Source organism: Saccharothrix carnea (assembly GCF_003014735.1).
GTDB lineage: Bacteria > Actinomycetota > Actinomycetes > Mycobacteriales > Pseudonocardiaceae > Actinosynnema > Actinosynnema carneum.
The window spans coordinates 452616-510067 of record NZ_PYAX01000001.1 but is presented as its reverse complement, the minus strand read 5'-3'; the positions used below and the strand labels follow the sequence as shown (position 1 = coordinate 510067).

The 57452-nt window shown below is 71.2% G+C and carries 54 protein-coding genes and 2 tRNA genes (1 of these 56 only partly in view); 44 read left to right on the top strand and 12 right to left on the bottom strand.

Features of this window, described 5'->3' with window-relative positions:
* Nucleotides 1–20 precede the first annotated feature (20 nt).
* From B0I31_RS02505 to cimA, 11 genes are all read left to right on the top strand, one after another.
* Nucleotides 21–1859 (top strand): acetolactate synthase large subunit, encoded by a 1839-nt coding sequence (locus B0I31_RS02505; RefSeq protein ID WP_425444341.1) that lies wholly within the window; start codon nt 21–23, stop codon nt 1857–1859.
* 2 nt (nt 1860–1861) lie between these two features.
* The gene (gene ilvN, locus B0I31_RS02500; protein ID WP_053723072.1) at nt 1862–2368 is read left to right on the top strand and encodes an acetolactate synthase small subunit; all 507 of its coding nucleotides are present in this window, start codon (nt 1862–1864) and stop codon (nt 2366–2368) included.
* A 31-nt stretch (nt 2369–2399) separates the two neighbouring features.
* The gene (ilvC, locus tag B0I31_RS02495; RefSeq protein ID WP_106613620.1) at nt 2400–3413 is read left to right on the top strand and encodes a ketol-acid reductoisomerase; all 1014 of its coding nucleotides are present in this window, start codon (nt 2400–2402) and stop codon (nt 3411–3413) included.
* Between the two features lie 62 nt (nt 3414–3475).
* Complete coding sequence (locus B0I31_RS02490) at nt 3476–3745, top strand: DUF397 domain-containing protein (protein WP_073891637.1); 270 nt, start codon at nt 3476–3478, stop codon at nt 3743–3745.
* 265 nt (nt 3746–4010) lie between these two features.
* Complete coding sequence (gene serA, locus B0I31_RS02485) at nt 4011–5600, top strand: phosphoglycerate dehydrogenase (protein WP_106613619.1); 1590 nt, start codon at nt 4011–4013, stop codon at nt 5598–5600.
* A gap of 263 nt (nt 5601–5863) precedes the next feature.
* A complete protein-coding gene (locus B0I31_RS02480) occupies nt 5864–9205 on the top strand; it encodes a S8 family serine peptidase (protein WP_106613618.1) in 3342 nt (1113 codons plus the stop codon).
* 228 nt (nt 9206–9433) lie between these two features.
* Nucleotides 9434–10471 carry a 3-isopropylmalate dehydrogenase gene (locus B0I31_RS02475; protein WP_073891631.1) on the top strand — a complete coding sequence of 346 codons (1038 nt, stop codon included), beginning with the start codon at nt 9434–9436 and terminating at the stop codon, nt 10469–10471.
* Between the two features lie 467 nt (nt 10472–10938).
* Entirely contained in the window at nt 10939–12012 is a 1074-nt protein-coding gene (locus tag B0I31_RS02470; RefSeq protein ID WP_425444340.1) for a FecCD family ABC transporter permease, read from the top strand.
* Nucleotides 12012–12761, top strand: a complete 750-nt coding sequence (locus B0I31_RS02465) for an ABC transporter ATP-binding protein (RefSeq protein WP_106613617.1) — start codon at nt 12012–12014, stop codon at nt 12759–12761. The genes B0I31_RS02470 and B0I31_RS02465 overlap by 1 nt, the downstream gene beginning before the upstream one ends.
* Nucleotides 12758–13735, top strand: a complete 978-nt coding sequence (locus tag B0I31_RS02460; RefSeq protein WP_106613616.1) for an ABC transporter substrate-binding protein — start codon at nt 12758–12760, stop codon at nt 13733–13735. Before B0I31_RS02465 ends, B0I31_RS02460 begins: the two co-directional genes overlap by 4 nt.
* Before the next feature lie 188 nt (nt 13736–13923).
* Complete coding sequence (cimA, locus tag B0I31_RS02455; protein ID WP_106613615.1) at nt 13924–15519, top strand: citramalate synthase; 1596 nt, start codon at nt 13924–13926, stop codon at nt 15517–15519.
* Here cimA and B0I31_RS02450 read toward each other — a convergent pair.
* Nucleotides 15500–16129 (bottom strand): S1 family peptidase, encoded by a 630-nt coding sequence (locus B0I31_RS02450; RefSeq protein ID WP_106613614.1) that lies wholly within the window; start codon nt 16127–16129, stop codon nt 15500–15502. The genes cimA and B0I31_RS02450 overlap by 20 nt on opposite strands.
* A 57-nt stretch (nt 16130–16186) precedes the next feature.
* Here B0I31_RS02450 and B0I31_RS02445 point away from each other — a divergent pair, with 57 nt between their 5' ends.
* Nucleotides 16187–16957: a fumarylacetoacetate hydrolase family protein gene (locus B0I31_RS02445; protein WP_106613613.1), complete on the top strand. Its 771-nt coding sequence runs from the start codon at nt 16187–16189 to the stop codon at nt 16955–16957.
* Between the two features lie 4 nt (nt 16958–16961).
* On the opposite strand, the gene B0I31_RS02440 is transcribed toward B0I31_RS02445, so the two are convergent.
* Nucleotides 16962–18209 (bottom strand): FAD-dependent oxidoreductase, encoded by a 1248-nt coding sequence (locus B0I31_RS02440; protein WP_106613612.1) that lies wholly within the window; start codon nt 18207–18209, stop codon nt 16962–16964.
* Nucleotides 18210–18298: 89 nt separating this feature from the next.
* Between B0I31_RS02440 and gltX the strand changes: the two genes are divergently transcribed.
* From gltX to B0I31_RS02420, 4 genes are all read left to right on the top strand, one after another.
* The gene (gene gltX / locus B0I31_RS02435) at nt 18299–19804 is read left to right on the top strand and encodes a glutamate--tRNA ligase (RefSeq protein ID WP_106613611.1); all 1506 of its coding nucleotides are present in this window, start codon (nt 18299–18301) and stop codon (nt 19802–19804) included.
* 104 nt (nt 19805–19908) lie between these two features.
* The gene (locus tag B0I31_RS02430; protein ID WP_245949602.1) at nt 19909–20646 is read left to right on the top strand and encodes an HAD family hydrolase; all 738 of its coding nucleotides are present in this window, start codon (nt 19909–19911) and stop codon (nt 20644–20646) included.
* A gap of 101 nt (nt 20647–20747) precedes the next feature.
* A tRNA-Gln gene (locus B0I31_RS02425) sits at nt 20748–20819 on the top strand.
* Nucleotides 20820–20904: 85 nt separating this feature from the next.
* Nucleotides 20905–20977: transfer RNA gene (locus B0I31_RS02420), tRNA-Glu, on the top strand.
* Between the two features lie 110 nt (nt 20978–21087).
* Here the strand turns inward: B0I31_RS02420 and B0I31_RS02415 are convergent.
* On the bottom strand, nt 21088–21789 hold the full coding sequence (locus B0I31_RS02415; RefSeq protein WP_053723084.1) for an IclR family transcriptional regulator: 702 nt from the start codon (nt 21787–21789) through the stop codon (nt 21088–21090).
* 71 nt (nt 21790–21860) lie between these two features.
* On the opposite strand from B0I31_RS02415, the gene leuC reads away from it, so the two are divergent.
* The 3 genes from leuC to B0I31_RS02400 all read left to right on the top strand — a co-directional run bounded on the left by leuC (nt 21861) and on the right by B0I31_RS02400 (nt 24778).
* On the top strand, nt 21861–23264 hold the full coding sequence (leuC, locus tag B0I31_RS02410) for a 3-isopropylmalate dehydratase large subunit (RefSeq protein ID WP_106613609.1): 1404 nt from the start codon (nt 21861–21863) through the stop codon (nt 23262–23264).
* 15 nt (nt 23265–23279) lie between these two features.
* Nucleotides 23280–23882: a 3-isopropylmalate dehydratase small subunit gene (leuD, locus tag B0I31_RS02405; protein ID WP_106613608.1), complete on the top strand. Its 603-nt coding sequence runs from the start codon at nt 23280–23282 to the stop codon at nt 23880–23882.
* A gap of 209 nt (nt 23883–24091) precedes the next feature.
* Nucleotides 24092–24778, top strand: coding sequence for an HU family DNA-binding protein (locus B0I31_RS02400; RefSeq protein ID WP_106613607.1), 687 nt, complete (start codon nt 24092–24094; stop codon nt 24776–24778).
* 194 nt (nt 24779–24972) lie between these two features.
* On the opposite strand, the gene B0I31_RS02395 is transcribed toward B0I31_RS02400, so the two are convergent.
* The 3 genes from B0I31_RS02395 to B0I31_RS02385 form a co-directional block, all read right to left on the bottom strand.
* Entirely contained in the window at nt 24973–25884 is a 912-nt protein-coding gene (locus B0I31_RS02395) for an NUDIX hydrolase (protein ID WP_106613997.1), read from the bottom strand.
* Between the two features lie 7 nt (nt 25885–25891).
* Complete coding sequence (locus B0I31_RS02390) at nt 25892–28171, bottom strand: RNA degradosome polyphosphate kinase (protein ID WP_106613606.1); 2280 nt, start codon at nt 28169–28171, stop codon at nt 25892–25894.
* 71 nt (nt 28172–28242) lie between these two features.
* Complete coding sequence (locus B0I31_RS02385) at nt 28243–28449, bottom strand: hypothetical protein (RefSeq protein ID WP_106613605.1); 207 nt, start codon at nt 28447–28449, stop codon at nt 28243–28245.
* Between the two features lie 87 nt (nt 28450–28536).
* Here B0I31_RS02385 and B0I31_RS02380 point away from each other — a divergent pair, with 87 nt between their 5' ends.
* A complete protein-coding gene (locus B0I31_RS02380) occupies nt 28537–30090 on the top strand; it encodes an LVIVD repeat-containing protein (protein ID WP_146173706.1) in 1554 nt (517 codons plus the stop codon).
* A 22-nt stretch (nt 30091–30112) separates the two neighbouring features.
* Here the strand turns inward: B0I31_RS02380 and cofC are convergent, their stop codons facing one another.
* On the bottom strand, nt 30113–30721 hold the full coding sequence (gene cofC, locus B0I31_RS02375) for a 2-phospho-L-lactate guanylyltransferase (RefSeq protein WP_106613603.1): 609 nt from the start codon (nt 30719–30721) through the stop codon (nt 30113–30115).
* A 109-nt stretch (nt 30722–30830) separates the two neighbouring features.
* Between cofC and B0I31_RS02370 the strand changes: the two genes are divergently transcribed.
* The 4 genes from B0I31_RS02370 to B0I31_RS02355 all read left to right on the top strand — a co-directional run bounded on the left by B0I31_RS02370 (nt 30831) and on the right by B0I31_RS02355 (nt 34260).
* Nucleotides 30831–31532, top strand: a complete 702-nt coding sequence (locus B0I31_RS02370) for a lysophospholipid acyltransferase family protein (RefSeq protein ID WP_106613996.1) — start codon at nt 30831–30833, stop codon at nt 31530–31532.
* A gap of 1 nt (nt 31533) precedes the next feature.
* Nucleotides 31534–32538: an NAD(P)H-dependent glycerol-3-phosphate dehydrogenase gene (locus B0I31_RS02365; RefSeq protein ID WP_106613602.1), complete on the top strand. Its 1005-nt coding sequence runs from the start codon at nt 31534–31536 to the stop codon at nt 32536–32538.
* On the top strand, nt 32535–33593 hold the full coding sequence (locus B0I31_RS02360; protein ID WP_106613601.1) for a cystathionine gamma-lyase: 1059 nt from the start codon (nt 32535–32537) through the stop codon (nt 33591–33593). Before B0I31_RS02365 ends, B0I31_RS02360 begins: the two co-directional genes overlap by 4 nt.
* 199 nt (nt 33594–33792) lie before the next feature.
* A complete protein-coding gene (locus tag B0I31_RS02355) occupies nt 33793–34260 on the top strand; it encodes a cysteine dioxygenase (protein WP_106613600.1) in 468 nt (155 codons plus the stop codon).
* On the opposite strand, the gene B0I31_RS02350 is transcribed toward B0I31_RS02355, so the two are convergent.
* Nucleotides 34244–34891, bottom strand: coding sequence for a pyridoxamine 5'-phosphate oxidase family protein (locus B0I31_RS02350; protein ID WP_106613599.1), 648 nt, complete (start codon nt 34889–34891; stop codon nt 34244–34246). The two genes, B0I31_RS02355 and B0I31_RS02350, sit on opposite strands and share 17 nt — an antisense overlap.
* Nucleotides 34892–34958: 67 nt before the next feature.
* Between B0I31_RS02350 and pdxR the strand changes: the two genes are divergently transcribed.
* Together pdxR and B0I31_RS02340 are read left to right on the top strand one after the other, a co-directional pair.
* Nucleotides 34959–36353, top strand: a complete 1395-nt coding sequence (gene pdxR / locus B0I31_RS02345; protein WP_106613598.1) for a MocR-like pyridoxine biosynthesis transcription factor PdxR — start codon at nt 34959–34961, stop codon at nt 36351–36353.
* Between the two features lie 168 nt (nt 36354–36521).
* Entirely contained in the window at nt 36522–37589 is a 1068-nt protein-coding gene (locus B0I31_RS02340; protein ID WP_106613597.1) for a D-alanine--D-alanine ligase family protein, read from the top strand.
* Nucleotides 37590–37592: 3 nt separating this feature from the next.
* On the opposite strand, the gene B0I31_RS02335 is transcribed toward B0I31_RS02340, so the two are convergent.
* Nucleotides 37593–38156, bottom strand: a complete 564-nt coding sequence (locus B0I31_RS02335) for a DUF3515 domain-containing protein (protein WP_106613596.1) — start codon at nt 38154–38156, stop codon at nt 37593–37595.
* 20 nt (nt 38157–38176) lie between these two features.
* A complete protein-coding gene (locus B0I31_RS02330; RefSeq protein WP_073891587.1) occupies nt 38177–38410 on the bottom strand; it encodes an Lrp/AsnC family transcriptional regulator in 234 nt (77 codons plus the stop codon).
* Between the two features lie 97 nt (nt 38411–38507).
* Between B0I31_RS02330 and B0I31_RS02325 the strand changes: the two genes are divergently transcribed.
* The 5 genes from B0I31_RS02325 to B0I31_RS02305 all read left to right on the top strand — a co-directional run bounded on the left by B0I31_RS02325 (nt 38508) and on the right by B0I31_RS02305 (nt 41518).
* A complete protein-coding gene (locus B0I31_RS02325) occupies nt 38508–39473 on the top strand; it encodes a thiamine-phosphate kinase (protein ID WP_106613595.1) in 966 nt (321 codons plus the stop codon).
* A gap of 14 nt (nt 39474–39487) precedes the next feature.
* Nucleotides 39488–39958 (top strand): GNAT family N-acetyltransferase, encoded by a 471-nt coding sequence (locus B0I31_RS02320; protein ID WP_106613594.1) that lies wholly within the window; start codon nt 39488–39490, stop codon nt 39956–39958.
* A gap of 22 nt (nt 39959–39980) precedes the next feature.
* Entirely contained in the window at nt 39981–40502 is a 522-nt protein-coding gene (locus B0I31_RS02315) for a gamma carbonic anhydrase family protein (protein WP_106613593.1), read from the top strand.
* Nucleotides 40503–40516: 14 nt separating this feature from the next.
* Nucleotides 40517–41191, top strand: coding sequence for a uracil-DNA glycosylase (locus B0I31_RS02310; RefSeq protein WP_181319951.1), 675 nt, complete (start codon nt 40517–40519; stop codon nt 41189–41191).
* Nucleotides 41192–41308: 117 nt separating this feature from the next.
* A complete protein-coding gene (locus B0I31_RS02305) occupies nt 41309–41518 on the top strand; it encodes a hypothetical protein (protein WP_106613591.1) in 210 nt (69 codons plus the stop codon).
* Between the two features lie 82 nt (nt 41519–41600).
* On the opposite strand, the gene rpmB is transcribed toward B0I31_RS02305, so the two are convergent.
* Nucleotides 41601–41792 (bottom strand): 50S ribosomal protein L28, encoded by a 192-nt coding sequence (rpmB, locus tag B0I31_RS02300; RefSeq protein WP_073891577.1) that lies wholly within the window; start codon nt 41790–41792, stop codon nt 41601–41603.
* A 147-nt stretch (nt 41793–41939) separates the two neighbouring features.
* Between rpmB and B0I31_RS02295 the strand changes: the two genes are divergently transcribed.
* The 3 genes from B0I31_RS02295 to B0I31_RS02285 are packed head-to-tail and all read left to right on the top strand — an operon-like array spanning nt 41940 to nt 46598.
* Entirely contained in the window at nt 41940–43532 is a 1593-nt protein-coding gene (locus tag B0I31_RS02295) for a DAK2 domain-containing protein (protein ID WP_106613590.1), read from the top strand.
* Between the two features lie 14 nt (nt 43533–43546).
* Nucleotides 43547–45739: an ATP-dependent DNA helicase RecG gene (gene recG, locus B0I31_RS02290; protein WP_106613589.1), complete on the top strand. Its 2193-nt coding sequence runs from the start codon at nt 43547–43549 to the stop codon at nt 45737–45739.
* 49 nt (nt 45740–45788) lie between these two features.
* Nucleotides 45789–46598, top strand: a complete 810-nt coding sequence (locus B0I31_RS02285) for an SCO4651 family lipoprotein (protein WP_106613588.1) — start codon at nt 45789–45791, stop codon at nt 46596–46598.
* Between the two features lie 29 nt (nt 46599–46627).
* Here the strand turns inward: B0I31_RS02285 and B0I31_RS02280 are convergent, their stop codons facing one another.
* A complete protein-coding gene (locus B0I31_RS02280) occupies nt 46628–47998 on the bottom strand; it encodes a coiled-coil domain-containing protein (protein ID WP_106613587.1) in 1371 nt (456 codons plus the stop codon).
* A gap of 373 nt (nt 47999–48371) precedes the next feature.
* On the opposite strand from B0I31_RS02280, the gene B0I31_RS02275 reads away from it, so the two are divergent.
* The 10 genes from B0I31_RS02275 to B0I31_RS02230 form a co-directional block, all read left to right on the top strand.
* The gene (locus tag B0I31_RS02275; protein WP_106613586.1) at nt 48372–51749 is read left to right on the top strand and encodes a pyruvate carboxylase; all 3378 of its coding nucleotides are present in this window, start codon (nt 48372–48374) and stop codon (nt 51747–51749) included.
* 414 nt (nt 51750–52163) lie between these two features.
* On the top strand, nt 52164–53252 hold the full coding sequence (locus B0I31_RS02270) for an MBL fold metallo-hydrolase (protein WP_106613585.1): 1089 nt from the start codon (nt 52164–52166) through the stop codon (nt 53250–53252).
* Nucleotides 53253–53256: 4 nt separating this feature from the next.
* Entirely contained in the window at nt 53257–53823 is a 567-nt protein-coding gene (rsmD, locus tag B0I31_RS02265) for a 16S rRNA (guanine(966)-N(2))-methyltransferase RsmD (protein WP_106613584.1), read from the top strand.
* 54 nt (nt 53824–53877) lie between these two features.
* The gene (coaD, locus tag B0I31_RS02260; protein ID WP_073898993.1) at nt 53878–54360 is read left to right on the top strand and encodes a pantetheine-phosphate adenylyltransferase; all 483 of its coding nucleotides are present in this window, start codon (nt 53878–53880) and stop codon (nt 54358–54360) included.
* 65 nt (nt 54361–54425) lie between these two features.
* Nucleotides 54426–54851, top strand: a complete 426-nt coding sequence (locus B0I31_RS02255) for a guanyl-specific ribonuclease (protein ID WP_106613583.1) — start codon at nt 54426–54428, stop codon at nt 54849–54851.
* Nucleotides 54852–54938: 87 nt separating this feature from the next.
* A complete protein-coding gene (locus B0I31_RS02250) occupies nt 54939–55655 on the top strand; it encodes a DivIVA domain-containing protein (RefSeq protein WP_106613582.1) in 717 nt (238 codons plus the stop codon).
* Between the two features lie 105 nt (nt 55656–55760).
* Nucleotides 55761–56348: a YceD family protein gene (locus B0I31_RS02245; protein ID WP_106613581.1), complete on the top strand. Its 588-nt coding sequence runs from the start codon at nt 55761–55763 to the stop codon at nt 56346–56348.
* A gap of 2 nt (nt 56349–56350) precedes the next feature.
* Nucleotides 56351–56533 carry a 50S ribosomal protein L32 gene (rpmF, locus tag B0I31_RS02240; RefSeq protein WP_073896635.1) on the top strand — a complete coding sequence of 61 codons (183 nt, stop codon included), beginning with the start codon at nt 56351–56353 and terminating at the stop codon, nt 56531–56533.
* Between the two features lie 30 nt (nt 56534–56563).
* Nucleotides 56564–57385, top strand: coding sequence for a ribonuclease III (gene rnc, locus B0I31_RS02235; protein ID WP_106613580.1), 822 nt, complete (start codon nt 56564–56566; stop codon nt 57383–57385).
* 7 nt (nt 57386–57392) lie between these two features.
* Nucleotides 57393–57452, top strand: partial view of a hypothetical protein gene (locus tag B0I31_RS02230; protein ID WP_106613579.1) — the beginning only. It continues 171 nt past the right edge of the window; 60 of the gene's 231 nt are visible here — the first part of the coding sequence; it begins with the start codon at nt 57393–57395; its stop codon lies off the right edge, out of view.

The window sequence follows — 57452 nt, the reverse complement described above, 5'->3', positions numbered from 1 at the left end:
CTTACCCACGAGGCAGACAGATGACCAGCGCAACCTCGCGACCGGCTCCCGGAGAGTCGTCGTCGCCCCGCCCTGGACCGCGGCCGAAACCGGCCCCGCCGAGCGGCGCTCCCATCCGCGTGACCGGTGCCCAGTCCCTCGTCCGCTCGCTGGAGGCAGTGGGCTGCGAAGTGGTCTTCGGCATTCCCGGCGGCACGATCCTGCCTGCCTACGACCCCCTCCTCGACTCCACCAAGGTGCGCCACATCCTGGTCCGCCACGAGCAGGGCGCGGGCCACGCCGCCACCGGGTACGCCCAGGCCACCGGCAAGGTCGGCGTCTGCATGGCCACCTCGGGACCGGGCGCGACGAACCTCGTCACCCCGCTGGCCGACGCCAACATGGACTCCGTCCCGGTGGTCGCCATCACCGGCCAGCAGTCCCGGCCGCTGATCGGCACGGACGCGTTCCAGGAAGCCGACATCTGCGGCATCACGATGCCGATCACCAAGCACAACTTCCTCGTCACCGACGCCGCGGACATCCCGCGCGCCGTCGCCGAGGCGTTCCACCTGGCCTCGACCGGCCGACCCGGCCCCGTCCTGGTGGACATCCCCAAGGACGTGCTGCAGGAGATGACCTCGTTCTCCTGGCCGCCGGAGCTGCGCCTGCCCGGTTACCGGCCGACGACCCGGCCGCACGGCAAGCAGGTGCGCGAGGCCGCGAAGCTGATCGCCGCGGCCCGTCGCCCCGTCCTCTACGTCGGCGGCGGCGTGATCAAGGCCGAGGCGTCGGCCGAGCTGCTGGAGCTGGCCGAGTCCACCGGCATCCCGGTGGTGACCACGCTGATGGCGCGCGGCGCGTTCCCCGACTCGCACCCCCAGCACCTGGGCATGCCCGGTATGCACGGCACGGTGTCGGCGGTCGCCGCGATGCAGAAGTCGGACCTGCTGATCGCCCTCGGCGCGCGGTTCGACGACCGGGTCACCGGCCAGCTGTCCACGTTCGCGCCGGACGCGCAGGTCGTGCACGCCGACATCGACCCGGCGGAGATCTCGAAGAACCGCCGCGCGGACGTGCCGATCGTGGGCGACTGCAAGGAGATCATCAGCGAGCTGGTCGACGCGGTCCGCGCGGAGAAGGAGAACGCGGCCCGCACGGTCGACCTCGCCCCGTGGTGGGAGCAGCTCGACGCGCTGCGCGAGACGTTCCCGCTGGGCTACGACTGGCCCGAGGACGGCACGCTCTCGCCGCAGTACGCGATCGAGCGGATCGGCGCGCTGACCCCGCCCGACACCCTGTTCACCGCGGGCGTCGGCCAGCACCAGATGTGGGCCGCGCAGTTCGTGAAGTACGAGCGCCCGCGCACGTGGATCAACTCCGGCGGCCTCGGCACGATGGGCTACGCGGTGCCCGCCGCGATGGGCGCGAAGGCGGGCGTGCCGGACGTCCAGGTGTGGGCGATCGACGGTGACGGCTGCTTCCAGATGACCAACCAGGAGCTGGCCACCTGCGCCATCGAGGGCATCCCGATCAAGGTCGCCGTCATCAACAACGGCAACCTGGGCATGGTCCGCCAGTGGCAGACCCTGTTCTACGGCGAGCGCTACTCCAGCACCGACCTGGGCACGCACAAGCACCGAATCCCCGACTTCAAGCTGCTCGCCGAGGCGATGGGCTGCGCGGGTCTGCGCGCCGAGTCCCGCGAGGAGGTCGACGCGGTCATCCAGCAGGCCATGGAGATCAACGACCGGCCGGTCGTCATCGACTTCGTGGTCGGCAAGGACGCCCAGGTCTGGCCGATGGTGGCCGCGGGCACGGGCAACAGCGAGATCATGGCCGCGCGGGGCATCCGCCCGCTGTTCGACGAGGACGAATGACGATGACTAGGCACACCCTGAGCGTTCTGGTCGAGGACAAGCCCGGTGTCCTCGCGCGTGTGGCGGGCCTGTTCTCGCGGCGCGGCTTCAACATCGAGTCGCTGGCGGTCGGCCGCACCGAGCACCCCGACATCTCCCGGATGACCATCGTCGTCTCGGTGGACGAGCTGCCGCTGGAGCAGGTCACCAAGCAGCTCAACAAGCTCATCAACGTCATCAAGATCGTGGAGCTGGAGCCCGCCGCGTCGGTCCAGCGGCAGCTCCTGCTCGTCAAGGTGCGCGCCGACGCGACGGTGCGCAGCCAGGTCCTGGAGACGGTGCAGCTGTTCCGCGCGAAGGTCGTCGACGTCTCCCCGGAGGCGGTCACCGTCGAGGCCACCGGCACGTCTGAGAAGCTCGACGCGCTGCTGCGGATGCTGGAGCCCTACGGGCTCCGCGAGATCGTCCAGTCCGGCATGGTCGCCATCGGCCGTGGCGCCCGCTCCATCACCGCGACCGCGGTGCGCTGATGTTCCAGTTCCGAGGAAGGAAGTACCACCAGTGAGCGTCGAGATCTTCTACGACGACGATGCCGACCTGAGCATCATCCAGGGGCGCAAGGTCGCGGTCATCGGCTACGGCAGCCAGGGCCACGCGCACGCGCTGAGCCTGCGCGACTCGGGCGTCGACGTCCGGATCGGCCTCCCCGAGGGCTCCAAGTCCCGCGCCAAGGCCGAGGAGGAGGGCCTGCCCGTCGGCACCCCCGCCGAGGTCTCGGCCGAGGCCGACCTGATCATGATCCTGGCGCCGGACACCGCGCAGCGGCACATCTACGCCAACGACATCGCGCCGAACCTGAAGGACGGCGACGCGGTCTTCTTCGGCCACGGCTTCAACATCCGCTACGGCCTGATCACCGTGCCGTCCAACGTGGACGTCGCCATGGTCGCGCCGAAGGGCCCGGGCCACCTGGTCCGCCGCCAGTTCGTGGACGGCAAGGGCGTGCCCGCGCTGATCGCGGTCGAGCAGGACGCCACGGGCAACGCGCAGGCGTTGGCGCTGTCCTACGCCAAGGGCATCGGCGGCACGCGCGCGGGCGTCATCAAGACGACGTTCAAGGAGGAGACCGAGACCGACCTGTTCGGTGAGCAGGCGGTGCTCTGCGGTGGCGCGTCCGCGCTGGTGCAGGCCGGTTTCGAGGTGCTGACCGAGGCCGGTTACGCGCCCGAGGTCGCCTACTTCGAGTGCCTGCACGAGCTCAAGCTCATCGTGGACCTCATGTACGAGGGCGGCATCGCCCGCATGCGCTACTCGATCTCCGACACCGCCGAGTACGGCGACCTGACCCGGGGCCCGCGCGTGGTCACCCCCGCGGTCAAGGAGGAGATGCGCAAGATCCTGGGCGAGATCCAGGACGGCACCTTCGCCACCGAGTGGGTGAACGAGGACGACGCCGGCCGCGGCAACTACAAGAAGTTGCAGCAGGAGGGCGAGCAGCACCCGATCGAGGAGGTCGGCAAGAAGCTGCGCGGCCTGATGTCCTGGGTCGACCGCCCCATCACCGAAACGGCGTAAGATCGGCGGCTTTTTCGCCGGGGCCCGCGGTTCCGACCGCGGGCCCCGGTATACCTAGGCCCATGACCGACAGCGCGCCCATCTACGACGACAAGGCCCACGTCCGGGGCAACCTCGACCTCAGCGGAGCCGAGTGGATCCGCAGCGACGAGGGCGCCGAGGACGAGGAGGAGCACGTCGAGATCGCGTTCGTCGAGCACACCGACGGCGTGACGTACACGGCGATGCGCAACTCGGCCCACCCGGACGGCCCGGTGCTGGTCTTCACTCCCGCCGAGTGGGAGGCGTTCATCCTCGGCGTGAAGGACGGCGAGTTCGACGAACCCTGGTGACCCCACCGCGTGTCCTACGTTCCGGACGACCGTGTCCTACGTTCCGGACACCCGAGTTGAACGCTCGGGTCGACGCGAAGTCCATGTAGGACGCGCGTACCGGGTTCCAGCAGGTGAAACAGGGCACCCGGGTGTCAAGCACGGGGTGGGCGCTGACTATGCTCGTTAACAACCCGGACACATTGCCGTGGCCGGCCGGCGCGGGTGACGACCTGCTCGACGGCCCCGCGCTCCCCACCCGTTCACACCACCGGGAGCGACGTCCGTGACCAAGCCCGTTGTCCTCATCGCCGAGAAGCTCGCACCGTCCGTTCTCGACGTCTTCGGTGATGGCATCGAGGTGCGCCACGTCGACGGCACCGACCGTCCCGCGCTGCTCGAAGCCGTCGCCGACGCCGACGCCCTCCTGGTCCGCTCCGCCACCAAGGTCGACGCCGAGGTCTTCAAGGCCACCACCAAGCTCAAGGTCGTCGCCCGCGCGGGCGTCGGACTGGACAACGTCGAGGTGCCCGCCGCCACCGAGCGCGGCGTCATGGTCGTCAACGCGCCCACCTCGAACATCGTCAGCGCCGCCGAGCACGCCGTCGCCCTGCTGCTGGCCACCGCACGCCAGATCCCGGCCGCGCACGCCACGCTGCAGAACCACGAGTGGAAGCGCAGCAAGTTCAACGGCGTCGAGGTGCAGGGCAAGACCGTCGGCGTGGTCGGCCTGGGCAAGATCGGCCAGCTGTTCGCCGCGCGCATCGCCGCCTTCGGCACCACGCTCATCGCCTACGACCCGTACGTCAGCGCCGCCCGCGCCGCGCAGCTCGGCATCGAGCTGGTCACGCTGGAGGAGCTGCTGGAGCGCGCCGACTTCATCTCGATCCACCTGCCGAAGACCCCGGAGACCAAGGGCCTGATCGGCGCCGAGCAGCTGGCCAAGGCCAAGCGCGGCGTGATCATCGTCAACGCCGCCCGCGGCGGTCTGGTCGACGAGGAGGCGCTGGCCGAGGCCGTGAAGGAGGGCCAGGTCGGCGGCGCGGGCATCGACGTGTTCTCCACCGAGCCCACCACCGAGAGCCCGCTGTTCGGCCTGCCGAACGTGGTCGTCACCCCGCACCTGGGCGCGTCCACGAGCGAGGCGCAGGACCGGGCGGGCACGGACGTGGCCAAGTCGGTGCTGCTGGCCCTGGCGGGCGACTTCGTGCCGGACGCGGTGAACGTGCAGGGCGGCGGCGTGGTCGGCGAGGAGGTCCGCCCCTACCTGCCGCTGGTGCAGAAGCTGGGCACGGTGGTCGCGGCGCTGAGCGCGAAGGCGCCGACCGCGGTCTCGGTCGAGGTGCGCGGCGAGCTGTCCAGCGAGGACGTCGCGGTGCTGCCGCTGGCCGCGCTGCGCGGCGTGTTCTCCAGCGTGGTCGAGGAGCAGGTCACCTTCGTCAACGCCCCGGCGCTGGCGAACTCGCTCGGCGTGAGCGTCGACCTGGTCAAGGAGCCGGAGAGCGCCAACCACCGCAGCCTGGTCACGGTGCGCGCGGTGCAGGCGGACGGCGCGGTCATCACGGTGTCCGGCACCCTCACGGGCCTGGACCAGGTGGAGAAGCTGGTCGGCATCAACGGCCGCGGCTTCGACCTGCGCGCCGAGGGCAACGTGCTGCTGCTGGAGTACCCGGACCGGCCGGGCGTGATGGGCACCGTGGGCACGCTGCTCGGTGAGGCGGGCGTGAACGTCGAGGCCGCCCAGATCAGCCAGACCAAGGACGGCGCGGACGCGTTCATGCTGCTGCGCGTGGACCGCCCGGTGGACACCGCGGTGCTCGACCCGATCGGTGCGGCCGTCGGTGCGCGCACGGTGCGCTCGGTCAACTTCGACTGACCGGAAGTCCCCGAAACGGAGTAACGCCGCCGAGACCTGTCGATGTATATCGCCGCAGGTCTCGGCGGCGTCACAGTTAACCGTTAGTCGTCAAAACTGTGGTTGCCGTCACTCGTCTGGGCTAACTGATCAGCTCGATCGAGCGATTACGTTCCTCCCACGAGGTTGACCCGGTGTCGTAGAGGGCACGGCACCACGCGGGCAGTTCCCTCATTGGACGCCGCTGCCCGCCCGGTCGAATCCGACCTCGCTTGGGGCACGTTGTGAGCCGATCTCGCGTTGTCGCCAGATCTGCCGTACCGGTGCTGGCCGCGATACTCGTCGCCGGGTCCACCGCCGGTACCGCACTGGCCGCGGAAGATCCACTGGCACCGTCCGTCGCGAACGCGCGCGGGCTGGATGCCGGCAAGTTGCAGTTGAAGGTGTCCGACCGGCTGACGGCCGCCAAGGGCAGGGTCACCGCGTTCGTGGAGCTGGAGGCCAAGCCGGCCGTCGACACGTTCGCCGAGAAGACCAGCCAGGGCGCGACCAAGCAGCAGGCCAAGGACGCCGCCAAGGCGACCAAGAACGACGCCGGCCGGATCACCGACCTGGTCGTGGGCGCCCTGAAGGTCAAGGACTCCGCCACCAAGGAGCTGTACCGGACCGTCAACGGCGTGCCGGGCGTGGTCGTCCAGGCCGACGCGGCCAAGGTGCGCGAGCTGGCCCAGCGCGCGGACGTGAAGTCCGTGCGCACGGTGGTGCCGAAGTCCCGCCAGAACTCCACCGCCGTGCAGCTGACGAACACGCTCAAGGCGTGGCAGGAGTACGGCAAGCTCGGTGACGACACCCGCATCGGCATCATCGACACGGGCATCGACTACACCCACAGCGACTTCGCGGGCCCCGGCACCATCGAGGCGTTCCAGGCGATCGACGAGACCGAGGTCGACGCCTCGTACTTCCCGACCGCCAAGGTGGTCGGCGGCTACGACTTCGTCGGCAACGCCTACGACGGCGGCAGCGACGACCCGGCGCTGAACACCCCGAAGCCGGACCCGAACCCGCTCGACTGCAACGGCCACGGCTCGCACGTCGCCGGCACCGCCGCGGGCTTCGGCGTCAACGCGGACGGCTCCACCTTCAAGGGCGATTACACCAAGCTCACCCCCGAGACGCTGGACGCGATGCGCATCGGCCCCGGCACCGCGCCGAAGGCCCTGCTCTACGCGCTGAAGGTGTTCGGCTGCGACGGTTCGACCAACGTCACCGCGCAGGCCCTGGACTGGTCGCTCGACCCCGATGGCGACGGCGACTTCTCCGACCACCTCGACGTGGTCAACCTGTCGCTCGGTTCCGACTACGGCGCCCCGGACGACCCGGACAGCCTGTTCGTGCGCAAGCTCAACGCCTCCGGCGTGCTCACGGTGTTCTCCGCGGGCAACGGCGGCGACCTGTACGACATCGGCGGCTCGCCGGGCAGCACCCCCGAGGCGCTGACCGTGGCCAGCACCCGTGACGCGTACGTGCTGCGCGACGCGGTCGAGGTCACCGCGCCCGGTGGCGTGGCCGGCAAGAAGCCCGGCCAGTACAGCGTGGCCTACAACTACGAGGGCGCGGACGTCAGCGGCGCGGTCGTGGCGATGAGCGACGCGGCCAACAAGGACGGCTGCCTGCCGTTCTCGGCCGCGGACAAGGCCGCCGTCGCGGGCAAGATGGTGTGGCTGGAGTGGGACGACAACGACGCCACGCGTCGCTGCGGCTCGGTCGGCCGCACCAACAACGCCACCGCCGCGGGTGCCGTCGGCGCGCTGTTCACCTCGAACCTGGAGCACTTCAACGCGGGCATCTCCGGCAACGCGGCGATCCCGGTGTTCCAGCTGACCGGCTCGGCGACCGCCGCGCTGCGCCCGGCGCTGGCCGCGGGCACGCTGACCGTCCGCCAGGCGGGCGACCTGCGCACCTCGCTGCCCACGTACGACCAGTCCATCAGCGACACCCCGAGCTCGTTCACCTCGCGCGGCGTGCGCGGCCCGGTCGTGAAGCCGGACGTGGCCGCCCCCGGTGACTCCATCGCCTCGGCGCTGGTCGGCTCGGGCAACAAGACGATGGTCAACTCCGGCACGTCGATGGCCGCGCCGCACATCTCCGGTGTCGCGGCGCTGGTGCGCCAGGTCCACCCGGACTGGACGCCGGAAGAGGTCAAGGCCGCGGTCATGAACACCGCCGGTCACGACGTGAAGGCCGGTGGCAAGACGTACGCGCCCAACCGCGTGGGCGCCGGTCGCGTCGACGGCAAGGCCGCGGTCGAGAACCAGGTCCTCGCCTACGTGCAGGACGACCCGGGCTCGGTGTCCGCGTCGTTCGGCACCGTCGAGGTGTCCGGGCCGGTCAGCCTCACCAAGACCATCAAGGTGGTCAACAAGTCCACCAAGTGGGTGGACTACACGGTGGGCTACGAGGCGCTGACCCAGATCCCGGGCGTGCGCTACGAGCTGTCCGCGAACACCGTGCGGCTCAGCCCGCGCGGCATCGCCCGCGTCACCGTGACGCTGAAGGTCGACGACCCGGCGGCGCTGCGCAAGACGGTCGACCCGACCATCGAGGCGAACCACCTCGACGTGCCGCGCCAGTACCTGGCCGACGCGTCGGGCCGGGTCGTGCTCACGCCGACTGCCGGTTCGTCGGTTGCTTTGCGGGTGCCCGTGTACTCCGCGCCGAAGCCGGTGGCCGACATCAACGTGGCCAACAACGTCCGGGTGAACGGCAAGGGTCAGGGCGTGCTCAACCTGACCGGCCGTGGCGTCAACCAGGGCGCGTACCGGTCGCTGGTGAGCGTGCTGGAGCTGCAGGCGTCCTCGCCGCAGCTGGCGGAGTGCCGCCGCAACGTCACCACCAACTGCGTGCTGAACAACACCGCCAAGGGCGGTGACCTGCGGTACGTCGGCGCCGCCTCGACCGCGCCGCTGGCGAAGGCGCAGGGCAACCCGCAGGACGCGATGCTCGCGTTCGGTGTCGCGACCTGGGGCAACTGGTACAACCTGGGCAGCAACACCATCCCGTTCATCGACATCGACACCAACGGTGACGGCACGTTCGACTACGAGGTCTACGCGACCAAGCTGACCGACACCGACCTGCTGGTCGCGGCCACGGTGGACCTGAGCACCGGCGCCACGGTCGACCTGCAGGGCGTCAACGGCCAGTTCGGCGACGTCGACACGAATGTGTTCGACACGAACGTGGTGGTCCTGCCGGTGCTGCTGTCGGCGCTGGGCATCGACGCGTCGGCGGACACCTCGCGGATCAGCTACCAGGTCGGCGTGGCCGGGTTCTACGTGGCACCGGGCACGTCCAACGGCCTGATCGACTCGATCCCGAACGCGCTGTCGTTCGACCCGCTCAAGCCGGGCCTGTGGGTGCAGGGCGGCGGCGACGCCGCGCTGTCCTACCAGGCTCGTCCGGCGACCGCGCTGGTGGTCAACCGGGACGCCGCCGCCGTCGCGGTCGACGGCTCGGACAGCCTGCTGGTCCTGCACCACCACAACGCCACGGGTGACAAGGCGGACGTGGTGAAGGTGCGGGCGCCGTCGACGGTGAGCCCGGCCATCCGCTCGGTGGCCTGATCGTCGTGCACCGCTCTGGCCGGTCGGGGACTGCCCCGGCCGGCCAGAGCCGTTTACGCGCATCGGGTGACGCCCGATCGGGGGCACTGAACCGTTCGGGTGTCCCGCAGTCCGGGAGATATGGCCACGGAGGGGTGTTCCGAGTGCGGTTTCACCGCCTCGGACCGGTAGCCTTTCGCAATGGAAACTAGTCCCGCGCAATGGGACTGATACCTGGGAGGTGTGTGGATGCGGCTCGCAGTGATCCCAGGAGACGGGATCGGGCCCGAGGTCGTCGCCGAGGCCCTGAAGGTGCTCGGTGAGGTCGTTCCAGCGGCTGAGATCACCCGCTACGACCTCGGCGCGGCGCGCTGGCACGCCACAGGTGAGTTGCTGCCGGAGTCCGTGCTCGGGGAACTCCGCCAGCACGACGCGATCCTGCTCGGCGCCGTGGGCGACCCGTCGGTGCCGAGCGGAATCCTGGAACGCGGCCTGTTGCTGCGGCTCCGGTTCGAGCTCGACCACCACGTGAACCTGCGCCCGGCCCGGCTCTACCCCGGCGTGCGCAGCCCGATCGCCGACCCACCGGAGATCGACATGGTGGTGGTGCGCGAGGGCACGGAGGGCCTGTACGCCGGCAACGGCGGGCTCTTGCGGAAGGACACGCCGCACGAGATCGCGACCGAGGTGTCGATCAACACGTCGTTCGGCGTGGAGCGGGTGGTGCGCGACGCGTTCGCCCGTGCCGCGAACCGGCCGCGCAAGCACCTCACGCTCGTGCACAAGACCAACGTGCTCACGCACGCCGGGTCGTTGTGGTCGCGCGTGGTGGAGGAGGTGTCGTTGCAGCACCCGGACGTGACGGTGGCCTACCAGCACGTGGACGCGGCGACGATCCACCTGGTCACCGACCCGGGCCGGTACGACGTGATCGTGACGGACAACCTGTTCGGCGACATCCTGACCGACCTGGCGGCGGCCGTGACCGGCGGCATCGGGCTGGCGGCGTCGGGCAACCTCGACGTGACGCGGCGCAACCCGAGCATGTTCGAGCCGGTGCACGGCAGCGCGCCGGACATCGCGGGCCAGGGCATCGCCGACCCGACGGCGGCGGTCCTCTCCGTCGCCCTGATGCTGGACCACCTGGGCGAGTCCGAGGCGGCCCGGCGGATCGAGGCGTCGGTGGCCTTTGATCTGGCGACTCGTGACCACTCGTCGCCGGGCGCCACCTACGCGGTGGGCGACCGCCTGGCCGCCCTCGTCTCCTCCAACGTCCGCACCGCCTAGAACCCGAGAGTCCAACGCTCAACCCTCGAGAGTCCAACGCTCAGCACGCGAGAGTCGTACGTCGGGAACGCGAGAGTCCAACGTTCACGACACCTGAATTCAACGCTCAGCGTCACGCCGGCCGAGCCGAGCGTTGAATTCACCCTCGCTGAACGTACGACTCTCGGCACGTGAGCGTTGGACTCTCGCGGCGGAGTAGCAGTGATCAGGGCCACCACGGCGAAGTCGTGGTGGCCCTGAGCGCGTCACGGGTCGTAAGGTCGCGGGAGCCGCCCGTGGGGGAAGTCCGGTCGAAGTCCGGCGCTGACCCGCAACGGTAGGCCGAGCACCACGCTCGGCGAGCCCGATCACCCGCGGGCGGTGGGAAGAAGCTCCAACTCCTGCCGTGGTCTGCGGGACGGGTGCGCCGGCCTGCCACGTGCGGGTGCGGGTGGGCCGGTCTGGGCCACCCGTCCGAAAGGCGACCGGTGACCTCCACCCCCACCCCGGTGCGCACACCGCCGCCGACACCGCGCCGCCCGCCCACCGCGGGCCTGTGTCTGGCCCTCACCGCCGTCCTGGCCGCCTCGATCGTGGCCGGCGTCGCGCTGGGACCGGTGCGCATCCCGTTCGACGACGTCGTCCGCTTCCTCGCCGCCGCGCTCACCGGCGGCACGATCGACGCCGCCGAGGCGGGCCCCTACCGGATCGTCTGGGACATCCGCCTGCCCCGCGTCCTGCTCGCCGCCGTGGTCGGCGCGGGCCTGTCCGTGGTCGGCGTCGCCATCCAGGCCATGGTCCGCAACGCCCTCGCCGACCCGTACGTGCTGGGCATCTCCTCCGGCGCGAGCGTCGGCGCCACCGCCGTCGTCACCACGGGCCTGTTCGCCTCGCTCGGCATCTACGCCCTGTCCACGGCCGCGTTCCTCGCCGCCCTCGCCGCGATGGCCCTGGTCTACGTCGTCACGGGCCGCGACCTCACCCCGTTGCGCCTGGTCCTCACCGGCACCGCCCTGGCCTACGGCTTCTCCGCCGTCGCCATGCTGCTGGTCTTCCAGTCGCCGCGCGGTGAAGCCGCACGGGCCGCGATGTTCTGGCTGCTGGGCAGCCTCGGCGGCGTCACCTGGACGTCGCTGCCGATCGCCGCCGCCGTCACCGCCGCGGGCGTGGTCTACCTCCGCACCCGCGCCAAGCACCTCAACGCCCTCTCCCTGGGCGACGAGACGGCCACCACCCTCGGCATCGACGTCACCCGCACCCGCAAGGCGTTGTTCGGCGTCACGGCCGCCATGACCGGCGTGCTGGTCGCGGTGAGCGGCGCGGTCGGGTTCGTCGGCCTCATGCTGCCGCACCTGGTCCGCCTCACCGTCGGCGCGGACCACCGCAAGGTGCTCGCCGTGGCGCCCCTCGCCGGTGCCTGCTTCCTCATCTGGGTGGACGTCGCCGCACGCCTGCTCGCCGCGCCCGAGGAGCTGCCCCTGGGCGTCATCACGGCCGCGCTGGGCGTGCCGTGCTTCATCCTGCTGATGCGCCGCCGCGGCTACGTGTTCGGCGGTCGCTGATGGACGTCCGACTCGAAGACCTCACCGTCGCCGGCATCCTGCACGGCATCGACCTGCACGCACCCGCGAACGAGGTGCACGGCATCGTCGGCCCCAACGGCAGCGGCAAGTCCACCACGCTGCGCTGCGTGTACCGGGCGCTCGCACCGTCCGGGGGAGTGGTCCTCCTCGACGGCCGCGACATCACGCGGTCGAAGATCCGCGACACCGCCGTGAACCTGGCCGCGCTCACCCAGGACAGCCACGTCGAGTTCGACTTCACCGTCACCGAAGTCGTCGCCATGGGACGGCTGCCGCACCGGACCACCCCCGCCCGCGACGACGAAGTGGTGGCCGAGGCACTGTCGCGAGTGGACGCCGCCCACCTGGCGCACCGCGGCTTCCTGAGCCTGTCCGGCGGCGAGCGCCAACGCGTCCTCATCGCCCGCGCCCTCGCCCAGCAGCCCAAGGTGCTCGTCCTGGACGAACCCACCAACCACCTCGACATCAGCCACCAGCTCGCGGTCCTCGCGCTGGTCCGGAGCCTGGGCGTGACCGTCCTCGCGGTGCTGCACGACCTCAACCTCGCCGCCGCCCACTGCGACCGCCTGCACGTGCTGGACCACGGCCGCGTGGTGCGCAGCGGCAAGCCGGAGGAAGTGCTCACCCCCGAAGTGCTGCACGACGTGTTCCAGGTCCGCGCCCACGTCGTGCGCCACCCCACCAGCGGCGTACCCCAACTGCTCTTCGAACACCAGGAGTCCGCGTGAAGAAGCTCGTCGCCCTCGCCGTCCTGCTCACGACGGGCTGCGGCGCGCACATCGCGCCGACCGCCGCCGCGGACACGGTCACCGTCACCAACTGCGGGCAGCGGGTCGCGTACGCGAAACCGTCCCGTGTGGTCACCAACGACACCGGTATCGCCGAGCTCATGTTCGCGCTCGGCCTGGGCGACCGGATGGCCGGCTACGTGATCGGCGGCGGCCAGGCGAAGGACGTCGCCTCCTCACCGTGGCGAGCGGACTTCGAGCGGGTGCCGAACCTCGGCGAGCAGATCACCAAGGAACTGGTCCAGGGCGCCGGCGCCGACTTCGTGTTCGCGGGCTGGAACTACGGCTTCTCCGAGTCGACCGGGTTCACCCCGGACGCCCTGGCCGACCTCGGCATCGCCACCTACCAGCTCACCGAGGCGTGCCGCAACGGCGTGGGCAAGCAGCGCGGCATCATGCCGCCGTTGGACGCCCTCTACACCGACCTGCGCAACCTCGGCGACATCTTCGGCGTGCGGGACAAGGCCGAGGAGCTGATCGTGGGCTACCGGAAGCAGGTCGCCGCCGCCGAAGCGCTCGTCAAGCCGAACCGGCCGAAGGTGTTCCTCTACGACAGCGGCCTCGACCAGCCGTTCACCTCGGGCCGCAACGCCGCGCCGCAGGACATCATCGGCAAGGCGGGCGGCGACAACATCTTCGGCGACCTCGACGACAGCTGGACCACGGTCGGCTGGGAGGCCGTCGTGGACCGCGCGCCGGACGTCGTGCTGATCAACGACTACGCCGACGGCGAGGCGACCACACCGGACGAGAAGCGGGCGTTCCTGGAGTCCTACCCGCCGCTGGCCGACGTGCCCGCGATCAAGCACGAGCGGTTCTTCGTGCTGCCCTACGCGGCGCTGGTGGAGAGCCCGCGCAACCCGGCCGCGATCGAGGCGTTCGCAAGGTTCCTGGTCGATAGCGTCCACCCATAGGGTGGGACGACCCGTCCGCGGCTTGGTATCCGCGGACGGGTTGTGGCACCATCGGTGACGTGGCTCTCCACACCGTGATCATTATTGACCAGCGCGTCGGGTAGTGCTCCTCGAAGCACCCGACGCGCCGACCTCTCGCATCCTGCGGGGGGTCTTTTTGTTTTCCGAGATCCCCTAGGAGCCCTCTCGTGACCCCCCTCGGCGATTCATTCCACGTCTTCGACACGACCTTGCGGGACGGTGCCCAGCGCGAGGGCATCTCCTACTCGGTCAACGACAAGCTGGCCGTCGCCCGCCTGCTCGACTCGCTGGGCGTCGGCTTCATCGAGGGTGGTTGGCCGGGCGCCATGCCGAAGGACACCGAGTTCTTCGCCAGGGCCGCGGCGGGGGAGCTCACGCTCAAGCACGCGCAGCTGGTCGCGTTCGGCTCGACCCGCAAGGCGGGCGTCAAAGTGACCGAAGACGCGCAGGTCAGGGCCCTGCTGGACGCACAGACGCCGGTCGTGACGCTGGTCGCCAAGTCCGACCGCAGGCACATCGAACGGGCACTGCGCACCGACGTGGCGGAGAACTGCGCGATGGTCCGCGACACGGTCGCGTTCCTGGTGGGCGAGGGCCGCCGGGTGTTCCTGGACGCGGAGCACTTCTTCGACGGCTTCGCGTTCGACCCGGACACCGCCCTGCGCGTGCTGGAGTCCGCAGTGGAGGGTGGCGCGGACGTCGTCGTGCTGTGCGACACCAACGGCGGCCAGCTGCCCCTGGGCCTGGCCGAGACCGTCGCCGACGTGGTCGCCCGCACGGGCTTCCGGGTCGGCATCCACTGCCAGGACGACACGTCCTGCGCGGTGGCCAACACCGTCGCCGCGGTGCAGGCGGGGGCGACCCACGTCCAGTGCACCGCGAACGGCTACGGCGAGCGAGCGGGCAACGCGGACCTGTTCGCCGTCGTCGGGAACCTCGTGACCAAGCTCGGCCTGCAGGTGCTACCCACCGAATCGCTGGCCGAGCTCACCCGGGTCTCCCATGCGCTGGCCGAGATCGCGAACATCGCACCCGACACCCACCAGGCCTACGTCGGGTCGTCGGCCTTCGCCCACAAGGCGGGGCTGCACGCGAGCGCGATCAAGGTGGATCCGGAGCTGTACAACCACATCGACCCGGACACCGTCGGCAACGACATGCGGGTGCTGGTCACCGAGATGGCGGGTCGGGCCAGTCTCGAACTCAAGGGACGTGAGTTCGGGATCGACCTGACCCGCCGGCCCGAAGCGCTCACCAACGTGGTGCGCAAGGTGAAGGAGTTGGAGGCGGGCGGCTGGTCGTTCGAGGCCGCCGACGCCTCCCTGGAACTGCTCCTCAAGGCCGAGCTGTCCGATCTGGACGCGCCACCGTTCGTGCTCGAGTCGTACCGCGTCGTGCTCGACCACCACCAGGACGGCACGATCGTGTCCGAGGCGACGGTGAAGGTGCACGTGGCCGGTGAGCGCGTCATCGCCACCGCCGAGGGCAACGGCCCGGTGCACGCGCTGGACGCCGCGCTGCGCAAGGCGCTCCTGCCCCACCTGTCGTGGTTGGACGCGGTGGAGCTGAACGACTACAAGGTGCGCATCCTCACCGATCAGCACGGCACCGACGCCGTCACCCGCGTGCTGGTGGAGTCCACGGACGGCGAGCGCGAGTGGACGACAGTCGGCGTGCACGGCAACATCGTCGAGGCCAGTTGGCTCGCCCTGTGCGACGCGCTGGTGCACAAGGCGCTGCGGATCAGCCCGTCACCAGCGTGAGCCCCTCGGCGGAGAGGATGCGGTTGAGCGGTTCGAAGTAGGACGCGCCGCCGACCGAGCAGTTGCCGCTGCCGCCGAGCGAGTGCCCCTGGGCCTGCGACCCGGTGAAGATGGGCGCCCACTGGTCGCCGGGCTCGGTGCACACGTTCGTCCGGGTGAGGCCGTACACGACCCCGCCCGGGTAGTTGACCGTGACGTTCTTGGCCTGCACGGTGCCGCACCGCAGCCCGGTGGTGCGGCCCGCCGCGCAGACCTGGCCGCCGACCGGCGTCTCGGCCGAGCCGGTGATGGTGCCGGAGCGCCCGGCGATGGTGGGCCGCTGGACCCACGCGGCGGTGTTGGTGATCCGGACGACGAGGTAGGTCGATCGCACGACGACGACCGGGCCTATGTCGACCAGGTTGGGCCCGCGGACGACCGTGCCGAGCGTGCCGCAGGACGTCGGCACGATGAGGTGGCCGCGGGCGTTGAAGCCGTTGACGCAGCGCCCGCCGGTCGAGCCGTACAGGAGGGTGCCGGCTTCCAGCGGGGTCGGCAGCGCCGAGGTGGTCGCCGCGGCGGGCGCGGCCGTGGCGACGAGCAGGGTGAGTACCGATAACAGGGTTCGCATCCCACTGACGCTAGGCACGCACGGTGCCGTTTCAAGCCGCCGGTTAGGGTGAATGCCGTGCGCATTGCCCGTATCGCCCAACCAGACGGCCTGGCCTTCGCCGCGATCGAAGGCGACGGCGACGACCTCACCGCCGTCGAGATCGCCGACGACCCCTTCGCCAACCCGACGTTCACCGGTCGCCGCTGGCCGCTGGCCGACGTGCGCCTGCTGGCGCCGTTCCTGCCGCCCAAGATCGTGGCCATCGGCCGCAACTACGCCGAGCACGCCGCCGAGCTCGGCAACGAGGTGCCCGCGGAACCGCTGATGTTCCTCAAGCCCAACACCGCCGTGATCGGGCCGAACGCGGACATCAAGCTGCCCGCCGTGTCCGAGCGGGTGGACTTCGAGGGCGAGCTGGCGGTCGTCGTCGGCGTCGGCGGCCGGGACATCCCCGCGTCCCGCGCCCGCCAGTCGGTCCTCGGCTACACGATCGCCAACGACGTCACCGCGCGCGACCTGCAGAAGACGGACGGGCAGTGGACGCGGGCCAAGGGCTTCGACACGTTCTGCCCGCTGGGACCGTGGGTGGAGACCGAGTTCGACCCGTCCGACGTGGCCATCCGCACCGAGGTGGACGGCGTGGTCAAGCAGGACTCGCGGACCTCGCTGCTGCTGCACGGCATCCCGGAGCTGATCGAGTACATCTCGTCGGTGATGACCCTGCGACCGCTGGACGTGATCCTCACCGGCACGCCCGCCGGTGTCGGCCCGCTGGCCGCCGGGCAGACCGTCTCGGTGACCGTCGAAGGCCTGGGCACGCTGACGAACACCGTGACCAACCGCTGACGCGTCAGCTCCGCTCGATGCGCTCGGGCGCGCGCCGCGCGAACCCCGGCGCGTGCTCGGGCCGCAGCCCGATCGCCACCAGGTAGGCGGGCACCCCCTGCAGCCGCGGGAACCGCGCCATCAGCCGGACCGGCAGCGGCGGACGTCCCGGCGCGGTGCTCGACGTGCCCGTGAGCGTCGGCTTGAGGAACGAGTCCTGGATCCGCCGCTGGATCGCCTGGGTCACCGCCGTGGGCAGCCACCTCCTGCGCCGCACCTTCGCCAGCACCTCCGGGCTCAACCGACCGCGGCGCAGCGGCGCGGCGACGAGCGTCGCGGCGGCCACCGCGTCCTGCACCGCCAGGTTGATGCCGACGCCGCCGATGGGCGACATGGCGTGCGCCGCGTCACCGATGCACAGCGCGCCGTCGGCGTGCCAGCGCCGCAGGCGGTCGAGCTTCACGTCCAGCAGCTTCACGTCGTCCAGCGACTCGACGGTCTCCATCCGCTCCGCCAGCCACGGCACCAGCTTCACCACCCGCTGCCGGAACGCGGCGATCCCCTCCGCCCGCAGCAGCTCGTCGGTGCCCTTGCGGATGAGGTAGGCGCACTGGAAGTAGTCGCCCCGGGGGATCAGCACCATGGCCTGCCCCTGGGTGAACCGCCCGGTGGCGCCGCTGAGCTCGGCGGGGTCGCGCGGCAGCCGGAACCACCAGACGTCCATGGGCGCGCCGAACTCGTGCACCGGCAGCCCGAGCTGCTCGCGCACCAGCGAACGCCGCCCGTCTGCCGCGATCACCAGGTCGGCCGCCAGCTCGCCGGTCTCACCGCCGGCCGTGTGGTAGCGGACGCCGGTCACCTTGTCGCCGTTCCTGATCAGGCCGGTGAACTCGGTGTTCATCCGCAGGGTGAACGTCGGCTCGCGCTTGCCCGCGTCGGCGAGCAGGTCCAGGAAGTCCCACTGCGGCACGAACGCGATGTGCTTGTGCGGCCCGGGTAGCCGGGTGAGGTCGCCCATCGTCTGCGGGCCGCTGTCCAGCAGCACCTGCACCTTGTCCACGAGCTGGTGCGGCACCTCGGCGAACGACGGCCCCAGGCCGAGCTCGTCCAGCAGGCTCAACGTCGACGCGTGCACCGTGTCGCCGCGGAAGTCACGCAGGAAGTCGCCGTGCTTCTCCAGGACCGTCACCTCGACACCGGCCCTGGCCAGCAACAACCCCGCCACCATGCCCGCCGGGCCGCCCCCGACGACCACGACGCCAGTCCTCTCCATGGCTCACCCTCCAGTTTTCAACACCGGTTGAATAACCTCAGGATGCTCCGGCGTGCGGCCCCGGTCAAGCCCGATACGCTGATCGGGTCATGAGCGCATCAGCAGCTCCGCCCGAGGTGGCCGGCCGAGGGGTCCGCGTCCGCTTCTGCCCCTCGCCCACCGGCACACCGCACGTGGGGCTCCTGCGGACCGCCCTGTTCAACTGGGCCTACGCGCGCCACACCGGCGGCGCGGTGGTGCTGCGGATCGAGGACACCGACGCGGCCCGCGACTCCGAGGGGTCGTACCTCCAGCTGCTGGAAGCCCTGCGGTGGCTCGGCCTCGACTGGGACGAGGGCCCCGAGGTCGGCGGCCCGCACGCGCCGTACCGGCAGAGCCGGCGCCGCGACCTCCACGCCGACATCGCCGAGCGCCTGTTCGAGGCGGGCGAGCTGTACGAGTCCTTCTCCACCGCCGAAGAGGTCGAGGCCCGCCGCAGGGCCGCCGGCCAGGACCCGAAGCTCGGCTACGACGGCTACGACCGCGACCTGGGGGAGGAGCGCAAGTCCGAACTCCGCGCCGAGGGCCGCGAACCGGTGCTGCGCCTGAAGATGCCCGACGAGGACATCACGTGGGTCGACCTGGTGCGCGGCGAGATCACGTTCAAGGCGGGCAGCGTGCCGGACCCGGTCCTGGTGCGCGCCAACGGCGACCCGCTGTACCCGTTGGTGAACCCGGTGGACGACGCCCTGATGGGCATCACGCACGTCCTGCGCGGCGAGGACCTGCTCCCGTCGACCCCGCGCCAGATCGCGCTGCACCGCGCGTTGACCCGGATCGGCGTCACGTCGTCCACGCCGAGGTTCGGGCACCTGCCGTCCGTGCTGGGCGAGGGCAACAGGAAGCTCTCCAAGCGCGACCCGCAGTCGGACCTGTTCCGGTACCGCGACCGCGGGTTCCTGCCCGAGGGCCTGCTGAACTACCTGGCGCTGCTGGGCTGGTCCATCGCCGACGACCGCGACGTCTTCTCGGTCGCCGAGCTGGTCGAGGCGTTCGAGTTGGCGAAGGTCAGCCCCAACCCGGCCCGGTTCGACCTCAAGAAGGCCGAGGCGATCAACGCCACGCACCTGCGCGCCCTGCCGGTCGAGGACTTCATCGGCCGCGTGCTGCCCTACCTGGTCAGGGACGGCGTGCTGCCGCCCGACCCGACGCCGGAGCAGCTGGCGGTCCTCGCGGGCGTCGCGCCGCTGGTGCAGGAGCGGCTGGTCGTGCTGTCCGAAGCGGCCGGGATGGTGCGGTTCCTGTTCGTGGCGGAAGAGGACTTCGCGCCCGAGGAGGACGCCGCCGCCAAGGCGCTCGGCGAGGACGCCCGGCCCGTGCTGGAGGCGGGCGTCGGCGCCCTGGAGGCGGTTCCGGAGTGGACGGCCGCCGCGATCGAAGAGGCGCTGAAAGCGTCTCTTGTGGACGGATTGGGCCTCAAACCACGCCTGGCGTACGCCCCGGTGCGGGTCGCCGTGACGGGCCGTACCGTCTCGCCGCCACTCTACGAATCCATCGAACTACTGGGTCGGAGTCGCTCGATCGGGCGATTGCGCCGCGCGCTCGGGGCAATCTGACTGGTTCGTTCGGGCGGTTCAGCGGTGCTTGACCGTGCAAGAACCCCTAGATATCACCTCTCTGGTCGAGTCGGACGAGGGGTGACCGCACCTAGCCTCACGGGGTGACAACCGCAGCCCCGACTTCCACCCCTCGGAGAACCGGCGAGATCCGGGCCGTGTGCCTCGACGTCGACGACACCCTTGTCGACTACAGCACGTCGTCCCGGGCCGCCCTGGCCGCGATGGTCGGCAACGCCGACGCCTGGCCGCTGTGGCAGCGCATCACCGATGAGCACTGCGAACGCCTCCTCGCGGGCGAGCTCGAGTACGAGACCATGCGGAACATCCGGACCCGGGCGTTCTTCGCGGCCCTCGGCGAGGAGTTGGACCAGCAGGAGGCGACCCGCCGGGAACTGCACCGGCAGGAAGTCCTCGCCTCCGGCTGGCGGCTGTTCCCCGACGTGGTGCCGTGCCTGGAGTGGCTGCGGGCCACCGGTCTGCCCATGGCGGCCGTGAGCAACGCCTCAGGGCGCCACCAGCGGGTCAAGATCGCCTCGCTCGGGCTGGCCCAGTACTTCGACACGGTCCTCATCGCGGGCGAGGTCGGCGCGGCGAAACCGGACCGGGTGATCTTCGACACCGCGTGCGCCGACCTGGGGGTCGAGCTGGGTGACACGGTGCACATCGGCGACCGCCTGCACGCGGACGCGATCGGCGCGCGTGACGCCGGGATGAAGGGCGTGTGGCTGAACCGCCAGGGTCCGCGCGAGGGCGCGCTGCCCACCGGCATCTCCGCCATCAGCAGCCTCGCTGAGCTGCCGGAACTCCTGGTCTGCGAGCTCTCCGCCGCCTCGGCGTGACCCCGATTTCCGTTCCGCCGGGCCCGTGGTCTAGTATTCCTCCCGGCGGAACGGACGGCCCCCTGAGCAAGACCGACAGGGAGTCGGCACCGGGAAACCAATGGGGTATGGTGTAATTGGCAGCACGACTGATTCTGGTTCAGTTAGTCTAGGTTCGAGTCCTGGTACCCCAGCTGCGAAGTAGAAAACCAAGTGTGGTAAGCTACTCGCACCGCAGGACAGCAAGACAAGATCTACCAAGTGAATAACAAAGATCCTGGCCCCGTCGTCTAGCGGCCTAGGACGCCGCCCTCTCAAGGCGGTAGCGTGGGTTCGAATCCCATCGGGGCTACTGAAGAAGACCCGCACCTGTATTCCAGGTGCGGGTCTTTTTTGCTTCTCCCCCGCCTGCGGTGAGCGCAGCCCGCCACCGTCACCGGCGGCGGGCTCGCGCATCGGTCCCTAGAGGCGGGACTGGAGGGCCTCGGCGGCTGCCAGGAGGTCTGCGGCCCAGCGGGCGCCCGGGCGGCGGCCCATGCGGTCGATGGGGCCCGAGACGGAGACCGCGGCCACTACCGAACCCGTGCTGTCCCTTACCGGGGCGGAAACAGAGGCTACGCCCGGTTCGCGTTCTGCTACCGATTGCGCCCAACCGCGGCGGCGCACTTCCAACAATGTGCGCTCGCCGTAAACGGCGTCGGCGAGAACCGAGCGTTGAGTTCCCGGATCCGCCCACGCGGCCAATACCTTCGCGCCCGAACCCGCCGTCATCGGCAATCGCGCGCCGATCGGCACGGTGTCGCGCAAACCACTCGGTGGTTCCGCCGAGGACACGCAGATCCGCTGCATCCCGTCCCGCCGGTACAACTGGACGCTCTCGCCCGTGATGTCGCGCAGTCTCGGCAACACCGAGGACGCCGCGTCGAGCAGCGGGTCGGTGGCCCCGCCCGCCAACTCCGCCAGTGCCGCGCCCGGACGCCAGCGGCCGTCGGAACCCCGTCGCAGCAACCGGTGCACCTCGAGCCCGACCGCCAACCGGTGCGCGGTAGCCCTCGGCAAGCCCGTCCGGTTGCACAACTCGGCGAGCCCACACGGATCCTTTGCGACGGCGTTCAAGACAGCCACTGCCTTGTCGAGCACGCCGATCCCGCTATGCTGTCCCACAAGCCGATACTAACTTCCCACTGTCTGGGAAGTCCAGATCTATCGACTGTCCAGATCTTGGGAGAGTTGCGATGAGCCGCACGCTCGCGGAGAAGGTGTGGGAAGCACACGTCGTGCGCCACGGCAGTGGCGCGGAGCCGGACCTGCTCTACATCGACCTCCACCTGCTGCACGAAGTGACCAGCCCGCAGGCCTTCGACGGCCTGCGCCTCGCCGGCCGGCAGCTGCGCCGACCCGACCTCACGATCGCCACCGAGGACCACAACGTCCCGACGATCGACATCGAGCTCCCCATCGCCGACCCGGTCTCGCGCACGCAGGTCGAGACGCTGCGCAAGAACTGCGCGGAGTTCGGCGTGCGGCTGCACCCGATGGGCGACTTCGAGCAGGGCATCGTGCACGTGGTGGGCCCTCAGCTCGGCCTGACCCAGCCCGGCATGACCGTCGTCTGCGGTGACAGCCACACGTCCACGCACGGCGCGTTCGGCGCGCTGGCGTTCGGCATCGGCACGTCCGAGGTGGAGCACGTGATGGCCACCCAGACACTGCCGCTGCGGCCGTTCAAGACGATGGCCATCACGGTCGACGGCGAGCTGAAGCCCGGCGTCACGGCGAAGGACATCATCCTCGCGGTGATCGCGAAGATCGGCACCGGTGGCGGTCAGGGCTACGTCCTGGAGTACCGGGGCAGCGCCATCGAGGCGCTGTCCATGGAAGCACGCATGACCGTGTGCAACATGTCGATCGAGGCGGGCGCCCGCGCGGGCATGATCGCGCCGGACCAGACCACGTTCGACTACATCGAGGGCCGCCCGCACGCGCCGTCCGGCGCCGACTGGGACACCGCGGTGGAGTACTGGAAGACGCTGCGCACCGACGACGACGCCGAGTTCGACGCCGAGGTCCGCCTCGACGCCGACGAGCTGACGCCGTTCGTCACCTGGGGCACCAACCCGGGCCAGGGCCTGCCGCTGAGCGCGTCCGTGCCCGACCCCGAGGCCATCGTCGACGAGAACGAGCGCGTGGCGGCCGAGAAGGCGCTGACCTACATGGGGCTGGAGCCGGGCACCCCGCTGCGCGACATCCACGTCGACACCGTGTTCCTCGGCTCGTGCACCAACGGCCGCATCGAGGACCTGCGGGCGGCGGCGGACGTGCTGCGCGGCCACAAGGTGGCGGACGGCGTCCGGATGCTCGTCGTGCCCGGGTCCATGCGGGTGCGCGCGCAGGCCGAGTCCGAGGGTCTGCACGAGGTGTTCCTGGCGGCCGGCGCGGAGTGGCGCCAGGCAGGCTGCTCGATGTGCCTGGGCATGAACCCGGACCAGCTCAAGCCGGGCGAGCGCAGCGCGTCGACCTCCAACCGCAACTTCGAGGGCAGGCAGGGCAAGGGTGGCCGCACCCACCTGGTTTCGCCACTCGTGGCCGCCGCCACCGCCGTGCGGGGCACCCTGTCGTCGCCCGCCGACCTGGTCTGAGGGAGTTCTACGAACATGGAAGCGTTCACCACGCACACCGGGGTCGGTGTTCCGCTGCGCAGGTCCAACGTGGACACCGACCAGATCATCCCGGCCGTCTACCTCAAGCGCGTGACCCGCACGGGCTTCGAGGACGGCCTGTTCGCCGCCTGGCGCGGCGATGAGCAGTTCGTGCTCAACCAGGAGCCTTTCCGGGCGGGCAGCGTGCTGGTCGCCGGGCCCGATTTCGGCACCGGGTCGTCCCGCGAGCACGCCGTCTGGGCGCTCATGGATTACGGCTTCCGGGTGGTCATCTCGTCCCGGTTCGCCGACATCTTCCGGGGCAACGCGGGCAAGCAGGGCCTCGTGGCGGCCCAGTGCGAGCAGTCCGATGTCGAATTGCTGTGGAAGCTGCTGGAGAACGAGCCCGGCACCGAGGTCACCGTCGACCTGACCGCGAACACGGTTGTGGCGAAGGACTTCACCGCACCCTTCACCGTCGACGAGTACACCCGCTGGCGGCTGCTGGAGGGATTGGACGACATCGCCCTGACCCTGCGGCACGCCGATGACATCACCGAGTTCGAGCAGCGCAGGCCGGGTTGGTTGCCGACTACCGATCCGCTGCCCGCGGGGTGACTGCGAAGGGGTCGGATTCCCCTCCGAACAGCGGTAATCCGACCCCTTCGAACCCGCGACGGCCCCCCGGGGTGTCCCTCGACAGGTCGTAATTGCCCACGCCACAACGGAAAATCTGGCGTGGCGATTGGTATTTCCTTGCATATGGGCTTACCGTGGGCAATCAGTCGGCCCGACTAGGGCCGTGAGCGTCCTGGGAGGGACTGAAGGTGAACAAGGCCCAGCTCATCGAGGCGCTCGCCGAGCGCCTTGGCGACAAGAAGAACGCCGCTGCCGCTGTCGACGGCATCGTCGACGTCATCGTCCGCAGCGTCCACAAGGGCGAGAAGGTCAACATCACCGGCTTCGGTGTCTTCGAGAAGCGTGCCCGTGCGGCCCGCACCGCTCGCAACCCGCGCACCGGTGAGACCGTGAAGGTCAAGAAGACCAACGTTCCCGCGTTCCGCGCGGGTTCGACGTTCAAGGACGTCATCAGCGGCACGAAGAAGCTGCCGCGCGTCACGGCCGCCAAGCCCGCCGCGGCCGCGGCGGCCAAGCCGGCCGCCGCGACGAAGGCGCCGGCGACCCGCAGCACCACCGCGCGTACCACCACTGCGCGCGCGACGCGCAGCACCGGTACCGCGACCCGTGCGGCTGCGGCAGCCACGAAGGCCCCGGCGACCCGCCGGACCGCCGCGGCGGCGAAGCCCGCCGCGACCGCCACCAAGGCCGCGCCTGCCAAGAGCACCGCGACCAAGGCCACCGCCGCGAAGACTACGGCGGCCAAGGCGACGACGGCGGCCAAGCCCGCCACGGCGGCGAAGAAGGCCACCGCGCCGAAGGCGACGACGGCGAAGGCCACCACGGCCGCAGCCGCGAAGCCCGCGGCGAAGAAGGCCCCGGCCAAGAAGAAGTGACACCGGGCCGGGTGATCACCGGCCAGGTACGCAACACACGCTCAGGGCCCGGTGCGGACGCGCACCGGGCCCTGAGCGCTGTAACTGTCCAGGAGGCGCGTGCGAGGCCCGCAGAGCGCGTCTCAGCGGCCGTTTCCGGCGGCCGACGCCGTGCTGTCGGACGGCGGGACCCCGAAGCTTCGGCACCCCGCCGGTCAGGTCGTGGGCACGGGCAGGGCGGTGGGGAAGTAGTGGGCCGAGACCAGCCGCGGCCAGGACGTGTGCGAGTCCGAAGTGGACCACCCCGGCTCCGGCCGGCGGAACGCCAGCAGCCAGGTGCTGCCCTTCTTGCACGGGGTGCCGTCCAACGACAGACCGCCCAGGTCGGCGAGGGTGGACACGATGTCCGGAATCACGCCGCCCTGGCTGCACACGACCGGCGTGCCGGCCCCGTCGGCGATCTCCAGCAGGCGCACCAGCCCGGCCTCGCGGTCCGGCCAGTACCCCTCCTCGGACAGCCGCGGCTCCAGCAGCACGCCACCGCCCAGGTCCTCCGCCACTCCCTGCACGGTCTCCACGCACCGCACGCGAGGCGCGGCGTGCACCCGCGCCGGCCCCCACAACGGCAGCATCGACCGCAGCCCGCCCGCCTGCCGCCACCCCGCCGAGCTCAACGGCCGCAGGTCGTCGTCACCCGGCCAGTTGTCCCGCTTGCCCGCCTTCGCGTGCCGCACCAGCAACACCGTCGCCAGGTCCGCGGGCTCCGCCGTGAACGCCGCCAGCACGGTGCGGTCGGTGTCCGACGTCACCAGCGTCGCCGCCTCGGCGACCGGCACCCACCGCAGCTCGTCCACCTCGTCGTTCGGCTCGAACGCACCCGACCCGGCCCGCGCGCTGAAGTAGTCCACGACCTTCGGCCTGCCGAAAGCCCGGTACGACACCCGGCACAGGTAGCGGCCGAGGGTGGCGTGGAACCCGGTCTCCTCCAGCACCTCCCGCACCGCCGCGGCGGGCACGGTCTCACCGGCGTCCAACTTGCCCTTGGGCAGGGACCAGTCGTCATAACGCGGTCGGTGCACGACCGCCACGGAACCCTCGCGCCACAGCACGGCGCCGGCCGCCCGGATCAACGACTCACCCCAGCGCGCGGTGGCTGCGCAGCATCTCGGTCTGGTGGTCGCGCACGCTCGTGCCGTCCGCCGGGGACGCCTCCCACTCGCCGTCCGGTTGCAGCACCCAGCACCGCGTGGTCGGCTCCAGCGCCGAGTCCATCATCGCGTCGAGCTGCGCGGTGAGCTTCGGATCGGTCACCCGCACCTGCACCTCGACCCGCCGGTCCAGGTTGCGGTGCATCATGTCGGCGCTGCCGATCCAGTGCTCGCCGCAGCCGACGAAGTGGAACACCCGCGAGTGCTCCAGGAACCGGCCGAGGATGGACCGGACGTGGATGTTCTCCGACAGCCCCTTGATACCCGGCTTCAGCGCGCACACACCCCGCACGACCACGTCCACCCGAACGCCCGCCTGCGACGCCCGGTACAGCGAGTCGATGACCTGCTCGTCCACCAGCGAGTTCACCTTGATGCGCACCCCGGCGGGCGCACCGGCGCGGGCGTGCTCGATCTCCCGCTCGATGCGCTCCACGATCCCGCGCCGCACGCCGTAGGGCGCGACCAGCAGGCTGCGGTAGTGGTCCTGCCTGGCGTACCCGGTGAGCACGTTGAACAGGTCGGTGAGGTCCGCGCCGATGGTCGGCTCGGCGGTGAGGATGCCGATGTCCTCGTACAGCCGGGCCGTCTTCGGGTTGTAGTTGCCGGTGCCGATGTGGCAGTACCGCTGGATCCGCGAGCCCTCCTGCCGCACCACCAACGACGTCTTGCAGTGCGTCTTGAGCCCCATCAGGCCGTAGACGACGTGCACGCCCGCCTTCTCCAGCTGACGCGCCCACTTGATGTTCGCCTGCTCGTCGAACCGCGCCTTGATCTCCACCAGCGCCACGACCTGCTTGCCCGCCTCGGCCGCGTCGATGAGCGCGTCCACGATCGGGGAGTCGCCGGAGGTGCGGTACAGGGTCTGCTTGATGGCCAGCACGCGCGGGTCGGCCGCGGCCTGCTCGATGAACCGCTGGACGGACGTGGAGAACGAGTCGTACGGGTGGTGCACCAGCACGTCACCCTCGCGCAGGGTGGCGAAGATGCTCTTCGGCGTCTCCCGCTCGCCGAACGCCGAGTGCGTCGCGGGCACGAACGGCGCGTCCTTGAGCTGCTTGCGGTCCACGCCGTAGAGCTGCCACAGCGACGACAGGTCCAGCAGGCCGGGCACCTGGACGACGTCGTGCGGGTCGACCTCCAGCTCGCGCAGCAGCCGTTCCAGCATGTGCTCGGTCATGTCGTCGGCGATCTCCAGCCGGACCGGCGGCCCGAACCGGCGGCGGGCGAGTTCCCGCTCCAACGACTTGAGCAGGTCCTCGTCCTGGTCCTCCTCGACCTCCAGGTCGGCGTTGCGGGTGACCCGGAAGGCGTGGCACTCGATCACCTGCATGCCCGCGAACAGCTCGCCCAAGTGGGCCGCGATGAGGTCTTCCAACGGCAGGAACGTCGCCGTGGGGCTGGTCCGGTCGCTCTCCACGCGGACCAGGCGGGGCACGTTGTCGGGAACCTTGATGCGCGCGAACCGCTCCGCGCCGCCCTCCGGGTCGCGGACCGTCACGGCGAGGTTCAGCGACAGGCCGGAGATGTAGGGGAACGGGTGCGCGGCGTCCACGGCCAGCGGCGTGAGCACCGGGAACACCTGGTCGGTGAAGTAGTTCGTCAGCCGCAGCTTCTCGAAGTCGGTCAGCTGCGCCCAGTTGACGATGCTGATGCCGTGCTTCTCCAGCTCCGGCTGCACGTGGTCGAGGAACGCCCTGGCGTGCTGCTCGACCAGCTCCTGGGTGCGCTTGGAGATGCTGGACAGCTGCTCGCGCGGGGTGAGCCCGTCCGCGCTGCGCACCGACAGGCCCGTCTCGTCGCGGCGCTTCAGGCCCGCGACCCGCACCATGTAGAACTCGTCCAGGTTCGACGCGAAGATGGCCAGGAACTTCGCCCGCTCCAGCAGCGGCTGGGAGGCGTCCTCGGCCAGCGCGAGCACCCTGGCGTTGAAGTCCAACCAGGACAGCTCCCGGTTGAAGTACCGGTCGTCGGGCAGGTCGGCCTGCGCCTCGGTGGCCGTGGCGGCCGGTGGTGAGCCCGGGAACGACCGAGTGGGCGCCTCGACGTCCTGCAGCGGCGTGGCACGCGTGCTGCCCCGGCGGGTGGCCGGACGCGGTCGGCGGCGAGGGGTGCCCGCTGCCGCCGGGGCGGTCGCCCTCGGCGTCCTCGTCCGTCGCTTGGGCGCGGGCTGCTCGGGAGTGTTGTCCGTGCTCACGATCAGCATTGTTCCCCAATATGGGCGACGGCGCGCTGAGCGGAGCCGACCGAGAAGTGAACTCCGCGTCACACCCGGAGTCACGCGGGGAGCAGTACGCCTCGCACGGTGCCGGCGGTATCCCGCACGAGGGTGACCCGTTGGCCGGGGCGCAGCGAGCGCCAGCCGCCTTCGGCGACGGCTTGCGCCGACGCGTCCACCAGCACGCCGTCGTCGCGCAGCACGGTCACTGAGCCGTCCGGGTGATGGGCGCTCACCGTGGCCTGCTCGCGCGGGTGCTCGGTCACGGGCAAAAGCTAGCCGATCGGCGGGTGGTGGGTGGTCGGGAGGCGCTGCCACGCTCCGGAGTGGCCTCATCACCGAAGGGAGTCGGCATGAGGGTTGTGGCAGGGGTGTTGAGCGCGGTGCTGGTCGGCGGTGTGCTGGCCGGTCAGGGCACGGGCGTGGCGGCCGAGGCGTCCGCGCCGGAGGCGGAGCGGACCGGTTTGCCGGCGGCGGCGAAGAACGTGGAGCTGCGGGCGGCCGTTCCCGAGACCGAAGGCGCCGTCTCCATCAACTTCATGCAGTACCGCCGGCGCGACGTGATGTTCTTGAGCGGCACGTTCGGGTTGAAGACCTACGACGTGACCGACGTCGACCGGCCCCGGCTGCTCGACCACCTGACCAAGCAGGAGCTGGCGCTGCCGGGCGACGATCCCGAGCAGCGGTTCTGGGAGAACGAGGACGTCACCGTCGACCCGAACCGCAAGCTGGTGTTCCTGGCCCGCGAGCGCAGCGCGTTCGGCCGGCAGGCCGGTGCCGACCGGCCGACCGGCGTGTACTTCGTGTCGGCGGCCGACCCGGCGCGGCTGGAGCTGCTGAGCTTCGCGCCGATGGGCACCGGGCACATCACGTCGTGCGTCAACGACTGCTCGTACCTGTGGACGACCGGCTACGACGGCACGCCGTCCACCGATCCGGACACGTACCGGCGATCCGGCAAGGTGTTCGTCACCGACATCCGCGACCCGCGCGACCCGAAGACCCTGAGCACGTACGTGGACCTCAACCGCAACCAGGGCGAGACGCACATGACGCACGACGTCCAGGTGGACGCGGCGGGCGTCGCCTGGGTGGCGGGCACCGGTGGGACGCGTGGCTACCACACGCGCGGGTGGCACCGCGATCCGTTGAGCGGGCGGGTGCGCGAGGCGACGCCGGTGGACCCGGTGCCGTACGCGGGCGGCGCGGCGCCGAAGCCGGACATGCCGACCTCGTTCTCGCACAACTCGTTCCGGCCGGTCGGGCGGACGCTGAAGGACGGTCCCAAGCCGTCGCGCGAGCACCCGGCCGGCAGCCTGCTGCTGCACACCGAGGAGGCGTTCGGCTCGGCCACGTGCGAGGACCAGGGCCGGTTCGTCATCTCGTCGCTGGCGGGTTCCACCGGTGGCGAGTCGTGGCGGGCGACGCCGGAGCGGCCGTTCCACCTCAAGACGGTGGGCGTGTGGTCGCCGGACGACCAGGAGGGCACGCTGCCGGGTCCGGACGTGTTCTGCTCGGCGCACTACTTCGACGTCCACGAGCGGATCGTCGCGTACTCCTGGTACGAGCAGGGGACGCGGTTCCTGGACATCAGCGACCCGGCGAACCCGATCCAGGTGGCGTACTGGCGGCCCGAGGGCGCGGTGTCGTTCGCGCCGTACTGGCACCGGGGGCGGGTGTTCGTGGCAGACCTGGCCCGTGGCGTGGAGGTGGTGAAGCTCACCTCCGGGGCGTACGAGGCGCAGGCTTCGCACACCAAGGTGACGTTGAGGACGGGCGCCGTGGACGCGGTCGTGCGGCCGGCGGAGAGCCCGCGCCGGAGGTTGCCGTTGGCGCCCGACCCCGACTACGGCTACGCGTGCCCGATGCTCGTCGGTCGCTGCACGCCCGGAGAGCCGTGTTGCTGATGTGACGGTCGGGGTTCGGCGGTCAGCCGCCGACCGGGGCGACGGTGGCGGCGGTGCGTGGGCCCAGGCCCAGGTCCGCCGCCAGTCGCAGGTCTTCGGCGGTGTCCACGTCGTGCCGCAACGACGGCCACGGGCCGAGCAGCGGTGCGGCGCCCGACGCCGTGTGGGCGGCCGCCGATCCGACGCCGAAGGCCGGGGCGAGGTCGCCGCCCGGGGACGAGAGCAGGAGCGTCGTGCCCGTGCCCTGGCGGTCCGGGCAGAACGCGCGGCCGCGTGCCGTCGCCAGGGCCGCGGCGAGGTCCGCGGTCCGCAGTGCGGGCAGGTCGGCTTGGAGGGCGCCGATCACGGAGCCGGCGTCACGGGCGCGCAGCAGCCGGAAGCCGAAGCGGAGCGACTCGTTCAGGCCTTCCGGGCCGGGTGCGGATTCGACGCCGAGGCCGCGCAGTTCGGCGGCGACCGACGGGTCGGACGTGACGGCCAACACACGGCGCACCGCGGGCAGCGCGGCGGCGATGGTGTCCAGGGCGAAGGCCAGGGCCAGGGCGGGACGGTCCAGGCGGTGGCCGACGAGTCGTGACTTGGCCCGTTCCAGCGCCTTGACCGGCACCACCAGGTCGACGTCGGCTCGCACACCGCCATACTCCCGGATGCCGGCTGGACCTGGCCAGTGGCCTCGCGTTTGATTGTCGCCTCCGGCGACGTGGGGAAGACTCCAGGTCCACGACGAAGAGGGAGTGCACGTGGCCAAGGAGAAGGGCGGCTTCTGGGTCGGGCTCGCCGCGGCGGTCTTCTACCCCGCCACCGCGCTGATGGCGCGGCGGCGCAACGAAGGCGCGGAGCAGGTGCCGAAGACGGGAGGGGCGCTCATCGTGATGAACCACGTGTCGCACCTGGACCCCGTGTACGACGCCGTCTTCACGCACAAGCAGGGCCGCGTGCCGCACTTCCTCGCCAAGCACAGCCTGTGGAACGTCCCGGTCCTCGGCGCCGTGGTCAAGGGCGCCCGGCAGATCCCGGTCTACCGCGGCACGGCGGACGCCCAGCAGAGCCTGCGCGCCGCGCACGAGGCCCTGGAGCAGGGCCTGGTCGTGATCATCTACCCGGAGGGCACGATCACCCGCGACCCGGACGGCTGGCCGATGACCTCGCGCACCGGGGTGGCGCGGCTCGCGCTTGAGCACGACGTGCCGGTGCTGCCGGCGGCCCGGTGGGGCACGCGCGAGGTCTACGACCACTACCGGAAGAAGTTCCGGCCCTTCCCGCGCAAGACCGTGGTGACGAAGGTCGGCCCGCCGGTCGACCTGGACGCCTACCGGCAGCAGCCGCAGAACCTGGCCCTGCTGCGCGAGGTGACCGACGTGCTGATGACCGAGGTCAAGGACCTGCTCGCGGACATCCGCCAGGAGCAGGCGCCCGACGGCTTCTACCAGAAGAAGGCCTGACGTGGACCGGGTCGCGGTGCTGGGCGCCGGGTCGTGGGGCACCGCCTTCGCCAAGGTGCTGGCCGACTCCGGCACGGACGTGGTGCTGTGGGCGCGGCGCCCCGAGGTGGCCGACGCCATCTCGAAGGGCCGGGTCAACACCGACTACCTGCCGGACGTGACGCTGCCGGCGAACCTGGCGGCCACCTCGGACGCGGAGAAGGCGCTGGCCGGTGCGCAGGCGGTGGTGCTGGCGGTGCCGAGCCAGACGTTGCGGGAGAACCTGAGCGGCTGGCGGCCGTGGCTGCCGGACGGCGCGACGCTGGTGAGCCTGGCCAAGGGCGTCGAGCTGGGCACGTTGAAGCGGATGAGCGAGGTGATCCGCGAGGTGGCGGGCGTGCCGGAGGACCAGGTCGCGGTGGTGTCCGGGCCCAACCTGGCCAAGGAGATCGCGGCCGAGCAGCCGACCGCGACGGTCATCGCGTGCACCGACCACGACCGCGCGGTGCGGTTGCAGCACGCGTGCTCGAACTCGTACTTCCGGCCGTACACGAACGTCGACGTGGTGGGCTGCGAGCTGGGTGGTGCGTGCAAGAACGTGATCGCGCTGGCGTGCGGCATGGCGGCGGGCATGGGGTTCGGGGACAACACCATGGCCTCGATCATCACGCGCGGGCTCGCGGAGACGGCGCGGTTGGGCGCGGCTCTCGGGGCGGACCCGTTGACGTTCGCCGGGTTGGCGGGGCTGGGCGACCTGGTGGCCACGTGCGCGTCGCCGTTGTCGCGCAACCGGTCGTTCGGGGAGCGGCTGGGGCGCGGCGACTCGTTGGCGCAGGCGCAGGAGGCGGCGCACGGGCAGGTGGCCGAGGGCGTGAAGTCGTGCTCGTCGATCCGCGAGCTGGCCGCGCGGATCGGCGTGGACATGCCGATCACCGACGGCGTGCACCAGGTGTGCCACGAAGGACTGGACCCGCGCGTGCTGACGGCGGCGCTGCTCGGGCGTGAGCGGAAGGCGGAACGGCAGTGACCTGGGGTGACGGCACGCGGGTCGTGCACTCGACGCCGGCGGTACCGGGTGAGCCGTTCCTGGCGGGGCCCGTGTTCGCGTCGGCCTACCACCTGGGCGGCACCGACACGTACGGGCGGGCGCACAACCCGACGTGGCGGGCGTTGGAGGCGGCGCTGGGCGAGTTGGACGGCGGCGAGACCGTGCTGTTCCCGTCCGGCATGGCCGCGATCTCGACGTTCCTGCGGGTGGTGCTCGCGCCCGGTGACGTGGTGGTGTTGCCCAGCGACGGCTACTACCTGACGCGCACGCTGGTCGCGGAGATGCCGGTGGAGGTCGTCGAGACGCCGACTGCCGGGCCGTACCCGTCGTTCGAGGGTGTGCGGCTGGTGCTGTTGGAGTCGCCGTCCAACCCCGGACTGGACGTGTGCGACATCACGGCGTTGGTGGCGGCGGCGCACGCGGCGGGTGCGTTGGTCGCGGTGGACAACACGACCGCGACGCCGTTGGGGCAGCAGCCGTTGTCGTTGGGCGCGGACGCGGTGGTGAGCAGTGACACCAAGGCCCTCGCCGGGCACAGCGACGTCCTGTTGGGGCACGTGTCCACTTCGGATGCGGCACTGGCGGAACGGGTGCGCGCGGCGCGGACGACCGGTGGGGCGATCCCCGGCCCGTTCGAGGCGTGGCTGGCGCACCGCGGCCTGGGCACGTTGGACCTGCGGTTGAGCAGGCAGGCGGCGAACGCGGCGGCGTTGTACGAGGTGCTGAAGGTCCACCCGGCGGTGACCGGGCTGCGGTGGCCGGGTGCGCCGGAGGACCCCGCGCACGAGGTCGCGGCGAAGCAGATGCGGCGGTTCGGCGGGGTGCTGACGTTCGAGCTGGCGGGCGCGGACGCGGTGGCGGCGTTCCTGGCGAAGTCGAGGCTGGTGTTCGCGAGCACGAGCTTCGGCGGCCTGCACACCAGCCTGGACCGGCGGGCGCAGTGGGGCGACCCGGTGCCCGAGGGGCTGGTCCGGCTGTCCGCGGGCTGCGAGGACACCGCCGACCTGGTCGAGGACGTGCTCGGGGCGCTGTGACGGGTCCAGTGGGTGAGAGGGGTTGCGTGCCGGCGGGCCGGCTGCCACCCTCGTCACCATGTCTTTTCGCGCCATGACCGACGGGCGGGGTCACATCGACCTGCGCCTGGTCGCCAGCGCGCTCTGTCCTTCCCGGTGATCGTCTCGCGTCCCGCGGGCTGCTGACGCCCGCACTCTCACCGAGCACCGAGAAGGAACCATGTTCGCCGTTCCGGAGAACACCATCGCCCTGCCCCAGTCGCACGCCGCGCTGCACCCCGTGCGGATCGCGCTCGACACGGCGGCACGGCGTGAGCGCTGGGCCCACCTGCTCCGCTACGACCCCGAGACCCGCTTCGCCGCGCTGGTCGACAAGACACCGGAGCAGGAGGTGTGGCTGATGAGCTGGTTGCCCGGCCAGCACGCCGACCTGCACGACCACGGCGCGACCAGCGGCGCGTTCACCGTGGTCAGCGGCTCGCTGACGGAGGTCGTCACCCCGGGCCCGACCCAGGTGCTGCACCACCTGGTGGCCGGTCAGTCGCGGGTGTTCGGCCCCTCGTACGTGCACCAGGTGCGCAACGACGGCGCCGACCCCGCCGTCACGATCCACGTGTACCGCGACGGCGGGCGCACCGTGCGTCCGGTCCGGTTCGACCCGGTGACGGGCACTACCTCCGCGCGGTGACGTGCGGCGGGACGTCCCAGTCGCCGACCAGCGCCGGGTCCGGCTCGGGCTCGCCCCACACCGTGCGCAGGGGCAGCACGCCCGCCCAGACGGCGTTGGCGGCGATGTCCTCGGGCTCGTCGCCGGGCGGGCCGCTGCGGATCTTCACCGAGGCCTCGGCGAGGTCGAGCGAGAGCACGGCGGTCGCGGCGAGCTCCTTCTGCGTCGGCTGCCGGGCGTAGTCCCACGAGCCGGGGGCCATGTGCTCGGTGAGCACGCGCAGGGCGTGCAGCTTGGTGTCGGGGTCGGTGACCGGGACGGCGGTGCCGTGGATGACGGCGGCGCGGTAGTTCATCGAGTTGTCGAACACCGAGCGGGCGTAGACGACACCGTCCAGGATGGTGACGCCGACGCACACCGGCACGCCGGTCGCGGCTTCGCGGAGGCTGCGCGCGCCGGTCGAACCGTGCAGGTAGAGGGTGTCGCCGTCGCGGCCGTAGCCCGTGGGCAGCACGAGCGGCGCGTCGTCCACGACGACCGCGAGGTGGCAGACGAGGGCGGCGTCGAGGACGGCGTGCAGCGCCTCGCGTTCGGTCACGGCTCGGATGCGGCCGCGCTTGATGGTGCTGCGGTCGGTGGGTGACAACGTCATGGGACCAGCCTCTACGGTAAAGTGGCCCTCTTCAAGTGCCAATTCTCGGTGATCTGAGGAGGCCACTATGGCGGAGACGGCGCTGGCGGTGGTGTTGGACCGCGAGTCGGCCGAGCCGCTGGCCGTGCAGCTCGCGGACGCCCTGCGCGCGGCGGCGGCCGATGGTCGGCTGCGCAGCGGTGACCGGCTGCCCTCGACCCGGGCGCTGGCCGAGCGGCTCGGCGTGAGCCGGACCGTGACCGCGGCGGCCTACGAGCAGCTGCACGCCGAGGGCTGGATCGCCGGACGGCACGGGTCGGGTACCTACGTGACGACCACGCCGCCGGGCGCGTTGAAGTCGCGGGCCCGGCCGGTGGTGGCGCCCGCCGTGCCGGTGGACGTGGTGGACCTCGCGCCCGGTGCGCCGTGGGCGGAGGGGTTGGACCGGGCGGCTTGGCGGCGGGCGTGGCGTGCGGCGGCGGACGTGCAGCCGTTGTTCCGGCCGGCGCGCGGCGGGCTGCCGGAGTACCGCGCGGTGGTCGCGGAGCACCTGTTGCGGCACCGGGGGTTGGCGGTGCGCGGCGGGTTGCGGGAGGAGCTGGTGCTGGCCACGGGTGGGACGACGGCGGCGTTGGTGGAGCTGGGGTCGGCCGTGCTGCGGCCGGGTGACGCGGTGGCCGTGGAGGAGCCGGGGTACCAGCGGGCGGTGTGGGCGTTGCGGTCGGCCGGGGTGAAGGTCGTGCAGGCGCCCGTCGACGCCGAGGGGCTGTTGGTGGAGGCCGTGCCTCCGGGGGTGCGGGGGGTGTACTGCTCGCCCGCGCACCAGTACCCGATGGGCGGGCGGATGTCGGCGGCGCGGCGGGTGGCGCTGGTGGAGCGGGCGCGGGCGGAGGGGTGGCTGGTCGTCGAGGACGACTACGACGGCGAGCTGCGGTACGACGTGGCGCCGTTGCCGTTGCTGGCGGCGTTGGCGCCGGACGTGGTGGTGCACCTGGGCACGACGAGCAAGATCCTGACGCCGACGCTCGGCGCGGGGTGGATGGTCGCGCCGGAGCCGATCGCCGCCGAGGTGATGGCGCACCGCGACCGGACCGGCACGAGCCCGTCCGCGGCGGGGCAGCGGGTGCTGGTCGAGTTGGCGCGCAACGGCGACCTCGGGCGGCACCTGCGCAAGCTGCGGCGTGAGCTGTCCGAGCGGCGTGCGCTGCTGTCCGCGGCTTTCGCCGACGCCGGGGTTCCCGTGCTGGGTGACGACGCGGGCGCGCACATCGTCGTGCCGCTGCCTTCGGCGCAGGCGGAACGCGACGTGCTGGCCGAGGCGCACGACCGCGGCCTGCGCCTGGACGGCCTGGCCCGCCACCACGCCGCCCGCCCGAAGGTGCACGGCGCCGCGATCGGCTACAGCGCCTGCTCCCGTGACCAGCTGACCGCCGCGATCCCGGACCTGATCCGCATCCTCGCCACCCACGCCGAGCCGTCCTGAACGCTCAACTCGGGTGATCCGAACGCAGGACACTCGCGGCGTGAACGCAGGACTCTCGCGAGAGTCCTGCGTTCAGACCGCGAGAGTCCTGCGTTCAGGGCCCCTGAGTTCAACGCCGGGGTGTGCGGTGACGGTGGCGGGTTACGCCATCCGGGTAGGGTCCGAGCCATGACACAGCGCAAGACCAAGGTCGCCGTGGTGTTCGGCGGGCGAAGCAGCGAGCACACGATCTCCTGCCTGTCCGCCGGTAGTGTCCTGCCCCACCTCGACCGGGACCGGTTCGACGTCGTGCCGGTCGGCATCACCGAAGCGGGCGCGTGGGTGATCGGCGCGGACGACACCAAGGCGCTCGAAGTGCGGGACCGGCAGCTGCCCACCGTCAACGCGCTGGTCCCCGTGTCCGGCAGCGAACTGGTGCCGGTGGCGCCCACCGAGGTGCTGGCCGACGTGGAGGTCGTGTTCCCCGTGCTGCACGGCGCGTGGGGCGAGGACGGCACCATCCAGGGCCTGCTCGAACTGGCCGACATCCCCTACGTGGGACCGGGTGTGCTGGCCAGCGCCGTCGCCATGGACAAGGAGTTCACCAAGCGCCTGCTCAAGGGCGCGGGCCTGCCGGTCGGCGAGTTCGCCGTGCTGCGGCGCGACCAGGAGACGCTGGCGGACGAGGACCGGGAGCGGCTGGGGCTGCCCGTCTTCGTCAAGCCCACGCGCGCCGGGTCGTCGGTGGGCATCTCGAAGGTCGTCGACTGGGCGCACCTGGACAGCGCGATCGCGTTGGCGCGCAAGACGGACCCGAAGGTGATCATCGAGGCCGCCGTGTCCGGCCGCGAGGTCGAGTGCGGCGTGCTGGAGTTCCCGGACGGCCGCGTCGAGGCGTCGCTGCCCGCCGAGCTGCGCATCGTCGGCGGCGAGGTCGACTGGTACGACTTCGACGCCAAGTACCTCGACGACGTGTGCGAGTTCGACATCCCGGCCAAGCTGGACGAGCACGTCACCCGCGACCTGCGCGAGATGGCCGTCGCCGCGTTCCGCGCGCTGGACTGCCAGGGCCTGGCCCGGGTCGACTTCTTCGTCACCGACTACGACGAGCTGGTCGTCAACGAGGTCAACACCATGCCCGGCTTCACGCCGATCTCGATGTACCCGCGGATGTGGGCCGAGACGGGCGTGGACTACCCGGCGCTGCTGACCACGCTGATCGAGACCGCGATCGCCCGGGGCACGGGGCTGCGCTAGCGGCTAGCCCGTGGTGTCGACGGGGCTCTTGGCCAGGGTGCCGCGGATCGTGGCCGAGATGTCCTGCAGGGGCCCCGTGCCCGCGTCGGACGGCACGGTCAGCGCCACGTACACCGGCCGGTCCACCACGTACCAGGTGGCCGAACCGCCCTCGGCCACCTCCAGCCACTCCACCTCGGAGATCATGCGCAGCACGGAGGTCGTGGTGAGGTCACCGGGACGGTCCAGCCCGCACCGCAGCACCACGGGCTCGTGCCGCGGATCACCCCACGCCGACGCGCCCGCCGGTGCGGGTGCCGCCAGCTCGCGACGCGGCAACGGGACCCCGTTGGACACCAGCTCCGCCGGCAGCGCGCCGAGCAGCGTCTTGCACTCGTCCGACTCGGCCTCCGGCGCGGGCAACGGCACCAGCGCCACGGGGCCGGTGTGGACGGCAGGCTCGTCGTCCCCGCCACCGAGGAACAAGCCCGCGGCGGCGACGCCTACCGCGAGCAGCGCCGTCAGCCCGATGGCCAACGCGAGCAGTGGGCGGGGGAGCGGCGAGGTGCGTTCCGGTTCCTGTGCCACGCGGCTATGACAGCACGTGCCTACAGGTGGACCACCGGGCAGGTCAGCGTTCGCGTGATGCCTTCCACGTTCTGGATGCGGGCGACCACCAGCTGCGCCAGCTGGTCGACGGTGTCGGCCTCGGCGCGGACGATGACGTCGTACGGTCCGGTGACGTCTTCCGCGGTGGCCACACCGGGGATGCCGGAGATCTCCGCCGCAACGGCGGCTGCCTTCCCGACCTCGGTCTGGATGAGGATGTATGCGTGCACCACGGCGTGCCCCTTCGTCGCGACAGGTTAGGTCGGGGTAGGAACGTGCACAGCAACGTACCCCAGTCGGGGTTCCGAATGCTCAGAACGGGAGGCAATCTTGCGTCCGGAGCCGCCGCGGAACGCGGACACGGTCGCTGAGGTGGGTGAGTTCGGTCTCATCCGCCGGGTGACGGCAGGTCGGACGCAGCCGCCCACCACCCTGCTCGGGCCGGGTGACGACGCGGCTGTCGTCGCGGCGCCCGACGGCCGGGTGGTGGTCTCCACCGACGTGCTGGTCGAAGGTGTCCACTTCAGACTCGACTGGTCGTCTCCCGAGCAGGTGGGACGCAAGGCGGCGGCGGTGAACCTGGCCGACGTGGTGGCCATGGGCGCGATGCCGACCGCCTTGCTGATCGGTCTCGCCTGCCCGTCCGACACGCCGTCCGCCGTGGTCGAGGGGATCACCGCCGGGCTGTGGCAGGAGGCGACCGTCGCGGGTGCCGGTGTGGTGGGCGGCGACATGGTGTCGTCCGCGACACTGGTGATTTCCGTTACCGCGATGGGTGACATGGGTGGTTTGGAGCCAGTCACCCGTTCGGGCGCGCAAGTGGGCGATGTCGTGGCGGTCTGCGGACGGCTCGGCTGGGCCGCGGGCGGGTTGGCCGTGCTGCAGCGCGGGTTCCGCTCGCCGGTCGCGGTCGTCGGCGCCCAGCGGAACCCCGAACCGCCTTACGCCGCCGGCCCCCAGGCCGCCGCCGCCGGCGCGACCGCGATGATCGACGTGTCGGACGGCCTGCTGGCCGACCTGGGGCACATCGCGGACGAGTCGGGCATCGGCATCGACATCCGCACCGAGCTGCTGGAGGTGCACCCGCGGCTGATCGACGTCGCCGCGGCGCTCGGCGCGGACGCCAGGCACTGGGCGCTGACCGGTGGCGAGGACCACGCGCTGGCCGCGACGTTCCCGGAGCCCGCGGCCGTGCCCGAGGGCTGGCGCACCATCGGCACGGTCCGGCACGGCAGCGGCGTCACCGTCGACGGCCGGGCGTACGAGAAACCCCCTGGCTGGGAGCACTGGCGGTAGGTAACCTGCGGGATGTGGAACTATGCACGCTTGCGTATGACCATCCAGACTCGGTGAAGCTGATCTTCGACATCCAGCAGGTCTACCTGGACCGCTACGGCGAGATCGACGTCACGCCGGTCGACCCCGCGGAGTTCGCCGCGCCGTTGGGCCACTTCGTGGTCGGCTACCTCGACGGCGGACCGGTGGCGTGCGGCGGGTGGCGCGCGCACGACGTGGCCGAGCACTCGCTGCGCCCCGGTGACGCCGAGATCAAGCGCATGTACGTGGCGGAGGCCGTGCGCGGGCGCGGCCTGGCCCGGCTCGTGCTCGCGTCGCTGGAGACGGCGGCGCGGGCGGCCGGGCGCCGGCGGATGGTGCTGGAGACCGGGTTGCGCCAACCGGAGGCGATCGGGCTCTACCAGTCCAATGGATACGTGCGCATCGACAACTTCGGCGTCTACCGGCATCATCCGGAGAGCCTTTGCTTCGCGAAGGATCTGTAGAGGACCCCCGGGAGGTACCGCGATGGCGATCTACGCGTTGGGTGACTTCGAGCCGGTGATCCACCCGGACGCCTACGTGCACCCCGACGCGACGGTGATCGGCGACGTGCGGATCGGCGCGCACGCGTCGGTGTGGCCGCAGGCCGTGCTGCGCGGTGACTACGGGCGCATCGAGGTCGGCGCGCGGACCTCGATCCAGGACGGCACGGTCGTGCACTGCACGGAGGTGCACCCGACGTTGATCGGCGCGGAGTGCGTCGTCGGGCACAACGTGCACATCGAGGGCGCGACCATCGCCGACCGGTGCCTGATCGCCTCGGGATCGGTGGTGCTCAACGGGTCCGTGGTGGAGACCGGCGCGATCGTCGGCGCGGGCGCGGTGGTGTCGTTCGAGGGGCACGTGCCGGCGCGCTCGATGGCGCTCGGGGTGCCCGCCAAGGTGCGCGAGGGTTACGTCGTGCCGGACGGCGCCTGGCAGTTCGCGGTGGACAAGTACGTGCGCAACATCTTGACCTACCGCAAGGAACTGCGGCGCCTGGACTGAGATAGGGTCCCGCCGTGGCACGTCCGCTTGAGGAGATCATGGAAGCCGGCTGGGCCGCGGCACTCGCGCCCGTGGCCGATCGCATCGCCGCGATGGGCGAGTTCCTGCGGGCGGAGGTGGCCGCCGGGCGGACCTACCTGCCCGCCGGGGAGAACGTGCTGCGGGCGTTCCAACAGCCCTTCCACTCGGTGCGGGTGCTGATCGTCGGCCAGGACCCGTACCCGACGCCGGGACACGCGGTCGGCTTGAGCTTCTCGGTGTCGCCGGAGACCCGGCCGATCCCGAAGAGCCTGGTCAACATCTACACCGAGTACATGTCCGACCTGGGACACCCCAAGCCGTCCAACGGCGACCTGACCCCGTGGACCGAGCGTGGCGTGCTGCTGCTCAACCGCGCGCTGACGGTGCAGCCGGGCAAGTCGAACTCCCACCGCAACAAGGGCTGGGAGCCGGTGACCGAGCAGGCGATCAAGGCGCTGGCCGAGCGGGACGCGCCGCTGGTTGCGATCCTGTGGGGCAGCCAGGCACGTGCCCTCAAGCCGCTGCTGGGCGCCGACCGCTGCGTCGAGTCGGTGCACCCGAGCCCGTTGTCGGCGGCGGGCGGCTTCTTCGGCTCGCGGCCGTTCAGCAAGGCGAACGAGCTGCTGGTCAAGCAGGGCGCTGAGCCGGTCGACTGGAAGCTGCCCTAGTCAACGTCACGTTGGGTGACACCCAGGCTTGCACACTGTCATACTGGCAGGTAGTCCGCCTGCCCCACGGGATGACCGACCTGTCCGGCGTCGACTCGCGCTGCGAACGTCGAGCACATGAGACTCAAGACAGCACTCGTCGCGCTCCTCGCGGCGGCCTCGGCCCTGGTGTCCGCGGGTTCGGCGGTGGCCGAGCCGACCACCAAGGACCCCGTTCCGGTCACCGGCGTGTGGTGCGACGGCGACACGTACAAGTGCAGGGCGGCGCTGGGCTTCCGTGACGGCCGGTGGGCGGCCGACTGGGGCGTCGAGGTCCTCCCCACCTGAGCCCGGAGGTTCCTCCGCACGCCGGAAGGCCCCCGGGAACGAGTCCCAGGGGCCTTCGACAAGCTCATTCAGGCGCGGGTCGTCAGCCGCGCACCACCTTGCCCGCCTTCAGGCACGAGGTGCACACGTTCAGCCGCTGCCGCGTCGAAGAAGAAACCTTCGCGCGCACGGTCTGAATGTTCGGGTTCCACCGGCGGTTGGTGCGCCGGTGGGAGTGCGAGACCGACTTGCCGAAGCCCGGCCCCTTGCCACAGACGTCGCACACGGCAGCCACGTCAGCCACTCCTTAAGGTTTCTTCAGCGGTACTCACGCCCCGGCGGGCGCGCAAGCGTGCACAAGCCTCAGCCGGGCATGGCAACCCAGACAGGGTAGCCGGTGGCGCGTTCGGCTTCCAAACCGGGTGCGAATACCCTCGCCGGCATGCAGGCTCTCGATGCGGTCGCGGTGCGTCAGTGGGCAGACGCCTGCGTGCGGTCCCTGGACGCCAACCGGGAGGACATCGACCGCATCAACGTGTTCCCCGTGCCGGACGGCGACACCGGGACGAACCTGCTCCAGACGATGCGCTCGGCGTTGGACGCGCTGCTCAGGACACCCGTGGACACTGTCGGGGCGGCGTTGGGAGCACTGGCGCGCGGTGCGCTGGCCGGTGCGCGCGGCAACTCCGGGGTGATCCTGTCGCAGGTGCTGCGCGGCCTGGCGGAGGCGGCGCAAGGGGCGTCGACGGCGTCCGGCGCGTCGCTGCGGCGGGCGTTGTGGCGGGCCGACGAACTGGCCACCGCCGCCGTCTCCGAGCCGGTGGCGGGCACGGTGCTGTCGGTGCTGCGCGCGGCGGCCGAGGCGGCCCGCGACTGCACGTCCGACGACCTGGACGAGGTGGTCACGGTCGCGGCGAAGGCCGGTGCCGAGGCGTTGGCGAACACACCGCGCCAGCTGGCGGTGCTGGCCAAGGCCGGTGTGGTCGACGCGGGCGGGCGCGGGCTGGTGGTGCTGCTGGACACGTTGGCGGCGGTGATCACCGGGCGGGAGGTCGAAGAGGTGCCGGCCGTCGTCACGGTGCCGCGCGACGCGCTCACGACGGCGCGCGAGGCCGGGTCGTCCGAGTACGAGTACGAGGTCATGTACCTGCTGGACGGCACGCCCGACGCGGAGGCGCTGAAGGACGAGCTGACGGCCGTCGGCGACTGCGTGTCCGTGGTCGGCGACGGCGCCGGCCTGTGGACCGTGCACGTGCACTGCAACGACATCGGCGCGGCCGTCGAGGCGGGCGTCCGGGCGGGTCGGCCGCACCGGATCACGGTGGCCAGGTTCGCCGACCAGATCGCCGCCCAGGCGCCCCGGTTCGTGCGCGACCGGGCGATCGTCGTGCTGGTCGAGGGCGAGGGCGCGGTCGAGCTGTTCCGGTCCGAGGGCGCGGCGGTGTTCGAGCCCGGTGACGAGGTGACGGCCGCCGACCTGCTGGCCGTGGTGGTGAGCACGCGGGCGCGGCAGGTGACCGTGCTGCCCGGCGACCCGAAGTGGCGCGAACCGCTGGACGACGCCGTCACGCAGGCCGTCGCCGCGGGTCAGGACGTCGTGGTGGTGCCGACGTTCTCGCCGGTGCAGGCGTTGGCGGCACTGGCCGTGCACTCGCCGTCCCGGCGTGCCGGTGACGACGTGGTCGCGATGGCGGAGGCCGCGGCGGCGACCAGGCGCGGCGAGGTCGCGGTGTCCGACCGGGAGGCGATCACGTGGGTCGGCCGGTGCCGTCCCGGTGACCTGCTCGGCATGGTGGACGGCGAGGTCGTGGTGATCGAGCCCGGGGACGCCGACGTCGGCGCGCTGGCGTGCCGACTGGTCGACCGGATGCTCGCCAGCGGCGGCGAGCTGGTCACCGTGCTGTTGGGGCGGGCCGCCCCGGACGGCGTCGAGCGGGTGCTGGAAGATCACCTGCGCGTCGTCCACCCGGAGGTCGAGCTGGCCGCTTACCGGGGTGGGCAGCGTGACGCCCTGCTCACTGTCGGTGTGGAGTAGTTGAATAGGCCGCGATGACGACCTTCGACGAGAAGCTGGTGTCGGTGCTCGGCAAGAAGAGCGCCGACGCGCTGGAGGCGGGCCTCGGCCTGACCACCGTGGGCGAGCTGCTGCGCCACTACCCGCGCCGGTACGACGAGCGCGGCAAGCTGACCGAGATCGCCGGGCTGGAGCTGGGCGAGCACGTCACCGTGCAGGCGCGGGTGAAGAGCGCGCGGCAGCGGCGGATGAAGTCGCGCAGCGGCGAGCTGCTGGAGGCCGTGATCACCGATGGCACCAGCGACCTGCACCTGGTGTTCTTCGGTCGCGGCTCGCGCAAGGTCGAGCGGGAGCTGCTGCCGGGGCGCGAGGCGATGTTCGCGGGCAAGGTCGGCATGTTCAACGGCAAGCTCCAGCTCGCCCACCCCGACTACCAGGTGCTGGACGGGGAGGACGTCGCGGCGGCGGACTTCGCCGGCGCGTTGATCCCGGTCTACCCAGCGGCGCAGGGCATCCAGTCGTGGAACGTCTCCAACTGCGTCGAGCAGGTGCTCGCGGTGTGGGACGGGGTGACCGAGGACCCGCTGCCGGAGCCGCTGCGCGCCGAACGCGGCCTGATCGGCTTGGAGCAGGCGCTGCGGCACATCCACCGGCCGGACGGCTGGGCCGCGATCACCATCGCCCAGCAGCGGCTGAAGTGGGACGAGGCGCTGGCGGTGCAGCTCGCCCTGGCGCAACGCCGCCGTTCGGCGACAGCCCGCCCCGCGCCCGCGTGCCCGCCCCGGCCCGCTCTGGTGCGGGAGGCGTTCGACGCCCGACTGCCGTTCGAGCTGACGGCGGGGCAGCGCGAGGTGGGCGAGCAGATCGCCCGCGACCTGTCCGGCGAGCACCCGATGAACCGGCTGCTCCAAGGGGAGGTCGGCTCGGGCAAGACGATTGTGGCGTTGAGGGCAATGTTGCAGGTCGTGGACGTCGGGCGGCAGGCGGCGATGTTGGCGCCGACCGAGGTGCTGGCGGCGCAGCACGCCCGGTCGTTGCGGGAGCTGTTGGGTGATCTGGGGCAGGCCGGTGAGCTGGGCGGTGCCGAGCACGCGACGCGGGTGACGTTGCTGACCGGGTCGATGCCGGCGGCGGCGCGGAAGCGGGCGTTGCTGGAGATCGTGTCCGGCGAGGCCGGGATCGTGGTCGGCACGCACGCGTTGATCCAGGACAAGGTGGAGTTCGCCGACCTGGGGCTGGTCGTGGTGGACGAGCAGCACCGGTTCGGCGTGGAGCAGCGGGCCGCGCTGAGCGGGCGCGCGGGTGGGTCGACACCGCACGTGCTGGTGATGACGGCCACGCCGATCCCGCGCACGGTGGCGATGACGGTGTACGGCGACCTGGAGGTGTCCGCGCTGCGCGAACTGCCGCAGGGGCGTTCGCCGATCAGCACGTCCGTGGTGCCGGTGGCGTCGAAGCCGGGGTGGCTGGACCGGGCGTGGCAGCGGATCCACGAAGAGGTCGGCAAGGGGCACCAGGTGTACGTGGTGTGCCCGCGCATCGGTGACGGTGCGGCGGAGGACGACGCGGAGACGCCGCCGAAGGAGTCCGGCAAGGACGACGGCAGCGACCGCCGGCCGCCGCTCGCGGTGGTGGACGTGGCGAACAAGCTGGCCGAGGGGCCGTTGCGCGGGCTGCGGATCGACATCCTGCACGGCCGGATGGCGCCGGACGACAAGGACGCCGTGATGCGGGCGTTCGCGGCGAACGAGGTGCAGGTGCTCGTCGCCACGACCGTGGTCGAGGTCGGCGTGAACGTGCCGAACGCCACCGTCATGGTGATCATGGACGCGGACCGGTTCGGCGTGAGCCAGCTGCACCAGCTGCGCGGGCGGGTCGGCCGGGGCAGCGCGCCGGGGCTGTGCCTGCTGGTGACCGAGATGCCGGACGGCACGTCCACGATGGAGCGGCTGCGCGCGGTCGAGTCCACTCTGGACGGTTTCGAGCTGGCGCAGCTGGACCTGGAGCTGCGCCGTGAGGGCGACATCCTCGGTGCGGCCCAGTCCGGCAAGCGGTCGGGGCTGAAGATGCTGTCGCTGCTGCGCGACGAGGACGTGATCGCCGAGGCGCGGGTGGTCGCGCAGGAGGTCGTGGAGGCGGACCCGGAGCTGACCGCGAACCCCGGGCTGGCCGGGCTGGTGGCGGGTCTGCTGGACGACGAGCGCGCGGAGTACTTGGAGAAGGCGTAGGCGCGGGCCGGGGGCGCCGGGGGTCGACGGCGCCCGGTTACCCTGGCTTGTGCCCCGATTCCTGCTCGTCCTGGTTCCGCTGGTGCTCGCGGCCTGCACGGCCGCGCCGGCCGCCGATCAGGCCCCGACCACGTCCTCGCTGCCCAAGGGCGATCTCGCGGTGCTCGCCGAGCGCATCGAGCAGCGGCGGGCCGAGCTGGGGACGGCGACGTTCCACACCGAGGGGTTCGCCTCGGACGGGCAGGCCACCGAGGTGCGCAACGTCGTCGACGGCGTGGTGCGGCAGGACGCGGACGGCGTGACCGCGTCGATGACGATGGACGTGTCGACCGGCGGTCAGCCCAAGAAGATCGCGTTGGTGGTCGTCCGCGACGGCACGTACGTGCAGGTTGAGGGCGCGCCGATGCCCGCCGGGAAGAAGTGGGGCTACTACCCGGCGGCGAGCGGCGGCGAGGTGTCGGCGTTGCTGCGCGGCTTCGGGCCGAGCGCGACGGTCGGCGCCGAGCTGGACTACGTGCAGCCGCGGGCGGCGCTGATCGTCGGCCGGTCGTCGGAGCAGGTGGACGGGGTGCCGGTGACGCGGTACGACCTGGTGGTGGACGCGTTGAAGATGGCCAAGGTCATCGAGGACCAGGACATCCAGCTGCAGCACACCCAGCTGGCCGAGTACGGGGTGAAGATCTCCGCGACGGTGTGGGTGGACGGCACGAGCGCGCCCGTGCGGGCCGAGTACCGGTTCGAGCTGGACGGCAAGGTCGTCAAGCAGTCCACGACCCGGTTCCGGGGATGGGGTGAGCCGGTCGGGATCACCGTGCCCGCCCAGGCCGAGGTCGTGCCGGCCGACCAGTTGCCCCAGTAGGCGGACGGTCCGGTAGGGCGGGGTCGGTCCTACTTGGGCTGCCTGCCCTTCGGGACCGGCAGCTGGGTGGTCGGCTGCTCGGACGCGGGGACGTCCTTCGCCTTGCCGGCGGACTTGGCCGCGGGCTTGGGCGGCACGGGCTTGGCGGTCGCCGGTTTGGTCGGCGCGTCGTCGGCGGCGGCAGCCGGGGCAGGGGCGGCAGCCGGGGCGGCGGGACGGTCGGTGGTCCCTGCGTGCTTCGGGGATGCGGGCGCGTCGTCGGCCGCCTTGTCCTGGGCCGCCTCCTCGTCCAGCGGCGTGAGGCCGGCCACCGCCCGGGACACCGCTTCCTGCGCGGCGGCGAACTGCTCGCTCAAGGCGCGATGCACGCGGTGCAGCTCGGCCAGCTTCTCGTCGGCCGCGGTGGTGCGGCGGTCGGCGTGGGCGTCCGCCTCGGTGACGGTCTTCTCGGCCCGGGCGTTCGCGTCGCCGATCGTCTTCTCGGCCTGGGCGTTGGCGTCGGTGATCGTCTTCTCGGCCTGGGCGTTGGCTTCGGTGATGGTCTTCTCGACCTTGGCCAGCGCCTCGGACTCCAGCTCGGCGACCTGCTTCTCGGTCTCGGAGCGCAGCTCGGCGGCCTCGGCGCGGGCGGCTTCGAGGAGCTTCGCGGCCTCGGCCTTCGCTTCCACCACGTGCACCTCGTGCTCCTTGCGGAGCTTGGTGCGCAGCTCGTCGTACTCCTTGTCGAGGTCGTCGTGGTAGCCCTTGTACTTCTGCTCCAGCTCGACCCGCCTGGCCTCCAGCGCCGCGGTCTTCGCCTCGAACTCCTCGGTCAGCCGCTCGCGGTCGGCGCGGGTCTCGGCCAGCAACGCCTCGTGCTCGGCGGTCAGCTTGGCCCGCAGCTCCTCGTGGGAGCGCTCCAGCTCGGTGCGCCGCTCGTCGTGCTGCCGCTCCAGCTCGGTGGTGCGCTGCTGGTGGGCCGCCTCCAGCTGCCGCCGCCGGTCCTCCAGCTCACCCATCGCCCGCTGGTGCGCCGCCTTGCCCTCGGCCGCGGCCCGCTCGGCCTTGGCGCGGGTCGCGTTCGCCTCGTCCAGCGCGGCCTTGCGGATGTCGGCGATCTCCTCCTCGGCCAACGTCATCATCACGCGCACGCGCTCGGTGACGTTGGACGCGCTGGCCGGGCTGGTGGCCAGCTTGCCGAGCTGGGACTTGACCTTGTCGAGCTCGGCGCGGGTGGAGTTGAGCAGCTTGCTCAGCTCGGCGACCTGGGCCGACGCCGCCTCCCGGGCCCGGTTCGAGTTCTTGAGGTCGAACTCGAGCCGCGTCACCCGCTCGTTCACCTGGCGCTGGTTGTACCCGCGCAGTACGACGTCGAAATGGGTGCGGGCAGCAGGCTGCCCAGTCCCTTCAGCCCCGGCCATGGGCCAACCCTACCGAGAAGTCGCGGGGCGTAGTCACCCGATGCAGCGAACGCACCGTAACGAGTCGGTGATCCACCGTGTGGGGTTAATCGCGTTTGGCGAGTGGTGCGGTAGGGCGATGTGGAGGAGACCGTCAATCCGCCGCCCGCGTGCCGTGCTCCCGGGGGCTGCGCGAGGAGACCGCGCAGGAGAGAATCCCGGGGCGTGATCCCAGGTCGCGCCTGCCTTGACCGGGTGAGTGAACGATCACGATGACGTCCGTCACGTGAGATGGAACTCCCGAGGGGCGGGAAGCGCACGGTAGCGTGCCTTGATTCATCGAGTCCCGCCCTCCTCGGGCGGGACTCGCCGAGTAACCGGGAGGGAACGCCGCATGTTCCGCAAGGTTCTTGTCGCCAACCGCGGCGAGATCGCGATCCGGGCCTTTCGCGCTGCCTACGAACTGGGCGCCGGCACGGTTGCCGTCTTCCCCCACGAGGACCGCAACTCCCTGCACCGCCTGAAGGCCGACGAGTCGTACGAGATCGGCGAGCCCGGTCACCCCGTCCGGGCCTACCTGTCCGTCGAGGAGATCATCAAGGCGGCCCGCAAGGCGGGCGCCGACGCGGTCTACCCCGGCTACGGCTTCCTGTCGGAGAACCCCGAGCTGGCCAAGGCCTGCGCGGACGCGGGCATCACGTTCGTCGGCCCGCCGTCCGATGTCCTCGAGCTGACCGGCAACAAGGCACGCGCCATCGCCGCGGCCCGGGAAGCCGGCCTCCCGGTGCTCAAGTCCAGCGAGCCGTCGAGCGATGTCGAAGCCCTGGTGCGCGCGGCCGAGGACATCGCGTTCCCGGTGTTCGTGAAGGCCGTGGCGGGTGGTGGCGGGCGTGGCATGCGGCGCGTTGAGGAGCCCGCCGCGCTGAGGGAGGCCCTGGAAGCCGCGTCCCGCGAGGCGGAGTCGGCGTTCGGCGACCCGACGGTGTTCCTGGAGCAGGCCGTGGTCGAGCCGCGGCACATCGAGGTGCAGATCCTCGCCGACGGCGAGGGCAACGTGATGCACCTGTTCGAGCGCGACTGCTCGGTCCAGCGCCGGCACCAGAAGGTCATCGAGATCGCGCCCGCGCCGAACCTCTCGCCGGAGCTGCGCGACCGGATCTGCAACGACGCGGTCAAGTTCGCCCGGCACATCGGCTACCGCAACGCCGGCACCGTCGAGTTCCTGCTCGACCCGAACGGCAACTACGTCTTCATCGAGATGAACCCCCGCATCCAGGTCGAGCACACGGTCACCGAAGAGGTCACCGACGTGGACCTGGTGCAGTCGCAGATGCGCATCGCGAGCGGCGAGAACCTGGACGACCTCGGCCTGAGCCAGGAGACCGTGCAGCTGCGCGGCGCCGCCCTGCAGTGCCGCATCACGACCGAGGACCCGGCCAACGGCTTCCGCCCCGACACCGGCATGATCAGCGCCTACCGCTCGCCGGGCGGCTCGGGCATCCGGCTGGACGGCGGCACGACCGGCGCGGGCACGGTCATCGGCGCCCACTTCGACTCGATGCTGGTCAAGCTGACCTGCCGCGGTCGCACGTTCTCGGCCGCGGTGGCGCGTGCGCGGCGCGCGGTGGCGGAGTTCCGCATCCGGGGCGTGTCCACGAACATCCCGTTCATCCAGGCGGTGCTCGACGACCCGGACTTCTACGAGGGCCGCGTCACGACGTCGTTCATCGAGAAGCGCCCGCACCTGCTGACGGCGCGGCACTCCGCCGACCGCGGCACCCGGATGCTGACCTACCTGGCGGACGTGACGGTCAACAAGCCGAACGGCCCGCGTCCGTCCGCTGTGGACCCGAAGGTGAAGCTGCCGGCGGTCGACCTCAACGCCGAGCCGCCGGCCGGGTCGAAGCAGAAGCTGGACGAGCTGGGACCGGAGGGCTTCGCCCGCTGGCTGCGGGAGAGCAAGGCGCTGGCCGTCACGGACACGACGTTCCGGGACGCGCACCAGTCGCTGCTGGCGACGCGGGTCCGGACGAAGGACCTGCTGGCGGTGGCGCCGCACGTGGCGCGGATGGCGCCGCAGCTGCTGTCGCTGGAGGCGTGGGGCGGTGCGACGTACGACGTGGCGCTGCGGTTCCTCGCGGAGGACCCGTGGGAGCGGCTGGCGTCGTTGCGCGAAGCGGTGCCGAACATCACGCTGCAGATGCTGCTGCGCGGTCGGAACACGGTGGGCTACACCCCGTACCCCGAGGCTGTGACCAGCGCGTTCGTCGACGAGGCGACGAAGACGGGTATCGACATCTTCCGGATCTTCGACGCGTTGAACGACGTCGAGCAGATGCGGCCGGCGATCGAGGCGGTGCGGGAGACGGGCACGGCGGTCGCGGAGGTGTGCCTGTGCTACACCGCCGACCTGTCGAACCCGGACGAGCGGATCTACACGCTCGACTACTACCTGAAGCTGGCCGAGCAGATCGTCGGCGCCGGCGCGCACGTGCTCGCGGTGAAGGACATGGCCGGCCTGCTGCGCCCGCCGGCGGCGGCACGCCTGGTGACGGCGTTGCGCAAGGAATTCGACCTGCCGGTCCACCTGCACACGCACGACACGGCGGGTGGGCAGCTGGCCACCTACCTGGCGGCCATCCAGTCCGGTGTGGACGCGGTGGACGGCGCGGTGGCGTCGATGGCGGGCACGACCTCGCAGCCGCCGCTTTCGGCCATCGTGGCGGCGACCGACTACACGGACCGGTCGACAGGGCTGGACCTGCGGGCGGTGTGCGACCTGGAGCCGTACTGGGAGTCGGTGCGCAAGGTCTACGCGCCGTTCGAGTCGGGCATCCCCGGTCCGACCGGTCGGGTCTACTCGCACGAGATCCCCGGTGGGCAGCTGTCGAACCTGCGGACCCAGGCGGTCGCGCTCGGGCTCGGGCAGAAGTTCGAGGAGATCGAGGCCATGTACGCGGCGGCCGACCGGATGCTCGGACGGCTGGTGAAGGTGACGCCGTCGTCCAAGGTGGTCGGCGACCTGGCGTTGCACCTGGTCGGAGCGGGTGTGTCGCCGAAGGAGTTCGAGGCGGACCCGGGTCGGTTCGACATCCCGGCCTCGGTGATCGGGTTCCTGCACGGTGAGCTGGGCGACCCGCCCGGCGGGTGGCCGGAGCCGTTCCGGAGCAAGGCGTTGCAGGGGCGGGCCGCGCCCAAGGGCGTGGCGGAGCTGACGGACGAGGACGTGAAGGGGCTGGAGACCGACCGGCGGGCGACGCTCAACCGGTTGCTGTTCCCGGCGCCCACGAAGGAGTTCCTGGCGCACCGCGAGGCGTACGGCGACACGAGCGTGCTCGGGAGCAAGGACTTCTTCTACGGGCTCAAGCCCGGCGAGGAGTACCAGGTCGACCTGGAGCCCGGTGTGCGGCTGCTGATCGGGTTGGAAGCCATCGGTGAGGCGGACGAGCGCGGTATCCGCACGGTGATGGCGACGTTGAACGGGCAGTTGCGGCCGATCCAGGTGCGTGACCGGTCGATCGCGGCCGAGGTGCCGGTGGCGGAGAAGGCGGATCGGGGCAACCCGGGGCACGTCGCGGCGCCGTTCGCCGGGGTGGTGACGCCCAGCGTGGCCGAGGACGACGTGGTCGAGGCCGGTCAGACGATCGCCACCATCGAGGCGATGAAGATGGAGGCGGCGATCACCGCGCCCAAGGCGGGGCGGGTCAAGCGGTTGGCCGTGCGTGGGGTGCAGCAGGTCGAGGGTGGGGATCTGCTGATCGTGCTGGAGTGAGGTGGGGCCGGGCTTGGTGGTTCGGCCCGGCTCGGTGGTTGGGTCCGGCTCGGTGGTTGGGTCCGGCTCGATTTGACATGGGGCCCGTACGGGCACTCCGGCTTCGACCAGCCTAAAGCACCCGAACCCATGTCAAATCGGGCCTCGGTGGGCTGGCTGCGGGTCCGTTGTGGTCCCGCGTATCGAACGTTCAGGTCCCGCGAGTCGAACGCTCGGGTCGCGCGTGTCGAACGCTCAGGTCCCGCGTGTCCTACGTTCGGGACGGGTGAGTTGAACGCTCAGGACGCGAGAGTCGTACGTTCGGAGCGCGTGAGTCGTACGTTCAGGGCGCCTGAGTTCTGCGCTCGGGTGGTGGTGGGGGCCACATCGGGCGTTCGGGGGAACCGGGGAGTCCGGGTTGGCGTTGGTGGTGGCATGAAGAAGGTTGCCGCTGCGTTGTTCGCTCTTTCGGCTGGTGCTGTCGCCTGGGCGGCGCGGGATGTGCCGTTGGCGTTGGGTGGGAAGCCTGACGGGGAGCGGGTGCGGCGGTCGCCTCGGTATCGCGATGGGAAGTTCCACAACGGCTCGCCGACGCGGACGATGCCCGAAGGGGCCGCTGGGACGTTGCGGGAGATGTTCTTCGGTGGGCAGCAGCGGCGGCCGGTGGGGGAGGTGCCGTTGGTGCCGGCCGTTCCGGAGGCCGTGGACGGGTTGCACATCACTTGGTACGGGCACGCGTCGACGTTGGTCGAGATCGACGGGGCGCGGGTGTTGATCGACCCCGTGTGGAGTGACCGGTGTTCGCCGTCGCCGGTGGTCGGTCCTCGGCGGTTGCACCCGGTTCCGCATGAGCTGCACGAGGTGGGGAGGGTGGACGCGGTGGTGATCTCGCACGACCACTACGACCACCTCGACCTGCCGACGGTGCGGGCGCTGGAACGGGACACGGACGCGGTGTTCGTGGTGCCGCTCGGGATCGGGGCGCACCTGCGGCGGTGGCACGTGCCCGAGTACCGGATCGTGGAGCTGGACTGGGACGAGTCGTACGAGGTGGCCGGCGTCACGTTGGTGGCCACGGAGGCGCAGCACTTCTCCGGGCGGGGCTTCCAGCGGGACAACACGTTGTGGGCGTCGTGGGTGTTGAAGGGTCCGCGACACCGCGTCTACTACAGCGGTGACACCGGCTACTTCGACGGTTACAAGAGGATCGGTGAGGCGCACGGGCCGTTCGACGCCTCGCTGATCCAGATCGGTGCGTACGGTCCAGGCTGGCCGGACATCCACATGACGCCGGAAGAGGGCGTGGCGGCGCACCGGGACGTGCGGGGTGGCCTGTTGATCCCCGTGCACTGGGCGACGTTCAACCTGGCGTTCCACGAGTGGTCCGAGCCGGTGGACCGGGTTTGGCGCGAGGCGAAGGCGCACGACGTGCCGTTGGCGGTGCCGCGGCCCGGAGAACGGGTCGACGTGGCGCAGCCGCCGGCGGTGGACGGGTGGTGGCAGGCGCTGATGGTGGGACGATGAGCCGGTGACCAGGATTGTCGCGGGCGCCGCCGGTGGCCGCAGGCTGCAAGTGCCGCCGCGGGGCACCCGCCCGACGTCCGACCGGGTGCGGGAGGCGTTGTTCAGCTCGTTGGAGGCGTTGGTCGACCTCGACGGCGCGGTGGTGCTGGACCTGTACGCGGGGTCGGGTGCGCTCGGGTTCGAGGCGTTGTCGCGCGGTGCGGTGAGGGCCACGTTCGTGGAGTCCGACAAGCGGGCTGCCGAAGTCTTGAAGAGCAACGCCAAGGTGGTCGGGTTGCCCGGCGTCACGGTGGTGAACCGGACCGCGGAGGCCGCGGTGGGCAGCGGGGCTGAGGTGGCGTGCGACGTGGTGTTCGCCGATCCGCCCTACGCGGTGACCGACGAACAGCTCAACCGGCTCCTCGCGTCGCTGGTCACCAACGGTTGGACGAAACCGGGGTCGCTGATCATCGTGGAACGCGGTGCGCGCAGTCCCGAGCCGGTTTGGCCAACCGCGGTGGAATCCTTGCGCAGCAAGCGATACGGCGACACGACGCTGCACTGGGGCGAACAGGTTGACGCCTCCGGGTGATGCCGACCACGCACCTGAGTGGATGCGTCCGATCGGGTGCTACCGTCCGAAACCATGACGCGTGCCGTGTGCCCCGGCTCCTACGACCCGGCCACCAACGGACACCTGGACATCATCGGCAGAGCGGCGAAGCTCTTCGACGAAGTCGTCGTCGCCGTGCTCATCAACAAGAACAAGAAGACCCTGTTCTCGGTCGAGGAGCGCACGGAGATGCTGCGCGAGGTGACCGCGCAGTGGCCCAACGTCCGCGTCGACTCCTGGCACGGCCTGCTGGTCGACTACTGCCGCGAGAACGACATCAAGGCCATCGTCAAGGGCCTGCGCGCGGTCAGCGACTACGACTACGAACTGCAGATGGCGCAGATGAACCACCAGCTCTCCGGCGTCGACACCCTGTTCATGCCGACGAACCCGATCTACAGCTTCCTGGCCAGCTCCCTGGTCAAGGACGTGGCCACCTACGGCGGGGACGTGAGCAGCCTGCTGCCGCCCAGCATCAAGGACCGGCTCGCGGCACGGCTCGCTGAGGGTCGCTGACCGGTCACGGTCCGTTAACGTCAGGACCGTCTTCTCGTCGCCCGGTGTGGTTAGCGTTCACTGGCATGAGCGAGATCACATCGCGCACCGCCAAGGTGCTGCTCTCCCTGCTGCTGGTCCTCGCGGGCACCTTCACGACGGCCGGCCCGGTGGCCGCGGCGCCGGTCACCGTCGCGCAGGCGACCTGCGGTGACACGTCCGCGTTCCGCCGGGTGGCCCTGTCCAGCCTGCCGAGCCAGGCCACGGACACCGTCCGGCTGATCCAGCGGGGCGGTCCGTACCCGTACTCGCAGGACAACCAGACCTTCTACAACCGCGAGGGCATCCTCCCGGCCTGCCCGACCGGCTACTACAAGGAGTACACGGTCAAGACGCCCGGCATCTCCACCCGCGGCGCGCGGCGGATCGTGACCGGCAACGCCACGCCGAAGCTGTACTTCTACACGCCGGACCACTACGCGAGCTTCGTCCTGGTGGACATCACCCGTTAGCCGGACACGCCCTGCCGATCTCCCGGCGGCGGCGAGATCGGCAGGGCACACTAGGACGGGTACTGCTGTGGGCGCGAGGAGTGTGACGTGTACCGGGTGTTCGAGGCCCTCGACGAGCTGGTCACGATCGTCGAGGAAGCGCGTGGCGTGCCGATGACCTCCGGGTGCGTCGTGCCGCGCGGTGACGTGCTCGAACTCCTCGACGACGTGCGCGACGCCATTCCCGCGGAGCTGGACGACGCGCAGGACGTGCTCGACCACCGCGACGAGCTGGTCGGCAAGGCGCAGCACGACGCGGACCAGGCGCTGAGCAAGGCGCGGTCGGACGCCGAGCGGATGGTCGCCGAGGCGCAGCACGAGGCCGAGCGGATGCTGTCCGAGGCGCGGGCGCGGGCCGAGCGGATGGTCGCCGAGGCCGAGGACCAGGCGCAGCGCACCGTCTCCGCGGGCCGCCAGGAGTACGAGGACCTGGTGGGCCGGGCGCACGCCGAGGCCGACCGGATGGTCCAGGCGGGCCGGGCGAACTACGAGCGCGCGATCGAGGAGGGCCGGGCGGAGCAGGCGCGCCTGGTCGACGGCACCGAGGTGGTGCAGGCCGCGCACGCCGAGGCCGCGCGCGTGCTGGACGCCGCCCAGACGGAGGCGATCCGGCTGCGCAGCGAGTGCGACGCCTACGTGGACGGCAAGCTGGCCGACTTCGAGGACCTGCTCGCGCACACCCTGCGCAGCGTCGGCAAGGGCCGCTCGCACCTGCGCGGCCCGGCCGTCGCCAGCGCGGCGGCACCGTTCGACTATCACGAATAACCCGACCGGACGAGGCCCCGACCAGCCGATTTCACGCGGACGCCCGTTGTCCCGTACCCTTGACCGGCTGGTCGTGGTAAGTCCCCGACGGCAACACCAAACATCATGTCTGAGCATCGTCACGCCTCCGCGCGTCCCACAGCGACCGGGCCCTGGGTCATCGACACCAGGGACCTCGGGCGTCGTGCGGGCTCCAGCCGCGGGTTGCGCAGGACGGTGCCCGCGGAGGGCCTCGGCCTCGCGGGCGTGATCGCGGTACCGGCCGGGGGCGAGGTCGAACTCGACCTCCTGCTGGAGTCGGTGGTCGAAGGCGTGCTCGTGACGGGCGCGGCCGCGACGGTGGTCGAAGGGGAGTGCTCGCGCTGCCTGGAACCGCTGTCCGCGGAGGTCGAGGTGGAGCTGACCGAGCTGTACGCGTACCCGGACAGCACCACCGACGAGACGACCGAGGAGGACGAGGTCAGCCGTCTGCACGACGACCTGATCGACCTCGAACCCGTGGTGCGCGACGCCATCGTGCTCGCGCTGCCGCAGGTGCCGCTGTGCTCGCCGGACTGCCTCGGGCTGTGCGTCGACTGCGGCGGCAAGCTGGCTGATCTCGGCCCCGACCACGGGCATGAGACGATTGACCCCCGTTGGGCAGCTCTGCAGGAGCGGTTCGACGGGAATCGTGACAATCCAGAGGAGAACTAGTCGTGGCCGTCCCGAAGCGGAAGATGTCGCGCTCGAACACGCGCTCGCGCCGCGCTCAGTGGAAGACCGCTGCCGTGCACCTGGTGGCCTGCCAGAACAAGGCCTGCCGCCAGCCGAAGCCGCAGCACGTCGCCTGCCCGGCCTGTGGCCAGTACGACGGCCGCCAGGTCGTCCAGCCGGCCTGATCACCCCTCTGGCGAAGGTAGCGGCGAATCGTGGGGGGTAGGTCGTCGCGCGGTCGGTCCGCCGACCGCGCCCCGTTGCTCGAAGCGCTCGGCGTCCCTCTGGACGCCGAGCTGCTGACGCTCGCGCTCACACACCGCTCGTACGCGTACGAGAACGGCGGCCTGCCGCCGAACGAGCGGCTGGAGTTCCTCGGCGACGCGGTGCTCGGCCTGGTCGTCACCGACCACCTGTACCGCACGCACCCGGAACTGCCCGAGGGGCAGCTCGCCAAGCTCCGCGCGAGCGTGGTGAACATGCACGCCCTGGCGGGTGTGGCCCGGGGGCTCGGCGACGACGGGTTGGGCGGGCACCTGCTGCTCGGTCGCGGCGAGGAGCTGACCGGAGGCAGGGACAAGGCGAGCATCCTTGCCGACGGCCTGGAAGCCGTCATCGGCGCGGTCTACCTGCAGTTCGGCATAGGCACCGCGCGTCAACTCGTTCACCACTTGTTCGACCCGCTGTTGGCGGAAGCGCCGCTGCGAGGTGCTGGACTTGACTGGAAGACGAGTCTCCAGGAGCTGACCGCGTCCGCGGGGCTGGGCGTCCCCGAATACCGGGTGGACGACCAGGGCCCGGACCACCGCAAGGAGTTCACCGCCACGGTGCTCGTCGGTGGTCAGGCCTACGGCACCGGCGACGGGCGCACGAAGAAGGAAGCCGAGCAGAAGGCGGCCGAGGCCGCCTACCGCGTGCTGCACGAACGGGTCCGCGCCGAGGAAACCGGCGCGTCCGGGAACGGCCACGCACCCGGCTCGGCCGCGCAGGCATCACCTCAGGCTTCACCTCAGGCTGCACCTACTCAGGAAGACTGACGCCGAAATGTATGCCACGAACGTCCGGACGAACCGGCGCGCGCGCCACGCGCGTCCGTCCCGCCCG

Coding starts and splice junctions, on each gene's coding strand:
- B0I31_RS02505 (WP_425444341.1), top strand. CDS start 21: ATGACCAGCGCAACCTCGCGACCGGCTCCCGGAGAGTCGTCGTCGCCC.
- ilvN (WP_053723072.1), top strand. CDS start 1,862: ATGACTAGGCACACCCTGAGCGTTCTGGTCGAGGACAAGCCCGGTGTC.
- B0I31_RS02490 (WP_073891637.1), top strand. CDS start 3,476: ATGACCGACAGCGCGCCCATCTACGACGACAAGGCCCACGTCCGGGGC.
- B0I31_RS02475 (WP_073891631.1), top strand. CDS start 9,434: ATGCGGCTCGCAGTGATCCCAGGAGACGGGATCGGGCCCGAGGTCGTC.
- B0I31_RS02465 (WP_106613617.1), top strand. CDS start 12,012: ATGGACGTCCGACTCGAAGACCTCACCGTCGCCGGCATCCTGCACGGC.
- B0I31_RS02450 (WP_106613614.1), bottom strand. CDS start 16,129: ATGCGAACCCTGTTATCGGTACTCACCCTGCTCGTCGCCACGGCCGCG.
- B0I31_RS02440 (WP_106613612.1), bottom strand. CDS start 18,209: ATGGAGAGGACTGGCGTCGTGGTCGTCGGGGGCGGCCCGGCGGGCATG.
- gltX (WP_106613611.1), top strand. CDS start 18,299: ATGAGCGCATCAGCAGCTCCGCCCGAGGTGGCCGGCCGAGGGGTCCGC.
- leuC (WP_106613609.1), top strand. CDS start 21,861: ATGAGCCGCACGCTCGCGGAGAAGGTGTGGGAAGCACACGTCGTGCGC.
- leuD (WP_106613608.1), top strand. CDS start 23,280: ATGGAAGCGTTCACCACGCACACCGGGGTCGGTGTTCCGCTGCGCAGG.
- B0I31_RS02390 (WP_106613606.1), bottom strand. CDS start 28,171: ATGCTGATCGTGAGCACGGACAACACTCCCGAGCAGCCCGCGCCCAAG.
- B0I31_RS02380 (WP_146173706.1), top strand. CDS start 28,537: ATGAGGGTTGTGGCAGGGGTGTTGAGCGCGGTGCTGGTCGGCGGTGTG.
- B0I31_RS02355 (WP_106613600.1), top strand. CDS start 33,793: ATGTTCGCCGTTCCGGAGAACACCATCGCCCTGCCCCAGTCGCACGCC.
- B0I31_RS02350 (WP_106613599.1), bottom strand. CDS start 34,891: ATGACGTTGTCACCCACCGACCGCAGCACCATCAAGCGCGGCCGCATC.
- pdxR (WP_106613598.1), top strand. CDS start 34,959: ATGGCGGAGACGGCGCTGGCGGTGGTGTTGGACCGCGAGTCGGCCGAG.
- B0I31_RS02340 (WP_106613597.1), top strand. CDS start 36,522: ATGACACAGCGCAAGACCAAGGTCGCCGTGGTGTTCGGCGGGCGAAGC.
- B0I31_RS02315 (WP_106613593.1), top strand. CDS start 39,981: ATGGCGATCTACGCGTTGGGTGACTTCGAGCCGGTGATCCACCCGGAC.
- B0I31_RS02305 (WP_106613591.1), top strand. CDS start 41,309: ATGAGACTCAAGACAGCACTCGTCGCGCTCCTCGCGGCGGCCTCGGCC.
- B0I31_RS02295 (WP_106613590.1), top strand. CDS start 41,940: ATGCAGGCTCTCGATGCGGTCGCGGTGCGTCAGTGGGCAGACGCCTGC.
- recG (WP_106613589.1), top strand. CDS start 43,547: ATGACGACCTTCGACGAGAAGCTGGTGTCGGTGCTCGGCAAGAAGAGC.
- B0I31_RS02280 (WP_106613587.1), bottom strand. CDS start 47,998: ATGGCCGGGGCTGAAGGGACTGGGCAGCCTGCTGCCCGCACCCATTTC.
- B0I31_RS02275 (WP_106613586.1), top strand. CDS start 48,372: ATGTTCCGCAAGGTTCTTGTCGCCAACCGCGGCGAGATCGCGATCCGG.
- B0I31_RS02270 (WP_106613585.1), top strand. CDS start 52,164: ATGAAGAAGGTTGCCGCTGCGTTGTTCGCTCTTTCGGCTGGTGCTGTC.
- coaD (WP_073898993.1), top strand. CDS start 53,878: ATGACGCGTGCCGTGTGCCCCGGCTCCTACGACCCGGCCACCAACGGA.
- B0I31_RS02255 (WP_106613583.1), top strand. CDS start 54,426: ATGAGCGAGATCACATCGCGCACCGCCAAGGTGCTGCTCTCCCTGCTG.
- B0I31_RS02245 (WP_106613581.1), top strand. CDS start 55,761: ATGTCTGAGCATCGTCACGCCTCCGCGCGTCCCACAGCGACCGGGCCC.